We start from the raw sequence: 55,942 nt of genomic DNA, 5'->3' as shown, positions 1-55,942 counted from the left end.
AGCGAGCACACCAGCGGCGTCAGGGCGTCGATCTCGGCGAACGGCAGACGTTGCGCCCACGCCACCAGGGCATCGGCCGACGGGGCGCCGACCTGGCCGGCTATCGCGGCGGCGAAAGGCGTGGACCACTGGCTGACAGCGGATCGCAGTGCCGCCAAGCCGATCCACCGGCCGGAGCCGCAGTCGCCGAGCAGCCAGCCGTTGCCGTCCACCGTGCGCACGACCGATTCCCCGGACACCTGGGCCGCGATGGCGCCGGTGCCGGCGATCAGGACGGCCCCCGACGGCGAGGAGCTGCCGGCGGCGAAGGCGGTCACCACGTCACCGACGACCACCATCGGGCACCTCAGGCCTAGAACGTTCCAGATCTTCGTGTACGCCGGCCCGTCATAGGCGGTCAGGCAGCTCGTCCCGGCGATGCCCAGCACGCCGCGCGCGACCCGGGCCGGTGGCAGCGACCCGAGCGCATCGCGCAGCGCGCTGCCCATCGCGTCGGCGGCGGCCTCGAAGCCGACCGTCAACGGGTTGCCCGGGCCGGCCGAGCCGCGGCCCAGCGGGCGGCCGTCGAGCGTGGTCACGACGGCCCGGGTCGACGTGCCCCCGGCGTCCACACCCACCACCAGATCCATGGAAGGGATCGAAACATAGGAAACAGTTATTGACTAGAGGCGTCGACGGTCGTAATTTTCATCGGCAACAGCAATCGATGAAAAGGATGTCCGACGTGACCGGTGAGAGTGGAGGCCTGCTCGGCCGTCTGCGCATCGAGGGGCCTCAGATGCCCGAGGCCCTGGCGCGCATCGCCGAGACGATCCTGGCCGACCCGGAGACCGCGGCCCACGCCAGCATCGTCGACCTGGCCGAGCGGTCGGGCACCTCGACGGCGACCGTGACCCGGTTCAGCCGCACGCTGGGATTCAAGGGCTACGCCAACCTGCGCGTCGCCATCGCCACCGAGACCGGCCGGGCCGAGCAGGCCCGGTGGGACACCGACATCAGCGGCGACATCGCGCCCGGTGACCCGCTGACCGACGTGCTCGGCGTGGTCACCGCGGCCGACACCCGGGCCATCCAGGACACGGCGGCCGGCCTCGACGTGGCCGCCGTCGAGCAGGTGGCCGTGGCCATCGCCGGGGCCAAGCGGGTGGAGATCTTCGGGCTGGGCTCGAGTGGCACGGCCGCCCGCGAGATGGCGTTCCGGCTCGAGCGCATCCGGGTGCCCGTCTGGCACCGCACCGACTCGCACACCGCGCTGACCAACGCCGCGCTGCTGCTGCCGGGGGACGTGGCCATCGGCCTGAGCCACTCCGGCCGTACGCGGGAAGTCATCGAGACCCTGGCTGAGGCGGCCGATCACGGTGCGCTGACCGTCGCCGTCACCAGTTACGGGCGGTCACCGCTGGCCGAGGTGGCCGACGTCGTCTTCACCACCGCGGTGCAGGAGACGACGTTCCGGCTGGCCGCGCTCTCCGCGCTGCACTCGCAGCTGCTGGTCCTCGACCTGATCTACGTCGCGGTCGCGCAGCGCACCTACGAGCGGACGGCCGAGGCGCTGGAACTGACCGTGCGCGCGGTCGACGCCCACCGACTGCCCGAGAAGATCCCGTCCCGCAAACGCGGGCGCCCGAAAGGACAGCCGTGAGCGTTACCAGCAACGACTACCTGGACGTCGTGAAGAAAGCCGTCGACCGTGTCGGCGGCGGTCAGCACGAGCAGAAACAGCAGGCCGCCGACCTGCTCGCCGAGGCCCTGCGCAACGGGGGAGTGATCCAGGCCTTCGGCTGCGGGCACTCCGAGGCCCTGGCCATGGAGATCGCCGGGCGCGCCGGAGGGCTGGTGCCCACCAACCGGATCGCCCTGCGCGACATCGTCCTCTACGGCGGCGAGCCGCTCGAGGCGCTGGTCGACCCCACCGTCGAACGTCAACCCGCGATCGCCCACCGGCTCTACGAACTGGCGCCGATCAAGCCCGACGACGTCTTCGTGATCGCCTCCAACTCCGGCATCAACGGCGCCGTCGTCGAGATGGCGCTGCTGGTCAAGGAGCGCGGCCACAAACTCGTCGCGATCACCTCGGCCGAGCACTCGGCCGGCGTGACGTCGCGGCACCCCAGCGGGCGCAAGCTCGGCGACATCGCCGACGTGGTGCTGGACAACGGCGCCCCGTACGGCGACGCCTCGATCCCGCTGCCCGGCGGGGGAGCAGTCGGTGCCGTCTCGTCGATCACCGCGGCGCTGCTGGCCCAGCAGATCGTCACCGAGGTCGTCGCCCGCCTGCTCGCGGCGGGGGTCACCCCGCCCGTCTACCTGTCGGACAACGTGCCCGGCGGCAAGGAACACAACGCAGAGATCGAGGCGCGGTACGCCGGGCGCATCCGGCGCACCGCATAGGAAGAGAGCCCGTGATGAACCCTGAATCCCAGGTCAGACCGTACCCCACCCGGAGAGCACTGCTGAAGACGGCCGCGACCGCGGCGATCGCCGTGCCCGCCCTGGCCGGTTGCGTCACGGCCGGCAAGGACGACGACGCACCGGCGGCCGCCGGCGCCGACAAAACCGCCGAGAACCCGCTGGGCGTCAAGGCCGACGCCCCGCTCGAGGTGGTCGTGTTCAAGGGCGGGTACGGCGATGACTACGCCGTGGCGGCCGAGACCAAATATCAGCAGAAGTATCCGCAGACCAAGATCGACCACAAGGGCCTGCAGAAGGTCGGCGAGGCGATGCAACCCCGCTTCGTCGCCGGAGACCCGCCCGACGTCGTCGACAACACCGGCGCCGGCCGGCTCGACATCGCCACCCTCGTCGGCGCCTCGCAGGTGTCCGACCTGGCCGGCCTGCTGGACGCGCCCAGCCTCGACCAGCCCGGCAAGAAGGTGCGCGACACGCTGCTGCCGGGCGTGGTCGAGGACGGCACGTTCGCCGGCAAGACCGTCGCGCTCAATTTCACGTACACGGTCTGGGGACTCTGGTATTCGAAGTCGCTGTTCACCGAGCGCGGCTGGGCCTACCCGAAGACCTGGGACGAGATGATCACGCTGTGCGGCGAGATCAAGAAGACCGGCGTCGCCCCCTGGACCTATCAGGGCAAATATCCGGAGTACATCAACGACCCGCTGCTCTCGATGGCGGCCAAGGCGGGCGGGCCCGACCTCGTCAAGGCGGTCGACAACCTGCAGCCGGGGGCCTGGAAGCAGGACGGGCTGGTGCAGGCGGCGACGGCGTTCGCCGAGCTGGCCGGGCGGGGTTTCCTGATGAGCGGCTCGGAGGCGCTGTCGCACACCGAGGCCCAGGCCGCGTGGTGCCAGAAGAAGGCGGCGTTCATCCCGTGCGGCTCGTGGCTCGAAAGCGAGCAGAAGGGGGTGGCGCCGGCCGGCTTCGACATGGTCATGGGCACTGTCCCGGCCCGCGGCGGCTCGGACAAACTGCCGGTGACCGCGGTGCAGGCCGCCAGCAGCGAGTCGTTCCTGGTGCCGGCCAAGGCCAAGAACCCGGCGGGCGGCCAGGAGTACCTGCGGATCCTGTTCTCGAAGGAGTCGGCCACGGCCTTCGCCAAGGCCAACAGCACGCTGCCGTCGGTGACCGGGGCCACCGACGGGCTCACCCTGACGTCGGGGCTGGGCTCGGTGCGCGACGCGGTCACGGCGGCCGGCCGCGACACGTTCACCTATCGATTCCGTACGTGGTACGCGCCCCTCGCCAAGGCCGTCGACGACGCGACCGGTGAGCTGGTGAACAAGCGGCTCAGCCCGGCCGACTGGGCGAACCGCATCCAGAAGGCAGCCGACCAGGTGGCCCAGGACTCCACCGTCACGAAGTTCACCCGCTGATGAAACACGGCCGCTGGCGGTTCCTGCTCGGCGCGCTGGTGCCGGCCCTGGTGCTGCACGTCGTCTTCGTGCTGTCGCCGTACGCGCAAGCGTTCTGGCTGTCGCTGACCGACTGGACCGGGGTGGCCGGCGAGGCGCAGTTCGTCGGGGCGGACAACTACGTCCGTCTCGGCGGCGACTCGCTCTTTCTCGACGCCGTCCGCAACAACGCCCTGCTGCTTCTTGTGGTGCCATTGGTGACGATCGCCCTCGGGCTGTTCCTGGCTTCGATGCTGCGCACCTCGTCGTCGCGGCTCGGCCAGGGCTACCGGATCGTCTATTTCTTCCCGCAGTTGTTGTCGCTGGTGGTCATCGCGGTGTTGTGGAGCTTCGTCTACAACCCCAACACGGGTCTGCTGAATTCGGGACTGCGCGCGGTCGGGCTCGGCGCAATGGCGCAATCATGGCTGGCCGAGCCGGCTTTCGCACTGGTCGCGGTGATGGTGGTGCTGATCTGGTCGTCGGTCGGTTTCTATGTGGTGCTGTTCAGCGCGGCCATCGAAGGGATTCCGCGGGAACTCTTCGAGGCGGCGCTGCTCGACGGGGCCGGGAAATGGGCCACCTTCTCCCGGGTCACATTGCCGCTGGTGCGCGAATCGGTGCAGGTGGCCTTCGTCTATCTGGGCATCGCGGCGCTTGACGCCTTCGCCGTGGTGCAGGTCATGACGGTGGGACCGGGCGGGCCCGACGGGGCCACCGAAGTGATCGGGCTGTCGCTTTATCGGACTGCTTTCTCGTACGGGAAATTCGGTTACGCCTCGGCCATGGGGGTGGCGCTCTTCTTCGCCACGTTGACGCTGGCGGTGCTGGCGCTGCGTTCGGGCCGCAAGGAAAGGCTGGAGCTCGCATGACGCTCCTCCAAGCTCGGCCGACCTCTCCGGTGGCGGCTCCGGCCGCCCCGAAACGGCCGAATCCGCTGCCGGGGCTGGCGATGTTCTGCTGGGCCGTGGTGACCGCGTTGCCGCTGCTGTGGGCGGTGGTCAGCTCGTTCAAGACCGACGACGAGATCCTGAACTCGCCGTGGTCGTTGCCGGCCTCACCCCAGTTCGACAACTGGGCCCGGGCGTGGACGGCGGCCAGCATCGGGCGCTACTTCTTCAACAGCCTGATCGTGGTCGGCGGGGCCCTGCTCCTGACCATGCTGCTGGGCTCGCTCGTGGCGTACGCCTTGGCTCGCTATGAATTCCGCGGGAACCGGCTGATCTATTACACCTTCGTCGCGGCGATGTTCTTCCCGGTGTTTCTCGCGCTGGTGCCGCTGTTCTTCGTCGTGCAGCAACTGGGACTGCTCGGCACCTATCCCGGACTGATCCTCGTCTACGCCGCGTACGCCGTGCCGTTCACCGTCTTCTTCCTGCATTCGTTCTTCCGGACATTGCCCAGCGAGATCGCCGAGGCGGCCGTCCTGGACGGTTGCTCGCACGGCGCGGTGTTCTTCCGCGTGATGCTGCCACTGGCCCGCCCGGGCCTGGTGGCGGTCGGCATCTTCAATTTCCTCGGGCTCTGGAACCAGTATCTGCTGCCGCTGGTTCTCAATCCCGACCCGGACCGGTACGTCCTGGCGCAGGGTCTGGCCGCCCTGTCGGTCAGTCAGGGGTATCGCAGCGACTGGAGCGGCCTGTTCGCCGGCTTGACCATTGCCATGCTGCCGGTGCTCATCGCCTATGTCGCGTTCCAACGGCACATCCGCGCCGGAATGACCGCCGGCGCGGTCAAGTAGTTCCCCATCCCCGTTCCTCTTGTAGTGGAGGAGTCTGCCCATGAAAATCGACAAACGTCGATTCTCCTTACTCGCGGTGCCGATTCTGGTCGCCGCCGGTGTGGTCGCTGTTTCCTCGGCACCCGCCTCGGCCGCCGACTGCGGCTACCTGTTCGACGACTTCAGCTACGCCTCGTCGTCCGACCCCGCCCTGACCGCCAACGGCTGGACACCCCGCAGCTATCAAGGCGGCCCGGGCGTGCCCGGTGCCAACTGGTCGCCGTCGAGCATCAGCTTCCCCACCAGCGGTGGCCAGAAGGTCATGCAGCTGACCGCTTCGACCGACGGCACGGCCGCCGGGACCAAGCACGCCGAGCTCTACTCGACCCAGAAGCGCTACCTCGAAGGCACCTACGCCAGCCGGGTCCGCTTCTCCGACACGCCGGTCAGCGGCAACGACGGCGACCACATCAACCAGACGTTCTTCACGATCAGCCCGCTCAACGGCGACCTCGACCCCACCTACAGCGAGCTCGACATCTCCGAATACCTGCCCAACGGCGGGTGGGGCGAGCAGGGGCCGATCAACTACCAGACAAGCTGGTACACCTACCGCAACGAGCCCTGGTACGCCGACAACCAGCACTCCGAGCAGCGCAGCTCGCTGGACGGGTGGCACGACCTGGTGGCCCAGGTGGCCAACGGGCACGTCGTCTACTACATCGACGGCGTGCAGGTCGGTGACCACGGTGGCAAGTTCTTCCCGCGCCAGACGATGACGATCAACTGGAACCTGTGGTTCATCGACACCGCCACCCACACGGGCGGGCTCTCGACCTACAACCAGCAGGTCGACTGGGTGATGTTCGCCAAGAACCAGGTGCTGTCGCCGGCCCAGGTGACGTCGCGGACCGGCGGCTACCGCACGGCGGGAAGCACGTTCGTCGACACGGTGGCCTCGACCGGTGGGTGCACGAACAACCCGCCCACCACTCCGCCTCCCACCACTCCGCCTCCCACCACTCCGCCGACGACGCCTCCGGCCACCCCGCCGCCGGGCACCGGGTGCAGTGACGCGCCGACGTGGGCGTTCTCGTCGGTCTACACCGGCGGCAACCTGGTCAAGCACGAGAAGAGCAAGTTCGGCGACCCGAGCGGGCCCAGGTCCGGCGACGGCGTGCACCTGTGGCGCGCCCGCTACTGGACCCAGGGCTCGGAGCCGGGCTGGACCGAGCAGTGGCAGGACCTGGGCCGCTGCTGACGCGTTAACCTGGTGGAAGCGGGGTCTTCGGGCCCCGCTTCCTCACAAGATCTTGACCCGTTCACCCGGGCGTCGTTACGTTGCGTACACAACTGCACAGCCACTTGACCGCCGCGGGAGAGCTCCCGTCCCGGCGGGGCGCCGAAGGAGCAACTTCTCCCTCAGAATCTCTCAGGCACCCGTACCGCGATGGTCAGGCAACTCTGGAAAGACGGGCCTCCCGCGGGCCCGCGCCCAAGGTGCAAGCTGCCCGACCGGCGGTGAAGCTCTCAGGCCCCATGACAGAGCGGGGGAGCGACCTTACTAAGGAGCTTCCGCATGGCTGTGTCCGTTTTCGACCTGTTCTCGGTGGGCATCGGCCCGTCCAGCTCGCACACGGTCGGCCCGATGCGTGCCGCCCGCATGTTCGCCCGCCAGCTCGACGACCGCGCGGTCTCGGTGCGGGCCGAGTTGTTCGGCTCGCTCGGCGCTACCGGGCACGGACACGGGACGCCCAAGGCGGTGCTGCTCGGGCTCGAAGGCTCGGACCCCGAGACCGTCGACGTCGCGGGAGCCGACGCCCGGGCCGCCCACATCCACAGCCGTGGCCGGCTGACGCTGCCGTGCGGGGCGGAGGTCGAGGTCGACGTCGTGCTCCACCGCCGCCGGACGCTGCCCGGGCACCCCAACGGCATGACCTTCACCGCCTTGTCGGCGACCGGCGACGAGCTCCTGCGGAAGACTTACTTCTCGGTCGGTGGCGGATTCGTCATCTCGGAGGGTGGGGTCCCGCGCCCGGCCGGCGTCGAGCTGACCCACCCGTTCGCCAGTGGCGGTGAGCTGCTGGCGCTCACCTCGTCGACCGGGTTGTCGATCTCGCGCCTGATGCTGGAGAACGAGACCGCCTGGCGTTCCCCCGATTCCGTACGGTCGGGTCTGCTCCAGATCTGGCGGGTCATGCGGGAGTGCGTGGCGGCGGGGCTCGACGCCGAAGGGGTGCTGCCCGGCGGTCTCAAGGTGCGGCGGCGGGCGGCGGCCACGGCCCGGCAGCTGCGGGCGGCCGGGAAACCGCTGGAGCACTCGATGGAGTGGCTCACCGCCTACGCGATGGCCGTCAACGAGGAGAACGCGGCCGGGGGCCGGGTCGTCACCGCACCCACGAACGGCGCGGCCGGGATCATCCCGGCGGTGCTGCACTATTACACGGAGTTCGTGCCCGGCGCGGACGACGAAGGTGTGGTCCGCTTCCTGCTGGCGGCCGGCGCGATCGGACTGCTGTTCAAGGAGAACGCCTCGATCTCGGGCGCCGAGGTGGGCTGCCAGGGCGAGGTCGGCTCGGCCTGCGCCATGGCGGCGGCCGGCCTGGCCGAGGTGATGGGCGGGACACCCGAGCAGGTCGAGAACGCAGCCGAGATCGGCATGGAGCACAACCTGGGGCTGACTTGCGACCCGGTGGGCGGGCTGGTGCAGATCCCGTGCATCGAGCGCAACGGCATGGCCGCGGTCAAGGCGGTCACCGCGGCCCGGATGGCCCTGCGCGGCGACGGCCGCCACCACGTCTCCCTCGACAAGGTCATCAAGACCATGAAGGAGACCGGCGCCGACATGAAGGTCAAGTACAAGGAGACCGCGCGCGGCGGCCTGGCCGTCAACGTCATCGAATGCTGACCGGTTGTTCGTGACGTGAACATCACAGTGTGTGGCTCCGGGTTGATTCCGTTTGCCAGGATCACCGCGTGCCCCGTATCTCGTCCGACCTGCGGCCCACCGAGCAGCAGCCCAGGGGCCTGACCGCTGGGCGGTCGGGCTGGTGGGCGCGGTTGCGGCTGCCGATCGTGCTGGTGGCGGCGGTGGGGCTGGCGGTGTTCGGGCTGCACGGCCGCTTCCCCGATCCGCGCGAGTTCCTGCGGGCGCTGGCCGGGGCCGGCTTCTGGTGGCTCGCGCTCGCGGTGACGTTGCAGGTGGTCTCGCTGGCCGCGTTCGCCTGGCAGCAGCGGCAGATCCTCCGGGCGTTCGGCGTCCGGCTCGGCCTGCGCTTCACCATGGCGGTGACCCTGTCCCGCACCGCGATCTCCATCTCCATGCCGGTCGGCTCCGCGGTCTCGGCCGGCTACGCGGGCAAGCAGTACCTGCGCGCCGGTGCCTCCAAGGAGATCGCCGCCGCCTCGATGATCGTCTCCGGCCTGGCCTCGATCGGCGGCCTCGCCCTGCTCTACGTGGCCGGCGGCGCGGTCGTGCTGACCCGCGACCCGCACCTGCTGGCCGGCCCGGAGCCGCTGGCCGTGATCGCCGGTCTGGCCGCCCTGACGACCGCCGCCGTGCTGGCCGGCCGCCGGCTGATGCGCCGCCCCACCGCCGATCCCGGCCCGGCCCGGTCCGAACCCGACAACCGGGTGGTCGCCTTCCTGCGCCGCACGCTCGCATCGGCCCGCGAGGCCTGGCACGCCGGCGCCTCGCTGCGCGCCCGGGAATGGGTCGTCGGCGTCCTCTACTACGCCGTCAACTGGCTCACCGACCTCCTCTGCCTGGTCGCGACCTGCCGGGCCCTGGGTCTGCCGGTCGGCATCACCACCCTGGCCGGCATCTATCTGGGCGTGCAGATCGTCCGCCAGGTCCCGCTGACCCCGGGCGGCGTCGGCGTCATCGACACCGCCCTGGTGGCCGGCCTGACCGCCGCCGGCGCTACCACCGCGACCGCCGCCGCCGCGGTAGTCGTCTATCGCCTCATCTCCTGCTGGCTCCTCCTCCCGGCCGGCGGCGCCGCCGCCCTCTGGCTGCGCCGCGAAATCACCCCCGAGCCGCTCCGTCCGGTCCCGCCGGGCTGATCTGCCTGCTCAGCTCACGTTGCCGGGGTCAGCTCGGGTTGGCGGGTCGCTCGGGTTGCCGGGTGGGCTCGGGTTGGCGGCTGGCTCGGGTTGCCGGTCGCTCGTGTCGCTGCCTCAGCTCGTGTCGCTGCCTCAGCTCGTGTCGCTGCCTCAGCTCGCGTTGACCCCCGGCTTGCTTGCGCTCGGCATTTGCGCCGACCGCCCGTGCCGCCTGGTTTGGTAGCCGCTCGGCGGTGGCCCGGATGCGGTGTTTCACGACTGTTTTCGGCGGCGGTGGGCGGCCTTGGCGCGGGCGCCGTCGGGGCGGGGCATGCCGCCCATGCGGAGCAGCACACCGCGGCGGGTCTCGGCGGCGAGCCGGGTTTGCGGATGTCCGCTGCCCAGACCGGCGACCAGTCGGTCGACCGTGTCGTCGAGCAGCTTGCGGGCGGGCATCAGGGCGCCGGCGGCGACCAGGGACCGGGCCAGCTCGTGGGCGCAGCGCAGCGTGTCCGGGTGGTCGGGGCCGAGCACCTCGCGCCAGCCCCGGTGCAGCTCGGTGGCGATCGTGCGGGCCGGGCGGGCCTTGCCCCGGTGCAACAGGCTCACCACCAGTTGGCAGGCCGCCGCCCGGAGCGCGGCGTCGTGACTGCGGGCCGCGCCCGACGCGATCAGGTGCGGCGCGAGTGCGGCCCAGCGTGGCCACACCGACGGCTCGGACACGTCCTCGGGAACGGCCGCGGCGACCAGAGCACCCGCGTACGCCCGGCAGACCGCTCCCGCCGCCTCGCCCAGATCGTCACGGACCGCCTCGCGCACCGGGTCGGGCACCCGCAACCCACCGGCGTTGCGCTGCGCCAGCCCGCGCTCGACCAGAGCCGCGACCAGCCCGTTGAACTGGATCCGGGCCACCCCGCCGAGCGGCCGGGGCAACCGGTCGAGCGACCGCGTGAAAACGTCGACCGGCACCGGGGCGCGGTGCAGCACCGAACAGAGGCACAGCAGCTGCGCGGCCGCTGGATTCCGGTCACCGAGCGCCTCCAGGGCAGCGCCAAGGTCGTCGGGCGGCGCGGCCTGCTCCCGCTGTCTCGGCACGCCGGTCGTCGGCTCCCCAGCCGGCGCCCCGCCTTGAGAGCTGCGCAACCGAGCCCCGAGCGACGCGACGCCGCCGGTCGAGACGACGCCGCCGGGCGATGCGATGCCGCCGGACAACGCAATGTCGCCGGTCGAGACGATCCCGCTGGGCGACGCGGGGTTGCCGGGTGATGCGATGCCGTCGGCCGGGGTGATGCTGTCGGCTGGCAGGCGACCGGAGGCAGTAACGGCGGCGCCAGTGGTCCGGTCCGGAGGTCCGGCCGGCTCGGCGGCGTCCTGCGGCGGATCGTCCCCGGCGCGCGGCGAAGGCAGGGTCGGCGGTGGACGGACGGCGGGTGGCTCGGTGGCCGGGACGGACTCGGGCGCCCCCATGACGGCAACCTCCTCGGGCGGGGCGGGATGCGCGTACGTCATGGGTCTACAGCGGCCGGGACGGGGCCCACCGCCCGCCCGGTCGGCCGCGGATCGCCGCGTGGGGGAGTGGCTCGAGCAAGCTTTCGCAGGTCCGCGAGCCATCGAGGATGATCGTCGCCGGCGTGATGCAGGCCGCATCCGCACGACGGCCGGCCGGCCGGCTCACCGCTGTCCATCGATCGGGTGACGGATATTCCCTGTTCGTGGGGTCGGGATGCATGGCCGCGACGTTAGCGATTTCCGCCCTCGGGCGATCGAAGTTATCCACAGTCCAACCGGGCCGATGGCGTCTGTCCACAGGGCCTTCCCGTCGGCCGCCGTTGATGGTTCCGTGTCCCCATGAGACGGAATGGCACCTTCATCGCCCTGATGGCCACGGCGCATACGGATGAGCCCGACCATCGGTGCTGTCGGGTGATGGCCACACGCAGACGCCCGGGCTGGGTATCGTCGAGGTATGTCGATGGCTTCGGCGAAGCGGTTCGTGGTCGCTCTCGAAGCGTTGCTGACCGCGCTCGTGCTGGTCGCGGCGGTCGCTGTCCACTTCGCCGGGAACTCGTGGGGTCCTTACTACACGACGATGGCCGGCGCCGAGGCCGTGCCGTCGGCGGCCGCGCCGGTCGCGGGGGCGTCCACCGGGTCGTACGCCTGGAACTGCGGCCGCAACGAGCGGGGCCACCGCAACACTGCCAACATCGTGGTCACCCCGGGCAAGCCGGGGCCGCCGCACCACCTGCACGACTACGTCGGCAACCTCGGGGTGCGGGACCTCTCGACCGTGGCCGACCTGGCCGGTCAGCCGACCACCTGCTCCAACGGCGACGCCTCGACCTATTTCTGGGCCGTGCTGCGCCTTGCGGAGCCGGGGCACAATGAACACGGTGGCTCGCCCCAGGTGCCCGCCTCGGTGACCATGAAGTACTACGGCAATCCGCGTGGTCCGGTGCTTCCGATGCCGCGACTGCTGCGGGTGACCGTCGGTGACGCCTACGCTCACACCAACGGCGGCGCTCAGGCCCGCGCCCGCTGGACCTGCTCCAACACGCTCGAGAGGCAGACCATGAAGTACCCGATCTGCGACGACGGTGCCGCCGTCGTGCGGATCTTCGACTTCCCGAGCTGCTGGGACGGCCGCCAGCTGGACAGCGCGAAGCACCGGGAGCACGTCGTCTTCCCGATCACCGGGGGCGGCTGCCCGGTCGGCACCTTCGCGATCCCGCGCCTGCAGATCACGATGACCTACGCCGTCCCGCACGGCACCCGCTACCTGATCGACGCCTTCGACGACCAGGATCACGACCCCGCCACCGACCACGGGTTCCTGGTCAACCTGATGCCCGAGGCGCGGATGGTCCGCGTCGTGAACTGCCTCAACCAGGGGCAGGCGTGCGACGACACCGCGACGGGACGGACCGCCCCATGACCACGCCCGAGCACGCCGACATCGCCGGCTACCTCCTCGACACGCTGACTCCCGAGCAGCGCCAGGCGGTCGACGATCACCTTTCCGGCTGCGCCGACTGCCGTACGGAGGTCGACTCCCTGCGCGAGTGGAGCGACGCCCTGGTCGCCATCCCCGAGCCGATGCTGCTCGAGGGCCCGCCCGACGGCGGTGACCTGTTGCTGCAGCGCACTCTGCGCCAGGTCCGCACCGAGTCGGGCTCGCACCGTCGCCGCCGTACGGGATTGGTCTCGGCCGCCGCGGCGGTGCTGGTCGCCGCGGCCATCGGCGGCGGCATCCTGGCCGGGCGCAGCACCGCCCCGGACAACCAGCTCGCTCAGCCCACCGTGACCGCGTCCACCGAGCCCACGACCGTCCCCGGCACGCGCACGGCCACCACCGTCGATGCCGGCACCGGCGCCCGGATGACCGTCGCGGTGGCTCCCGCGGCCGGCTGGGTGCGGGTCAACGCCGCGGTCTCCGGCATCCCGGCCGGGGAACGCTGCGTCCTCGAGGTGGTCGCCCGGGACGGTTACGTGGCGCAGGCCGGCAGCTGGCTGGTCTCCCCGGCGGGCGAGGTCGGCGGCACCACGCTGAACGGCAGCGCGCTGATCGCCCCCGATGACGTCCGCTCGGTCCGGGTGGTCAACACCTCGGGCAAGCAGTTCGCCAGCGTCGACATCTGATCAGATCGCGGCCTGTGACGGCAGGGCGTCCAGGAAGCCCCGGACCTCGTCGGCCTCGGGAACACCGAGGTCGGTGTAGAGGACCAGCGCCTGCTCGTAGTGCTCGCGAGCCGCGGCCGGCTCGCCCGCGTCGTGGTGCGCGTGTCCCAGCCCGGTGTGCGCCCGCGCCTGCTGACGGCGGTTGCCGACGGCTTCGGCGATGGCCAGGGCGGCCGCGTGGTGGGTCCGGTCCGGGCGGGCGGCCTCGCCCAGGCTGTTGAGCAGCCAGGCCTCGTTGTCCTGGTTGCCGATCTCGCGGAAGATGGCCAGCGACTCCTGGTAGTGGCCGACGGCCCGGTCGACCTCGCCGAGCCGGACGTGCAGCACGCCGAGGCTTTCCAGCGCACCCGCCTCGGCGCTGCGGTTTCCCTCCTGCCGGTACAGCGACAACGCCTGCTCCAGGTGGCCGGCCGCTTCGTGGTATCGGCCCGCGTGCACGTCGATCTCACCCAGCCCGTTCAGCGCGTAGCCCTCGCTGCGCCGGTCACCGGCCGCCCGCGACACGACCAGCGCCTCCTGGTAGGCCTCGGCGGCGTCGGTGATCCGCCCCGCCAGTTCCAGCAGCGAGGCCAGCCCGACCAGGTCGATGGCCTCACCGACCCGGTTGCCGGCCGCCCGGTCGAGCGCCAGGGCCTGCTGCTTGTAGTCGATCGCCGCCGGGTAGCGGCCCGACCGTTCCTCGAGCAGACCGAGGTTGAACAGCACGCGGGACTGCCCGGCCGGGTCACCGACCTGGCGGAACAGGGCCAGGGCCTGCCGGAAGTAGCCGGCCGCGTCGTCGGCCCGGGCCTGGCGCAGGTGCGCGACGCCGATGCCGCTCAGGGCGTGCGCCTGGCCCGCGATGTCCTCGCTGCGACGGGTGGCCCGGTAGGCGTGGGTGTTCACGATCAGGGCGTCGTTGTGGTGGCCGCCTCCGAGGTAGCGGGCCAGGGTGCGGGCGAGCAACGAGGTGTGCTCCGGCCAGCCGTGGGTGGCGGTGTGGGCGGCCACGGCGACCAGGGTCGGTCGTTCGGTGTCGAGCCAGGTGAGCGCGGCCGCCGGATCGGTGAGGTCGGGGGTGGGCGTGGCGGGCGCCGGGATGCGGGCGCGCAGCTCGGTGTCCTCGACCGGGTGCAGGGCGTCCATGGCGGCCGCGGCCGTGGCCACACAGTGGTCGAACAGGCGGGTCAGCGCCGCGCGCCGCTCGGTGGGCCGGTCCTGATCCTCCGCCCGGCCCGCCGCGTAGTCCCGGACCAGGTCGTGCAGCGTGTGCCGGCCGGGCGCGGAGTCCTGGAGCAGGTGGTTGGTGCGCAGGTCGTCCAGCCAGGCCCGGGCTGTGGTCAGGTCGGCGTCGGTCAGCGCGGCCACGGCGTACGGGTCGAAGTCCTGCCCGGGGTGGAGCGCGGCCAGACGGAGAGCACGTTGCGGCCCCGGGCGCAGATGCCGGTAGGACAGGTCGAGGGCGACCTCCACGCCGGAGTCGAGCCGCCGATCGCGGTGGCGCTCGTCGAGCCGGTCGGCGTGGTCGGTCAGCGTCCAGCCCGGGGTGTGGGCGATGTGCCCGGCGATCAGGCTCAGGGCCAGGGGCAGCCGGCCGCAGCGCTCGGCGATCACCGCCGCCGCCCGGGGGTCGGAGCCGAGCGGCACCCCGGGGGACGGCCGCGGCCAGGAAGCTCACCGCCTCCTCGGCGGTGAACACGTCGACCGGCAGGTGGGTCACCGCGGGCAGACCCGTCAGGCGCCGACGGCTGGTGACCAGGGCCAGGCTGCCGGGCGAGCTCGGCAGCAGCGGCCGGACCTGCTCGGCGGTGGCGGCGTTGTCGAGCACGACCAGGACCCGCCGGTCGGCCAGCTGATGGTGGTAGGCGGCGGTCAGCGCGTCGAGCCCGTGCGGGATGCGGTTGCCGGGCACGTCGAGCAGGCGCAGGAACCCGTCGAGGACGGCCGTGGGGTCGGCCGGTGGCTGGGCGTCGTCGGGGTGGAACCCGCGCAGGTTGACGAACAACACCCGGTCGAACGGATCGAGCTCGTGCAGCCGGTGCGCGGCGTGCACGGCGAGCTGGGTCTTGCCGACACCGGCCATCCCCTCGATCGCCGAGATCACCACGTGGGCCCCGGCGCGGGCGGCGAGCAGCAGCCGGTCCAGCTCACCGACGCGCCCGGTGAACCCGGCCACGTCGGGCGGCAGGCTCCCGTGGACCCGCACCTGCGACACGGCCTCGATCTCGCCGGCGACGACCCGCAGGGCCTGGCGCCACTGGTCCACATACCCCTCGTCGGGGTGCAGCGCCCGCACCACGGCCAGGACCAGGTCGGTGTTCATCCGCCGCCGCCCGGGCTGGAAGGCGTTGGCGATGGTCGAGCGCCGCGCGTGCTCACTCGCCGGCCGGCTCTCGTCGACCCGGTGCTTGATGATCTCGTACGACGGATCGCCGCCCCAGATCTTGAGCAGGCGCAGCCGCTCGACCAGCTCGTCGAGGGAGCCGGCGCCGGCCGGGTCGGGCAGGTGGGGGGACATTCGCCCCACGCTAGGGCGTCGGTGATCAGCCGTCCAAGCCGGTGGTGGCAGCGCGCCGGAAACAGAGCCGACATCCGCCCTCGCCGGTGAGCTCTTTCTAACGGCGGATTGTTCCGGGGGAAACTGCGGCGAAACCCGCGGTTCCTTGACTGAGAGCCATCACCAGCCGCTCTACCTGGGCGGACGGGCCGGTGGAGGGGTTCGCGATGCCGGAACGGTATGTGTTGGTGCGCTGGCCGGACGGCGGAGCGCAACGGATCTACTCACCCTCGACCGTGGTCGAGGACTTCTTCTCGGCGGGGCAGCGGATGGCGGTCGGCGACTTCGTCGCGACCAGCCGGACCGCGCTGACCGAGGCGAGCGAGCGGGTGCGCCGGGCGTACGGGTTCCCGTGCGGCAACGCGGCTCGGAGCCTCGCCTCGGTGGAGGCCCGAGCGGCCACCCAGCCGGCCGGTGACGTCCTGGTCGAAGGGATCGAGCCGTGAGCAAGCAGCACGTCGGTGTCGCGGTCATCGGCGGTGGGCAGGCCGGGCTGAGCATGAGCTGGCACCTGCGGCAGAGTGGTACCGACCACGTGGTCTTCGAGCGGGACCGGGTCGGGCACGAGTGGCGCGACCGGCGGTGGGACTCGTTCTGCCTGGTCACGCCGAACTGGCAGTGCCGGCTCCCGGGCTACGCCTACAGCGGCGACGACCCGGACGGCTTCATGGCCGGCGCCGAGGTGGTGACGTTCCTGGAGAAGTACGCGGCCGGGTTCGACCCGCCGCTGCGCGAGGGAGTGGAGGTGAGCCGGCTCCGCCGTACCGGGAACGCTTTCGATCTGCTCACCAGCGATGGCCCGGTGACCGCCGACCAGGTGGTGATCGCGACCGGCGGCTATCACCGGCCGGCGATGCCGCGGCTGGCCGAGAAGTTCCCGCAGCACGTCGTGCAGGTGCACTCGTCGCAGTATCGCCACGCCGGGCAGCTGCCGGACGGTGACGTGCTGGTCGTCGGGACCGGGCAGTCGGGCTGCCAGATCGCCGAGGACCTGCACCTGGCCGGGCGGCGGGTGCATCTCGCGGTCGGCAGTGCGCCGCGGGCCGCCCGGCGCTATCGCGGACGGGACACGCTGGCCTGGCTCGAGGAGATGGGTCACTACGACAAGAGCGTGCACGAGTTCGGGGACGCGGACGAGGTGCGGCTGCGGGCCAACCACTACATGACCGGGCGCGGCGGCGGGCGGGACATCGACCTGCGGCTGTTCGCGACGCAGGGTATGCAGTTGTACGGCCGGTTGCGCACCGTCGATGGGGCGACCGCGACGTTCGGTGACGACCTGGCGAAGAACCTGGACAACGCGGATGCTGTCGCCGAGGGCATCAAGGACGCCATCGACGCGTACCTCGAGCGCAGGGGCCTCGAGGCGCCGGCGGAGAAGCGGTACGAGCCGGTGTGGACGCCCGGCGTGCCGCGTGATCTTCCGCTGCGGGACGTGGCGGCCGTCGTCTGGGCGACCGGGTTCCACCGCGATCACCGGTGGATCGAGGTGCCGGTCTTCGACGGCCGGGGCTATCCGACGCACGACCGCGGGGTCACCAGCTGTCCCGGGCTCTACTTCCTCGGCCTGCCGTGGCAGCACACCTGGGGTTCGGGCCGCTTCGCCGGCGTGGCCCGCGACGCCGAGCACCTGGCCGGGCAGCTCAGCCGGGCCCGCCGCCGCCAGGTGACCGAGGGCGTGAGCTGGCTCGCCGGCACCCCCACGGAGACCTACCCCGACCTTGAGTGGGCCGCATGACCAGGACCAGGACCAGGACCAGTGATGCTCATCGGCATCTGGGGGTTCTGCCGGCCTTTCCGTTCTATGGCGGGCCGCCGGTCAGCCCGGACGTGACCGCGCGGGCCACGATCGACGACCTGATCAAGGACCTCGACCGGGAAGGCACCGAACGCGCCCTCATCCTGCCCAACTACGGCGTCCCCGATCCCGACGTGGCCTTCGGCTTCAACGACCTCGTTCTCGAAGCGGCCCAGCGCGACGACCGCATCCGCTGCGGCCTGTGGGTCTCCGCGCGCGAATCCGACCGGGAGAGAACGGCGGCCGCCTTGAAGAACGTGGCCGAGCCCGGCGTACGGGCCCTCAAGATCAGTTTCCTGCTGGGCGGCAGCATCGATGACCCCGGCCTCGACCCGATCTTCGCCGCCGCCCGCGAGCACGACCTCGTGGTCCACGTGCACACCTCACCCGGCGCCGCCTCCGACATCGACCAGGTCGGCCGGCTGGTCGACCGGCACGGCGACGACGTGAAGATCCACCTGGTGCACTTCGGCGGCGGGATGAGCGGCCACATCAAGCTGATCGGCGGCCGCTTCTTCGACTGGATCGCCGCCGGCAAGCAGGTCTACACCGACCTGTCGTGGGCGATCGGCTTCGCCCCGCGCTGGCTGGCCCAGGAGATCGACCATCGGGGCCTCGGCGCCGACCGTGTCCTGTTCGCCAGCGACGAGCCGTGGGGCGACCACGCCGGCGAACTGGCCCGCCTCCAAGCCGCGGCCGCCGGGCGCGAGCTCGGCGAAGCCGTCTTCACGACCAATTTCGACCGCCTGTACGGCTGAAGTTGCCCCCTGCTCACCGATTCCCCCTTCTCAAGGAGCCACGATGACCGACCTGACCGACCTCGAGCAGAAGAGCCTCAACGAGATCCCGCACCCCGCCCTGTCCGAGGGTTCCAGCATCTACGGCGGCACCAAGGTCTTCCCCGACTACAAGGCCGAGGAGGGGCAGAGCTACTTCACGCTCGTGCACGGCATCGCCCACGAGTCGTCGGTCAGCTTCGTCGCCGTCCTGCAGGCCACCCGGGCTCTGCGCAAGGGATTCGAGGCGGCCATCTACTTCTACGGGCCGGGCTCGCTCAACTGCCTGGCCACCCGGGGCTTCCCGACCACCGGCACCAGCGCGTTCCCCGGCGAGCACAACATCAACAACTCGCTGAAGACGTTCATGGCCGAGGGCGGCAAGGTGTACTGCTGCCGCTTCGGGCTCTCGCTGCACGGCGCCCGCGAGGAGGACCTGATCGAGGGGGTCATCCCGACCCACCCGCTCGACGTGCAGGACGCGCTGATCCACTACGCCCGCAAGGGCGCGATCATCAACTCCACCTACCAGCTCTGACATGAGTATCGACGTCCGATCGGATCTCGCCGTGCGCGGCGTGCGGGTGCCCACTCCCGTGCGCCGCCCGGCGGGGGCCGGTCCCAGCGACGACGGCCACCTGGTGATCGACGGTGGCAACGCCGCTCTGCCGATCAACCCGCAGAGTCCCTATGAGGTCCGGGACAACAAGCTGTGGCTGGGCGAGTCGGACACCGGGCTGTCGTTGTCGGTCGTGCACCGGCCGAAGTTCTACGACTTGTCCACAGCCGACGGCGTTCCGTACGAGCAGATCGCGCGTCTGCACGGCCAGGACGTGCTGGCGACCACGGTCGTGCAGACGTGCATCCGGTACGCCGAAGAGGAGCGCTGCCGCTTCTGCACGATCGAGGAGTCGCTTCGCGCCGGGGCGACGGTGGCCGCCAAGACGCCGGCGCAACTGGCCGAGGTGGCCGAGGCGGCCGTACGACTCGACGGGGTGCGCCAGATGGTCATGACGACCGGGACGACGGCCGGCCCGGATCGGGGCGCGCGAAATCTGGTGCGCTCGGTGCGCGCGGTGCTGCGGCGGACGCCCGGTCTGCCGATCCAGGTGCAGATCGAGCCGCCCGGCGACCTCACCGTCATCCAGGAACTGCGCGACGCCGGCGCGGTGTCGATCGGCATCCACGCGGAGGCGCTCGACGACGAGATCCGCCGGACGTGGATGCCCGGCAAGGGATCGGTCCCGATGGCCGAGTACGAGGCGGCGTGGGACCGCGCGGTCGAGGTGTTCGGCCGCAACCAGGTCTCGACCTACCTGCTGATCGGGCTCGGCGAGGACCCGGACGAGCTGGTCGAGGGGTGCCGCCGGTTGATCGCCCGCGGGGTCTACCCGTTCGTCGTGCCGTTCCGGCCGATGGCGGGCACGCTCGCCCGCCGCGACGGCGTCGCCGGTCCGGCCCCGTCGCTGGTGCGGGACGTGTCGGCCCGGGTCGCCGCGTTGCTGCGCGAGGCCGGAATGCTCGGCGGCGACCAGAAGGCCGGCTGCGCCGCCTGCGGAGCGTGCGGCGTACTCCAGGCGGCCGGCGGATGAGCGAACGCGCGCATGGCCGGCTGACAGGGGTGGGGCATGACTGATCTCGTTCCGGCATTGCTCGGGTCGCCACGATTCTTGATCGAGCCCGCGCGTTCGCACCGTGAATACCGTCGACTGCGCCAGCAAGTGTTCGTCCGCGAGCAGGAACTGTTCGCGGTGAGCGATGTGGATGACCGGGACCACGACCCGCGCACGATGGTGCTCGAAGCGCGCGACCCGAGCGGCGCCTTGCTCGGCGGCGTGCGGTTGGGGCCGGCCGTGGACGGTCCCGACATCGGGTGGTGGCAGGGCGGCCGACTCGTGGTCGACCCGGCTGTGCGCGGTGCGCAACGGATCGGGCCCGCGCTCGTGCGGGCCGCGTGCGCCGCGGCCGAACAAGCGGGCGCGCTGCGCTTCGACGCGACCGTGCAGACGCGGTTCCGGCGCATGTTCGAGCGGCTGGGCTGGCAGCCGGTGCGTCCGGTGACCGTGGCCGGGCGGCCGCACCACCTGATGCGGTGGCCGATCGGGCGGATCGCCGCCCTGGCCGCGGCGACCAAGAACCCGCTGGGCGCGTTGCTCGACGGGCTCGACCCGGGTGGCGCCGGCTTCGTCGGGGACGACGGCGCCCCCGTACCCGGGTCGGATCTCATCGCGGCCTGTGACGCGATCCTGCCGTCGATGGTCGAGCGTGATCCGGACTGGGCCGGTTGGTGCGCGGTCCTGGTCAATGTGAACGATCTGGCGGCGATGGGCGCCACCCCGGTCGGGCTACTCAACGCGATCGGGGCCCGCGACGCCGGCTTCGCGGCGCGGGTGCTGGCCGGTCTGCGGCGGGCCGCCGAGGCGTACGGGATCCCGGTCCTGGGCGGTCACACCCAGCTCGGGGTGCCGGCCGCACTGTCGGCCACGGCGCTCGGCCGGACGTCGGACCCGGTGCCCGGCGGGGGTGGGCGGCCTGGTCATCGCGTACGGCTCACGGCCGACCTCGGCGGTGGCTGGCGACCCGGCTATCACGGGCGGCAGTGGGACTCGACCAGCCGGCGGACCGCCGCCGAGCTGCGGCTGATGCAGGGTTACGTGGCGGCGGCGCGGCCGGCGGCGGCCAAGGACGTGTCGATGGCCGGGATCGCCGGGACGCTCGGCATGCTGGCCGAGGCCGGTGGCTGCGGAGCCGTGCTGGACGTGGCTTCAGTGCCCCGTCCGTCCGCCGCGACGATGGGCGACTGGCTGACCTGCTTCCCCGGCTTCGCGATGCTCACGACCGGCCCGCAGGCGCCGGCGCCGGCCGGCCCGGCGGTGACCGCGGAGTGCGGCGAACTGGTGGCCGGCCAGGGCGTGAGCCTGCGGTGGCCGGACGGCGAGCTGACCCCGGCGCTGGCCGGCGCGGTCACCGGGATGGGAGCGGCAACATGAGCGACGGCAACGGAGGCACATCATGATCAGGGTGGCGGCGGTCGCGGAGGCTTTCGACCGTGATCTCGAGGACGACTTCGCGCGCGTCGAGAAGCTGGTGGCGGCGGCCCGCGCCGACGGCGTACGTCTGCTGGCCCTGCCCGAGGCGTGCCTGGGCGGCTATCTGGCCGACCTGAACGGGCAGGCCGAGCTGCCGCCGGCGCTGCGTCTCGACGGGCCCGAGATCGCCCGCCTCATCGGCCTCGCCGGCGACATGGTGGTGTGCGCGGGCTATTGCGAGGACGCCGGGGACGGCACCCGCTACAACAGCGTCGTCTGCGTCGGTGAGGGCCGGGTGCTCGGCAACCACCGCAAGGTGCACCAGCCGCTGCGCGAGGATGCGAGCTACTCGTCCGGCGACTCGTTCACCGCGTTCGACACGCCCGTGGGCCGGCTCGGGCTGATGATCTGCTACGACAAGGCGTTCCCGGAGTCGGCGCGGTCACTGGCGCTCGACGGGGCCGAGATCATCGTGTGCGTCTCGGCCTGGCCCGGCAGCCGGACCGACGCGCCCGACGACCTGGCCGACGACCGGTGGACGCGGCGCTTCGACCTGTTCGACCGGGCCCGGGCGCTGGAGAACCAGGTCGTGTGGATCTCGGCCAACCAGGCCGGGCACTTCGGCTCGTTGCGCTTCGTGTGCAGCGCCAAGATCGTCGATCCCGGCGGTGACGTCCTGGCCACGACGGGCTGTGCTCCCGGCATGGCCGTCGCCACCGTCGACGTGGCCGGCTCGCTGACCGCGGCCCGCCGCTACATGGGACATCTCCGAGACCGCCGACCGGCCGCCTACGCCGGATGACTGTCACCCGGATCGCCGCCGCCGCGGCCCATTTCGGCCGGAACCTCGAGCACGACCTGGGCCGGATCGGCAAGCTGATCGACGACGCCCGCGTGGCCGGGGCCGCCCTGCTCGTGCTGCCCGACGCCGCGCTCGGCGGTTACCTGGCCGACCTGCGCCACCCCGACCCGTCCGCCTTCCCGCCCGCGCTCGAGCCGGACGATCTGCTCTTCCGGCGGATCGCCGCGGCCGCCGGCGACATCGTCGTCTGCGTCGGCTATTGCGAGGCGGACGGCCCCGACCGCTACAACGCCGCGGTCTGCCTGACCGGCGACGGCGTGCTCGGCCGCCACCGCAAGGTGCACCTGCCGGCGGCCGAGAGCATCGCCTACTGCGCCGGGGAGTCGTTCGCCGCGTTCGACACCCCGGTGGGACGGATCGGCATGCTCATCGACTACGACAAGACGTTCCCCGAGTCGGCGCGCACGCTGGCCGTCGACGGCGCCGAGATCGTCGCCTGCCTGTCCGCGTGGCCGGCCAGCATCACCAACGCCGCCCCCAAGATGTCGCAGGACCGGCAGTCGCGCCTGTTCGACCTGTACGACTGCGCCCGCGCGGCCGAGAACCAGATCGTCGTGGTGTCGTCGAACCAGACCGGCGCGGCGGGTGGCCTGCGGTTCCTGGGCCAGGCCAAGGTGGTCGGCCCGGCCGGCAACGTCCTCGCCCGTACGTGGGCCAAGGCGGGCCTGGCGGTGGCCGAGCTCGACGTCGCGCTGGAGATCGCCGGCGCCCGCCGGGTGCTCAACCACCTCGCCGAGTTGCGCCCGGGAGCCTACCGGTGAGGATCGCCCTGCTGACCTACTCGACCCGGCCGCGCGGTGGCGTCGTGCACACGCTCGGCCTGGCCGAGGCCCTGGCCGCCCTCGGGCACGACGTGACAGTGTGGACACTCGGCCGGGGCGGCGGCTTCTTCCGGCCGGTCGACCCGCGCGTGCACCTGGCCGTCGTCCCCTTCCCCGAGGCCCCCGGCGAGGGCGTGGGCGAGCGGATCCAGCGCTCCATCGCCTTGCTGCGACAGGCTTTCACCCCTTCCGCGTACGACGTGGTGCACGCCCAGGACTGCATCAGCGCCAACGCGGTGGATCGTTGTGTGCGCACCGTCCACCATCTCGACCAGTTCACGACCCCCGAGCTGGTCGCCTGTCACGAACGGGCGATCGTCCGCCCGTACGCCCATGTCTGTGTCTCCTCGGCCGTCGCCGCCGAGCTCCACGCCGGGTGGGGCCTGACCGCGACGGTCATCCCCAACGGCGTCGACCACGAGCGCTTCGCCTCGGCTGTCCCGCACGTGGCCGACCACCCCTATCTGCTGTCGGTCGGCGGCATCGAGCCCCGCAAGGGTTCGCTCGACCTGCTCGCCGCCTACGCCCGGATGCGCCGTTCCCTGCCCGGCCTGCGCCTGGTGATAGCCGGCGGCGAGACGCTCTTCGACTACCGCGACTACCGCGCCCAATGGGATGCTCAGGCGGCCTCGCTCGACGTCGCTCCGACGGTCCTCGGCCCGGTCGACCACGCGTTCCTGCCGTCGCTGATGGCGGGCGCCTCGGCCTTCGCCTTCCCGTCCACCAAGGAGGGTTTCGGGCTGGCCGCCATGGAGGCGCTGGCCGCCGGCGTCCCGGTCGTCGTGCGCGACCTGCCCGTCCTGCGGGAGGTCTTCGGCTCCGCGGTCACCTACGGCAGCGACGCGGCCTCGCTGGCCGCGGCCCTGACCCGCGCGGTCAAGGAACCCGACCCGGACCGCCGCGCCGCGGGCCGTGCGCTGGCCGCCGCCCACACCTGGGCTGCCGCCGCCCGCCGGCACGTCGGGCTCTACACCTCGCTGCGCGGCGCCACCAGCCCGGATTCGTAGGCCCGGATCACCAGCTGCGCCCGGTCCCGGGCGTGCAGCTTGGTCATCGCCCGGTTGAGATGGGTCTTGGCGGTCACCGGGCTGATCACCATGCGCGCGGCGATCTCGTCGTTGGACAGGCCACGGGCGGCCAGGATCACGGCCTCGCGTTCCCGGTTGGTGAGCTCGCCGAGCGCCACCCCGCTGGGGCGCGGCGGCTCGGCCACGTAACGGTCGATGAGCTTGCGGGTGATCGACGGCGCGAGCAGGGCGTCACCGCGCGCGGCCACCCGGAGCGCGTGCAGGAAGTCCTCGGGCTCGACGTCCTTGACCAGGAAGCCGGCGGCACCGGCCCGCAGGGCGTGGAAGACGTACTCGTCGAGCCCGTAGTTGGTCAGGACGACGACGTGCACCCCGGCCAGCTCCGGGTCGGCCGCGATGCGCCGGGTCGCCTCGATCCCGTCGACGTGCGGCATCCGGATGTCCATGAGCGCCACGTCCGGCCGATGGGCCCGGGCCAGCGCCACGCCCTCGTCACCGTCGCCCGCCTCGGCCACCACCTCGATGTCCCGCTCGGCGTCGAGCATCGCGCGGAACCCGCTGCGGATCAGCGGCTGGTCGTCGACCAGCAGGACGCGGATCATCCCGTACGGTCCACCGGCAGCTCGGCCCGCACGGTGAACCCACCCCCGGCGCGACCACCGGCCCGCAGCCGGCCGCCGAGCGCGCCCACCCGCTCGCGCATGCCCAGCAATCCCGCACCGGGCACCGGGGCGGCGTCGGCCGCCGCCGTGCCGTCGTCGTCGACCTGGATGGACACCTCGCCCGGCCGGTAGCCGATCCGGACCGACGCGGTCGCGGCCGCGGCGTGCCGGGTCACGTTGGTCAGCGACTCCTGCACGATCCGGTAGGCGGTCCGGTCGACCGCGGTCGGCAGCTCGGGACGGCGGCCCTCGACCGTGAGCGTCGCCGCCAGCCCGGTCGTGCAGACCTGCCGGACGAGATCGGGGACGTGGTCGAGCCCGCGCGGCGGGGCACTGTCGTCGTCCCGCAACGCCTCCAGGGTGGCCCGGAGCTCCCGCGACGCCTCCCGCCCGGCCTCCCGGATGGCCAGCAACGCCTCCGGGACCGGCTCACCGCGGCGCTGGGCGACATGCACGGCGGCCTCGGCGTGCACCTTGATGACCGAGATCTGATGGGTGAGCGAGTCGTGCAGCTCCCGCGCGAGGTGCAGGCGTTCCTCCCCGGCCCGGCGCAGCGCGATCTCCTCCCGCGTCCGCTCCGCCTCGTCCGCCCTCCGCTCGGCCTGCCGCAACGCCTCCCCGGCGGCCGCGGCCGCGATCAACCAGGCCAGTTCGAGCACACCGCGGACCTGGTCGATGGTCCCGCCCGGGCTCGCGACCCCGGAGAACGCCGCCGCGCCGGGCAGCGTGACCAGGACGGCCACGCTGGTGACCAGGACCGCGACCCGGCGACCGGCCCGGACGGCCGAATACACGGCCACCAGATAGGCCACCGCGAACACCTCGAAGCCGGCCGCCCGATAACCCACCGCGCACAGCCCGGTGAAGACCAGGACGGCAACGGGCCGATCGCGGCGCCCGGCCAGCGCCAGACCACTCGCCACCAGCAGCACCGAGCCGATCGCGGCGGTGCCGGTCCGCGGCCCGGAGAGCCCGTCGAACAGCAGCACCACCGCCACCCCGGCCGCGAGGGCGGCGTCGCGGAGGTGGACGCTCATCCGGCCCATGCGGGCACCATAACTCGCCCGGCCCGGTGGGCGAGTCCTGCGAGCGGAGCAACCTCGGCTACCACGGACGCAGTAGCCCGACTGTCCACAGCCGCACGATGTGGACCGGCCCCTCCGGCAGTCAGGATCGACACACGTTGCCCGGGAAGGGGTTTCACCATGTTGCTCGCCGCGTCCTACGCCCTCACCGGTGGCCGCCTCCTGGCCACCACCGCCGCACTGCTGGCCGTCGCCGGCGTTGCCCTCGGAGCGTCCGCACTGGCCCGGCCCGGCGGCCGGCGCCGGGCCGCGGCCGCCCTGACCGCGGGAACCATCGGCGCCCTGGCCGGCGCTGTCGTGATCGCCGTGGCCGACGGTGGACCGGGCAGCGGCAGCGGGGTGGTGGGCGGCTGGGCGGCCCTGGCCTTCGGCCTGATCGCGGCGGGCCTCGGCGGGCTGGCTCTGGCCCGCTTGCGCCGGAGCCGCGACGAGGCACTGCGGTAGTGATGCGTCCACGGCGGGTCCGGCGGGGTCGGCCTGATGGCGCCGCACCGCGCAGCGCCGCAGTCGACCTCGCCGGCACCGACGAGGCGCTGGACGTCTCGCTCGCGCTGGTGGCTCGAGCGCGCCGGGCCGGGCACGCCCCCGCAAGCTCGTGCTGATTCCCTGACCGGTGGGTGCCGGGGCGCTCAGGACCGCCGTCCGAGGAGCAGCAGCACGAGCGCGGCGACCGAGGGCACCAGCGGCAGGGCGGCGCCCAGCACCGGATCGGCGGCGGTGGCCAGCGCACCGCCGAGGGCTCCGGCGACCAGGGCGAGGATCGACAGGGCCCGTACGGTCAGGAAGTCGCGCCGGCCGTCGGCCAGGGTCTGCATGAGGCTGGTCAGGGTGCCGGTCACGAAGGTGGTCGTCACGCCGGATTTCGCCTCGATGGTGCGGCCGATGACGGTCTGGCCGGCCATCGCCACGGCCGACAGGGCGATGAACCCGCACAGCAGGAGCCGCCCGGGCGGCCGGGCCGCGGCAGCGTATCCGCCCAGCACCGCGAGCTGGGCGACCGTCGCCGCGACGAGCAGGACGAAGGCACCCCGTTCCGGGCCCCGCCGCGACAGCGTGATCCGGAATCCGGCGCAGACCACCCCGGCGAAGACCAGGACGGCGACGGTCGCGCCGATCAGCGTGGTCAGGTAACCGGGTCGCTGGAACAGGCCGACGAGGATCAGGTTGCCGGTCATGTTGGCGGTGAAGATGCCGCCCAGTTGGAGGAAGGCGAAGGCGTCGGTGGCGCCGGCCGCGAACGACAGCACCACCGCCACCGCGGGCGAGGTGCGGGACACGGCCGGCGCCACTGAGCCTATGGTCACGACGCCGATCCTGCCGTCGGCGGCCCGGGCCGGCCAAGGGGCGCCGTCACACCGCCGACCGGCGGCAGTAGTGACGGTCACCCCTTGCGGCGACTAGGGAAGCTGCGGCCGGTATCGCGGAGGCGCCAGCGTGGTCGGTGCGGGCGCCGTCGGGACGACCGGTGCGGTCGCGCCGGCCGGAGGCAGCTGGCCGACCAGCGGAAGCGTGAGCGAGCTGCCGCGCAGGTCCATCCGGATCGTCGCGCCGGTCGACTGCGGGGACGAGTATTCCTCGTCGCTCGCCTGCAGGATCAGGCCGAGCACGTGCCCGGCGGCGATCCGCTGATCGGTCGCCTGCATCGGCACCGTCACCGAATACCACCGGCCGGGCCGCAGCGGCGTGACGAACCGCAGCGACACGTGGTGGGCGGCGTCCTGCCAGCCGCGGGTCAGGATCGCGTGGTCGCTGGTCACCACGTCCTCGGCCGTGTCCAGGTAACAGGCGTCGTCGGCCGCGGTCGAGGCGCCCCAGCAGGATTCGGTGGTCAGCGTCCGGATGCCCTCACCGGGGCCCAGGTAGTTCACCCGGGCCGCGGTGCCGTAGTCGACCAGCCGGGCGGTGAGCTCGGTGGTCGGCCGGTCGACCTGCACCCGCAGCGTCACCGAGGGGGTGCCCGAGACCCGTACGCCCCGGGTCAGCGGGGCCGACAGGAAGGCCACCCGCCCGGGCACGGCGGTGTTGGGACCGGCCACGGCGGCGGCCTCGCTGAGGGCGGGCGCGTCGGTCCACGTACGGGAACCGGACCCGGACGGGCCACCCAGCGTGCCCGTCGTCCCATCGCCGTTACCCAGGGTGACCTTCGCCGACCGCGCAGCGGAGGCGGGCCAGGTGCGCTCGCTCACCCATGTGCCCGGCGCTGTCTCGATGGTCACCGGCGGCTCGCGGTCGATGCCGTTGCGCAGGCCCTGCAACCAGCGGTCGAACCACTTGTGCAGCAGGCCGACCCACTCGGCGCGGCGGATGTCGAACGGGTCGACGTGCCCCTGCTGGGACAGCCACATCTTCTTGGGCCCGTTGAGCCGGCTCCACCACCGGGCGAACTGCGTGGTCGTCACGTTCGTGTCGTTGAGGCCGTGCGCGATGAGCACGCTCGCCTTGACCTGGCGGGCATCCGGCCGGAAGTCCCGCTCGGCCCAGTACGCGTTGTAGTCGCCGGTGGCGTCGTCGCTGCCCTCGTCGAGTTCCTTCAGCGTGGCGTCACACGCTCCGTCAGGCCGCCCGCTGACCGCCTGGTGCAGGAACTCGGGGTAGTCCTCGGCGCGCAGCACACCGTTGTAGCGCTGGTAGTCGTACCAGCTGGAGATGGCCGAGATCGGCACGATCGTCTCGAGCCCCTCGACGCCGGTCGCGGCGACCCCGTTGGCCACCGAGCCGTCCCACGACTTGCCGATCATCCCGGTCTTCCCGGTGGTCCAGCGGGTGGCGACCGCGGGCGTCCCGTCGGCGTAGGTGGCCCGGGCGCGCCCGTTCAGCCAGTCGACGACGGCCTTGGCGCTGAGCACCTCCTCGCGTCCGCCGACGTCCATGCACCCGGTCGACCGGCCGGTGCCGGCCAGGTCGGCCGCGACGAACGCGTACCCCCGGGGCACGAAGTAGTTGTCGTAGAACAGCGGCTGCTTGGTGATCGTGCCGTCGGCGTCGTACTCCTTGAGCTCGCTCTCGTTGCCGCGCCCGCAGCACGAGTAATACGGCGAGGCCTCCAGGATGACCGGGATCTTGAGGTGCCGGTCGGCCGCCTCGCGGGGCCGCACGATGTCGACGGCCACCTTGTCCGGCACCCCGTCGAGGTCGTTGTCCAGCGTGGTCTGCACCCAGACGCTTTCGCGTACGGCGTTCTCGTAGGAGTAGACCGGCACAGTCTCGCCGGCCCGGATGTGTGGTGGTGTCCCGGCGGCTCCGGCCGGCGCCGCGGCGACGGTCAGTGTGGTGGCGACCCCCGCGACGACGGCTGTGGCAAGCCGCATTCGTAGCCCTGACATCGACGCATCGTATTACGTCGATGTGTTTGGCGTAACGGGCCGGCCGAAGACCGTCACGCCGGCGATGCCGTCGACCCGGCAGTCGAGGACGGCTGTGCCCATGGGCTCGCCGCGGTAGTGGACCAGTGCCGCCGGCTGGCCGTTCATGACCGTCGGCTCCATCTGCCAGTCGCCGGGCTCGCCCACCGCGTCGGCGAAGACCGGCAGGCAGTTCTCGATGCCGTCGAACCAGCGCCGGCCCGGGATCAGCTCCAGCTTGGCGTCCTGGCGCAGCAGGGCGGTGAGGCCGGTGATGTCGGCTGTGCGGAAGGCCGTCAGGTAGGCGTCGAGCTGGCGGCGGGCGGCCGGGCTGGTCGGCTCGGCCACGTCGTCGGGGCGGTGGGCGGCCTCGCCCAGCCGGGCGCGGGCCCGTTGCAGGGCGCTCTTCACCGCGGCCGGGGTGAGGCCGAGCATCTCACCGACCTCGGCCGCCGGGAACGCCAGCACATCGCGCAGGAGCAGGACGGCCCGCTGGCCCGGGGTCAGCGTCTGCAAGCCGGCGATGAGCGCCAGCCGCAGGTCGTCGCGATCGTCGGCGTACGGCTGGATCCAGACCTCGGCGGGCCGGGTGCCCTCGCCGTCCGGTCCACCGAGGCCCGACGGCAGCGCCCGGCGGCCACGCCCCTGCAGCGCCGACAGCGTCACGTTGGTGGCGATCCGGTACAGCCACGTGCGTACCGAGGCCCGGTGGTGAAATTGCTCCCAGCCGCGCCAGGCGCGCAGATACGTCTCCTGGACGACGTCCTCCGCCTCGTCCCACGAGCCCAGCATCCGGTAGCAGTGCGCGGTCAGCTCGCGACGCCACTGCCCGGTCTGCGCCTCGAAGTCGGTCACGAGCCCATTGTGCGGCGCAGCCACGAACCCGCCTTCGCGATGGCGTCGCCGGCCACCGGTGAGTGCCCGGCCGCCATCTGGAACGTGTGCAGCTGCCCCGGGAACACTTCCAGCTCGACGGCGGGGGAGCGCGCCGCCAGCAGCCGCGCGTCGTCGAGCAACGCCTCGTCCCCACCGGCCTGCACACAGGTCGGCGGCAGCCCGCCGAAGTCCAGCGCCGCCGGCGACGCCCCGGCGAGGTAGGCCTTGGCCAGCCCCTCGACCAGCTCGCGGGTGAAGAACGGGTCGGTCCCGGCGTCGTAACTCGCCCCGGACACCGCCAGATCGGCCCACGGCGAGAAAAGCACCAGACCTTCCGGTACGGGCCCGCGCAGCGCCAGCTCCAGGGCGAGCGTCGCACCGCACGAGTCCCCGGCCAGCGCCACCCGCCGCCCGGCCAGCCCGCGATAGACCTGGCCGACCTGCTCGATCTGGGCCGGGTAGACGTGCTCGGGCACCAGCCCGTATTCGACCACCAGCGTGGTCAGCCCGGACGCCAGCGCCAGATGCCCGAACATCCGGCGGTGGGTGGCGATCGACCCGCTGACGAACCCACCCCCGTGAATGGCCAGCACCACGCGGGCGTCGTCGGCCCCCGGCGGCCGCAACCACAACCCCGCCTCGCCGGCCTCCTCGGTCAGCCCCACCGGCTCGGTCGTCAGCGATTCCCAGGCCCGGCTCGCGTCCCCGGCGGCCCGCTCGGTCCAGAGCAGCCGGTTGATGTCTGTCGTCGTCATGCAGGGATAGACCGGCGACGACCCGGAAAGGAATCGAGGGCTACGGCCGGGTGGCCACACGCAGCCCGCCGGGAGACCTGAGTCGGCCGATGTCGACCGGGGTCGTCAACACCGGGTGGATGCGGTGGCGCGCCGTGATTCCTAGCGTCGGAGCCATGAATCTGCGACTCGCCGTGGTGCTGGGCCTGGCCGGTCTGGTGCGGCCGGTGCTGAGCGTCGCGGGCGCGTACGACAGTGGTCCGCTGGCCAAGCCGGTCGGCCCGCTCGTCCTGACGGCGCTCGTCTCGCTCGCCTGGATCGTGGCGGTGGTGCTGGCCAAGCCGGCCCGGCCCGTGCTGACGACCACGGTCGCCGGGATCAGCTACGGGGTCGCCGCGATCCTGCTCAACTGGTCGCTGCAGCCGTTCCTCGACTCGGCCGAGACGATCCCGCTGCCCGGCTACTTCGGCATCCTGGTCTTCAACGCCCTCCAAGGTGCCTTTCTCGGGGTGATCGCCTGGCTGGTGCTGCGCCTGACCAAGCGGCAGGTCGCCCCGCTGCGGTGAGAGGCTGAACCCATGGGCCGACGGACCGATCTGCTGCTCGGCATCGCCACCGCCGCCGTGGTCGGCGTCGCCGTCGCGGTCAACGTGCGTGGTGGCGGCGCTCCACCGATCGCCTACCTGTTCGCGCTGGGTTTCGGCGCGCTGATGCTGGGGCGCCGCCGGTGGCCGGTGGCCGTGCTGCTGGCCTCGGGAGCCGGGCTGCTCGGCTACTACGCGCTCGGGTTGCCGCCGATCGGGCTCGCCCTGCCGGTCGGGGCGGCGCTCTATTCGGCCACCGAGGCGGGCCGGCTGTGGTGGGCCGTGGGTTCCGGCGCCGCCCTGGTGACGGTCTCGTCCCTGGCGCGGTCGCTCGGCGGGGAGGACCCCGGCTATCTGTACGGCTACGAGTTGCCGACCACGGTGGCCGTGATGGCCGCCGCGATCCTGCTCGGTGAGGTGGTGCGCTCGCGGCGGCTGTGGCGGGCCGAGGTCGCCGGGCGGGCCGCGCGCGAGGCCGAGCGTCAGGTGCAGCACGAGCGGCTGGCCCTGGCCCGCGACCTGCACGACGTGCTGGCCCACACCATGTCGGTGGTGACCCTGCACGCCGACGTGGCCGCCGAGGCCATCGAGGACGGCGACACCCAAGCCGCGCGGACGGCGGTGAAGCGCGTCCGGGAGGCCAGCGGCGGGGCGGCGCGGGAGCTGCGCGGAACCGTGGGAGCGTTGCGGGCCGGGCCGGTCGGCAGCCTGACCCGGCTGGACGACCTGATCGACGGCCAGCCGGTCGAGGTGGCGGTCGAGGGTCGCGAGCGTCCGCTGCCGCAGGTGGTGGACGCCACGGCGTACCGGATCGTGCAGGAGGCGCTGACCAACGCCCGGCGGCACGCGCCCGGCCGCCCGGTGCGGCTGACGCTCGGCTACCGGCCGGCCGAGCTGGCGATCCGGGTCGCGAACGACGGCCCGGCCGCCGGTCGGGGTGACGGCGGGGGAGGGCACGGGCTGAACGGCATGCGCGAGCGGGCGGTCCTGCTCGGTGGCGAGCTGAGCGCGGGTCCGGCCGCCGACGGCACCTTCGTGGTGGCGGCGACGCTGCCGGCCGAGGGGGCGCGGTGACGGTCCGGATCGTGCTCGCGGACGACCAGGAGCTCGTGCGGGCCGGCCTGCGCGCCCTGCTCGAACGCGATCCCGGCCTGGTCGTGATCGGCGAGGCGGCGGACGGCGACGAGGCGTACGCGCTGGTCGCCGCCGAGCGGCCGGACGTCGTGCTGATGGACCTGCGCATGCCGGTCCGCGACGGCATCGAGGCCACCCGCCGCATCGTGGCCGATCCCGCCCTGGCCGCGGCGCGCGTGGTCGCGCTGACGACATACGGCACCGACGAGCACGTCTTCGCGGCCATCCGCGCCGGTGCGGCCGGCTTCCTGCTCAAGGACTGCGGCCCCGACGAGCTGCGCCGCGCCGTCCGGCTCGTGGCCGACGGCGAGGCTCTGCTCTCGCCGGCGGTCACCCGCCGGGTCATGGACGCCGCCGTCGGAGCCGGCCCGAGCGCGGTCGACGGCGCCGCGCTGGCCGCCCTGACCGGCCGCGAGCGCGACGTGCTGACCGAGGTGGCCCGCGGGCTGGCCAACGACGACATCGCGGCCACCCTGCACCTGAGCCCGGCGACCGTCCGCACGTACGTCAGCCGCCTGCTGAGCAAGCTGGGCGCGCGCGACCGCGCCCAGCTCGTCGTCGTCGCCTACCGCACGGGACTGGTCAGGCCGTAGGACAGCTCGTGCCGGGCGGCGGCACCACCAGGTCGATCAGGTAGCGGTCGACCACCGCCGTCGTGCACGGCGTGTTCCCGTACGCCCCGTGGCCCGACCCCTCGTAGGTCACCAGCCGCCCGTGCCGGCCCAGCTGGGCCGCGACGTGGGTGGCCCAGACATACCCGGTCCGCACGTCGTGCCGCGCGTTGAGCAGCAGCAACGGCCGCCGGGTGTCCACCCGCAGCGGGGCCGGTGGGTTGGCCACCGGCGACGGCCAGCCCAGGCAGGCGTGGATGGCGAGCAGCCCACCGCCGTAGCGGACGTCCGGAGCCACCGCCCGGGCCTCGCGCACGAGCTCGGCGTAGGCCGGGAAGTCGGCCACGTCGGCCGGCCAGTCGGCACAGAAGACGGACGAGACCAGCGGCGGCAGCTTGATCGGCGGTGCCTGACCGTCGCGCAGGCCGGCGATGGCCTGCGCCAGCTTCACCCGGTCGGGGGAGGCCAGCGCGGCGATCGGCAGCAGCGTGATGTCGAACGCGGTGACCGGCGCGTACTCGCCGCGATCGGCCCGCTCCAGCACGTCTCGCCACACCGCCCGCACGTCGGAACCGCGCAGGGCGCAATCCTCCCGTGCCGGCGAGCACCAGGCGACGAACTCGTCGAACGCGTCCTGCTCGGCGAGGGCCTGGGTACGCACGAAGTCGCGGACGCCGAGGCTGTGGTCGAAGACGCTCTCCAGCACGAGCGCCCGCACCCGGTGCGGGTAGCGCGCCGCGTACTGCTGCCCGAGCAGTGTGCCGTAGGAGCTGCCGTGGAAGGTGAGCTGCCGTTCGCCCAGCGCGGCCCGCAGCGCGTCGAGGTCGCGGACGGCACTGGCCGTGTCGGCGTGCTGCCAGACCGCGCTGGTCGGCCGGCAGGCATCCCAGGCGGCCCGGTTGGCCGCGATCGTGGCGTCGAAGGAGGCCTGGCTGGTCAGCAGCCCGGGCGACGGCAGGTCGAGGGAACAGGCGGGCCCGGCGCTGCGGGCGACCCCGCGGGGGTCGAAGCTGACGGTGTCGAACCGGTCGAGGATCTCGGCGCTGAACCGGTTGCCGCGCCGGATGCGCTCGACCCCGGAGTCGCCCGGGCCGCCCGGCCCGAACACGAGCGTCCCCACCCGCTGCTCCTGCTTGCGGGCGGGCCGCAAGGCCATCGACAGATCGAAGGTCGCCCCCCGCGGCCGGGCCCAGTCGACCGGTAATCGCAGCGTGCCGCACTTGACGATGTCATCGACGGGCACTTTTTCCACGTCGTCGGCGCACTTCGTCCAGACGATGCGGGGCCGATGCTGGTCGGACGCGGAGACCGGTGGGGTGGCCGCGAGCGCGAGCCCGGTCAGCAGGGCGGTCACGGACGCGACGATGCTACGGCGGCGGATCATGCCGTCCATCCTCGACAGTGGGCGCACCCAGAGGGCATCGGGTGAATCCCTGAGCCGACCCTGGGATCGCCCGGTTGCGGGTACGTGCCATTGTCGGCTGATGCGTCGACGGGGGACGTTCCTGACACTGCTGCTCGCGGCGACGGCGGCGACGGCCGGCTGCTTTCCGGTGCAGCCCGATCCGCCGACGCTGGCCGACCCGCTCGTCGAGGTGTACCGGATCCCCTCACCGGTCCCCGCGCCCGTCGCCGGCCGCCGCGAGTGGGCCTACGTCGACAGCGAGAACGGCATCATCGCCGAGGGCCGCACGCTCGCGTCGGTCGACCTCGAGACCGGCTCCGTGCGTTTCGCGGAGACCCTTCCCGAGCCGTACGCGGCGACGGAGTCGAACCGGCCGATGGCGTCGGAGGACCACATCGTCCTGCCCGGTCACGGCTCGTCCGTGCTGGTGATCTCCAAGTGGCTGGGCGCCAAGCGCTGGGAACGCGAGCTGCCGGGCCGGGGCCAGTTGATCGTCGTCGGCAGCGGCACCGAGCAGGCCCTCGTCCACTCGCGGTGCGACGCCCGGGGCTGTGACCTGACGGCCCTGCTGCTCGAGTCGGGGAAGCAGCTGTGGAAGGTCCGCACCCCGGAGCCGGTGACATTGACCAACGCCGGCTCGGTCTGCCCGTGCCTGTTCACCCAGGGGCGGCGGACGATCACCCAGCTCTCGACAGCGGACGGCCATCGCCTCTGGTCCAGCCCGACGCCACCCGGCCCCACCCCCGTCCTGAAGCACAGCACCTACCGCCTCACGGTGATCACGCCGCCCGCCGCGCCGGCCTGCCGCGCCACCCTGCGCGGTCTCGAGGTGGGCCGGGAGGCGTGGAAGCGCGACGTCGTCTGGCAGGATCCGGCCGGGACGGGCCCGTGCGGCTTCGACCCGGGCCGGATCACCGAGGCCGACCGGCTCTTCGCGCCCGCGCCGGGCCAGGTGACCGTGATCGACGAGTACGAGGGCACCGCCCGCCTCGTGACCATGCGCCCCGGCGAACAACTGGTCCCGGGCGGTCTGGCCTGGTCGCCGACGGCCGGTTACCGCCGCTGGCGGGAGACACCGCTGGACATCACCGTGCCCGCTCCCGCCGACGGCCGGCCCTGGGCCCAGCCGGCCGGCCGCGGGTGGCTGCTCGCCTCCGGCACCGGCGCGGTCTACTACGACCCCGACCGTGGCCCCCGCCGCCAGATCGGCGGCGCCACCACGTTCGTCGTCCACCGCGACAACCGCCTGATCTACCAGATCGGCGGCCAGCTGGTCGGTCTCGGCCCCGCGCAGACGTCCTAGCGGCGGTGGACCACGGCCAGGCCGCCCTTCGCGGGGGCCACGGCGATGCCCCGGCTGTGGGAGCGTTCGGATGGATCGGTGGCCGGCTCGATCGTGAAGTCGCGCAGGACGGTGCGCAGGACGACGTTCATCTCGAGGGTGGCGAAGGACGCTCCGATGCAGCGGCGGATGCCGCCACCGAACGGGATCCAGGCCGAGGTGTCGGCCCGCGCGCCGACGAAACGGGCGGGGTCGAAGGCGTACGGGTCGGCGAAGAGAGCCGGATCGTCGTGCAGCAGGGCGATGCAGGCGGTGACGACCGTACGCCGCGGCAGCGTCCAGCGGCCGATCGTCAGCTCGTCGCAGCGCACCTGACGGGAGGTCATCTCGACGACCGGGCGCACCCGCTGCACCTCGATCAGGGTGGCCTCGCGCCACGCGTCGTCGTCGCCGGTGCCCAGCCGCGACAGCACGTCCGGGTGCCGGCGCAGCCGCTCGACCGCCCAGGCCAGCGTCGTCGCCGTGGTCTCGTGGCCGGCCGCCAGCAGGGTCAGCAGCTGGTCGGCGATCTCGCCGCGGCTCATCGGCGAGCCGTCGTCGTAGCGGGACTGCACCAGCATGGCCAGCACGTCGTCGCGATCGCCGAGCGCCGGGTCGGCCCGGGCGCGGTCGATCAGCCGGTCGATGATCGCGTCGTACTGCTCCCGGTACCGCCGGAAGCGAGCACCCGGGCCATATCCGCGCAGGTCACGCCGTACGGCGGGAAGGACCGCGAGAATCGAGCCGAGCTTCACCATCGAGGGCAGCAGGGCGCGCAGCTCGTCGAGCTCGGCCCCCTCGGCCCCGAAGACCGCGCCGAGGATCACGTTGAGCGTGATGCGCATGGTCGACGGCATCACCGGGAACGGCGTCCCCTGCGGCCACGATGCCGTCTCCGCGCTGCGTCTCCTTTTCGATCAAAGTCTCGTACGCCCGCAGGCGCCGCCCGTGGAAGGGCGGGGTCAGCAGCTTGCGCTGGCGGCGGTGCTTGTCCCCGGTGATCGCGAAGAACGACCCCGGCCCCAGCACCGAGCCGAGGTTGGCGTCCGGGGTGTCGGCCTCCTCGGGGCTCGCCTGGAACATCTCGCGGACCTCGCCCGGGTCGGCCAGCATCACCATCCGGCCCAGGTTGAGCGACTGGACGGTGAACGCGTCGCCGTAGCGGGCCCGGAGCCGCTCCATCGTGCGCCGACGCCGGACCGCGAAGCCGATCGACTGGACGAGCCGCGGACTCGATGGACCGTCGGGCAGAAGAACCGTCATAACGACCTCCCGGGCGCGGTACGCTGACGTACCAGCCCGACGGTACGCTCGCGTACCGGGCCCGGGCAAGGGGTACCGTGTGCCAGGTGACGACCGTCGAAGCGCCCGCCGAGGCCGGCCCCGGGCATCGCCGCCGCCTGCTCGACGGTCTGGCGACGTGCATCCGCGAGCGCGGCTACCCCGACACGACGGTCGCCGACATCGTCCGGGCCGCGCGGACCTCCCGGCGCACGTTCTACGCGCACTTCACCGACCGCCAGGAGTGCCTGGTCGCCCTGATGCACGAGACCAACCAGCGCACGATCGCCCGCATCTCGGCCGCGGTCGACCCCGGCGCACCCTGGGACACCCAGGTCGGCCAGGCCATCGAGGGCTGGATAGCCGCCGTCCAGGCCGACCCGCCGATCACCCTGAGCTGGATCCGGGACGTCCCGGCGCTGGGCCAGGGCCGGGCCCGCCTCTTCCAGCGCGAGACCATGAGCAATTTCGTGGCGCTCATCCGCCGCCTGACCGACACCCCGCAGCTGCGTGCGGCCGGCCTGCTCCCGGCCTCCGACCAGACCGCGACCATCCTGCTCGGCGGCCTGCGCGAGCTGATCGCCGTGACCGTCGAGGACGGCCACGACGTCGCCACCATCACCGCCGCCGCGACCGAGGCCACGGCCCGGCTGCTGGGCCCTACCGGCTGACCCACACAGCGGTGTCCGCCGCCAGTGTGAGCCGTCCGTCCACCGGCCCGGGCACCCCCGGCGACGAGGCCAGCAGCAGGGTGCGGGCGGCCACGGTGACCGGGGCCGAGCCCATGTTGACCCAGCACGTCACCGGGCCGGGCTCGCCGTCGCGGGCGACCAGGTCGACCCGGACCACGTCGCCGTGACGGGTCACCGACGCGCGGCCCGAGCCGAGCGCGGGGTGCAGCCGGCGCGCCATCAGCGCCTGCTGATAGAGGGTGAAGGTCGAGTCCGGGTCGGACTCCTGCCGGTCGACGGCGTGACCGGGCCAGCCGGCGGGCTGGGGCAGCCACGGGGTCGCGGCCGAGAAGCCCGCGTTCGGGCGGGACGCCTCCCACGGCATGGGGATGCGGCAGCCGTCGCGACCGGCCCGCTTGCCACCCGAGCGGAAGAAGATCGGGTCGCGGCGGGACGCGACCGGGACGTCCGCCTCGGGCAGGCCCAGCTCCTCACCGGCGTACAGGTAGGCCGAACCGGGCAGGGCCAGCATGAGCAGCGCCGCGGCCCGGGCCCGGCGCACACTGCCGTAACGGGTGACCTGACGAGCCTTGTCATGGTTGCCGAGCACCCACGGCGCGGGCGCGCCGACGGCGTCGAACGCGGTCAGCGCCTCGGCGATCGTGTCGGCGAACGACGCGGCGTCCCAGTCGCTCTTGAGCAGCCGGAACTGGAACGCGTGATGCAGCTCGTCGGGGCGGGCGTACCGGCCGACCTCGCTCAGATCAGCCAGGGACACCTCACCCACCAGCATCCTCGGTTCCGCGTACGAGTCACAGAGCGCCCGCCACCGGCGCCAGATGTCGTGGACCTCCGGCTGGTTGGTGGTCATCGCCTGCTCGGGCCCGTGGCCGAACAGCGTGGGAGAGTAGATGCCCGGGTTGTCGCGGTACGCCGGGTCCTTGAACAAGCCGTACGCGACGTCGACCCGGAAGCCGTCGACACCCAGATCGAACCAGAACCGCAGCGTACGGTCGAAGTCCGCGACGACCTCGGGGTTTCTCCAGTCGAGGTCGGGCTGCTGCGGGGTGAACAGGTGCAGATACCAGCGACCGTCCGGCGTCCGCGACCAGGCCGGCCCGCCGAACATGCTCTGCCAGTTGTTGGGCGGCTCGTCACCGCCGTCCTCGTTCGCCGGCCGGAAGTGGTATCGGGCCGCCTCCGGGCTGTCCGGGTCGGCCAGGGCCCGCTGGAACCACGGGTGCTGGTCGCTGGTGTGGTTGGGGACGATGTCCAGCAGCACCCGCAGACCGAGCGCGTGAGCGTCCTCGACCAGGCCCCGCACGTCCTCGACAGTGCCGTAGTCGGGGTCGACCGCGGTGAAGTCCACGACGTCGTAGCCGCCGTCGGCGCCACCCGACACGTAGTGCGGGGTCACCCAGACGGCGTCCACGCCCAGCTCGGCCAGGTAGGGCAGCCGCGCCCGCAGACCGGGGAAGTCGCCGATGCCGTCGCCGTTCCCGTCCGCGAACGAGCGCAGATAGACCTGGTAGACCACGGCGTCGCGCCACCACGGGTCGCGGGTGACGTGCTCGAACGGGCGCGTGTCCTGCATCGGCTCTGCTGACATGCACCACCGATCGGCCACCCGGCCGGGTGGCCGCAGGCTTGCACCGAAGCGCAACCCGGGTGCGCCCGTGTCACTCTGGTAGGAGTCCACCGCTGGGAGGCAGACATGACCGACGCCGGTTTCGCACGGCCGAAGGGCGAGACCTTCGAGTACGCGGGGGCGACCGTCGAGCTCCTCGACGCGGCCACCGTGCTGGCCGCGGCCCGGGTCAACCCGGTCGAGCTGCTGCGCCGCGCGACCTGGCCCGAGCCGGTGCAGCGGGTCGACCTGACGGTGTCGAGCGCCGACCGCCCGGGCGGTCCTGTGCACACCTTCGCCGCCTCGATCAGCACGGCCGAGGAGCCGCTGTCCAAGGAGCGCATCCGCAAACTGGTGCTGGGCAACGACCCGGTGGGGCTGCTGCTGGCCAAGCGCATCGAGGCCGGTGACCCGATCGCCACCCGGATCGTCGACAACATCGGGGCGGCGGCCGCGGCGGCGTACAAGAAACTGGGTCTCGACCGTCCGGCCCAGCCGATGACCAGCCGCGAGCCGGGCACGCTGGCCGACGCGGTGGTGGGGCTGCAGGCCGAGCTGACGTACGACGAGACGGGCACAGTGGTGCGGCTGCACGCCGAGGTGCCGCGCGACGACGTGACCCCGGCCCACCTGCAGGCCTTCGTGGGGCTGACCCTGCAAGCGGTGATCGAGCTGGCCGGGCCCGAGTCGCTGACCGGCCGGCGGTATGTGGTGAGCCGGGAGAACGTGTCGAAGGTGCCGGCGACGACGCAGACGGTGACGCTGGACATGGTGGGCGGGCTGGCCGACGTGGTGGCCGAGCTGCGCCAGATCGCGGTGTCGTTCCGCCATCCGGAGGCGATGGCCCGGTGGGGCGCGCGCCGTCCGCAGGGCCTGCTGATGTACGGGCCGCCCGGCACCGGCAAGACGATGCTGTCGCGGGCGCTGGCCAACGAGATCGGGGCCGACTTCCGCGAGATCCGCACGCCCGAGATCCTCGACAAATGGCTGGGTGGGTCGGAGCGCAACATCAAGCAGATCTTCCGCGACGCCCGCCGCTACCGGGTGCCGACGCTCATGCTGTTCGACGAGTTCGACTCGATCATCAGCTACGCGGGGTCGGGCGGGGATGCGGCCAGCCAGGCGATCAACGCGGTCGCGGGCATCTTCAAGCAGGAGATGAACGACCTGATCGAGGCCAACCCCAACGTGATCGTGGTGGCCACGACGAACTTCCCGCACCGGGTCGACGACTCGCTGATCCGCTCGGGGCGCTTCGACGTCAAAATCAGTGTGCCCAAGCCGGACGACGCTTCGCGGGCCGAGATCTTCCGCAAGATGATCCAGGGGTTGATCGCGGCGCACGAGGCGCCGGGGTTCCAGATGTTCGCCGATGATCTCGACGTGGGGGCGCTCGCCACCGCCAGCCATGGGATGACGGGGGCCGACATCAAGGAGATCCTGCGGCGGGTGCAGCTCAAGAAGGCCATGCAGGATGCTCGTACGGGGGGTCGGGTCGATCCGATCACCACTGATGAGCTGTTGGGCAGCGTTCGGGAGTTGCTGGGGCCGCGTTAGGGGTTCGGGTTTGTGGGTTGGGCTTGCCTCCGCCCTTGCGGGCGAGCTTGCCGCCAGCTTTTGATTCTGGTCGCGGGCTGCTGTGCGGCCGGACGGCGGCGCCGGGGAATGCGAGCCGTGCGGTTGCTCGCTTGCGTGTGCCAGGATCGGCCGGTGGAGAACATTGAGTGGCTTCGTCCGGCTCGTGGTGTCACCTATGACGTGCTCGTCGGTGGGCCGGACGACGGGGTGCCGGTTCTGCTGGTGCACGGCAACTGCTCGTCCGCGGAGTTCTGGCTGCCGCTGATCCGGCGGCTTCCGGACGGCATCCGGGTTGTCGCTCCGCATCTGCGGGGGTACGGGCGTAGCGAGGCGGCGCCGGTGGACGCCACCCGGGGGCTGCGGGACTTCGCCGACGACGTGGCCGCACTGCTCGACGACCGGGTGCTCTTCCCCGGGGGCGGGCCGGTGGTGGCGGCTGGGCACTCGATGGGTTGCGGCGTGGTCATGCAGCTGCTGGTCGACCATCCGGGCCGGTTCGCGTCGGTGCTGCTGGAGGCGCCGCTGAGCCCGTACGGTTTCGGTGGCACCCGCGACGTTGACGGCACGCCGACAACCGCGGACTTCGCCGGCACCGGGGGCGGTGGCGTCAACCCGGACTTCGTGGCGCGCCTCGAGGCGGGTGACCGCAGCGCCGAGGCGGCGACCAGCCCGCTGTCGGTGCTGCGCTCCATGTATGTGGCTGACCCGGCATCGCTCGGCGCCGACGAGGAGCTTCTGCTCAAGACGGTGCTCAGTACCGCGGTCGGTGAGGACAACTACCCGGGCGACAGCAAGCCGGCTGACAGCTGGCCATACTTCGGCCCGGGTGACCGTGGCGTCCTCAACGCCATGGCGCCCAACCACTTCAACGTCGCCGACGCCTTGGTCGGCGCCGCACAGAAGCCGCCGATCGTCTGGATCCGCGGCGACCGCGACCCGATCGTGTCGGACACCTCGCTCTTCGACCGGGCATACCTGGGCATGATCGGCGCAGTGCCGGACTGGCCCGGCGCCGACGCCTGCCCGCCGCAGCCCATGGTCGGCCAAACCCGCGCGGTCCTGGATCGATACGCGAGCAGCGGCGGCAGCTACCGCGAGATCGTCTACGACAATTGCGGCCACTCACCACACATCGAACGCCCAGCCGAGTTCACGGCCGAACTCCTGGAACTCGTCAACAACCCGACCAGCTGATCGCGCGAAGTGTGACGGCTCGTCGTGGGGAGGCGCCTGGGCCTGCCGTTCGAGTAGGCGGGTTCCGGCACAATGCGATCATGCGACCGTCTACGCCTTGGTGGGCGTTGCTGTCCTCCGCGGCAGCCCCTGTTGTGCTGATCGGCGGGTGGACCCTCGCTGCGCAGCGGCAGCCAGAAGGCTATGACGGTACGGTGGCCACGATCAGTTCCCTGGCGGCGCAGGATGCCGACGATCGTTGGCTGATGACCGTAGCGCTGGTCGGCGTCGGGGTCTGCCATGCCATGACCGCGCTGGGCCTGCAACGGGCAGCTCCGGCCGGTCGGGCCGCGCTCGGTCTCGGTGGCGTGGCGACGATCCTGGTGGCGGTGTTCCCCCTTCCGGCAGCGGGAGCCGCCCCGGAACATGCGATGGCCGCCGGGGTGGCGTTCGTGGCTCTCGCGGTGTGGCCGGCGCTTGCCTGGCGCCGGGCCGGCTGCGGCCCAGCGGCACTGCGACCCGTTGTGTCCGTCGCCGCGGCGGTGGCCCTGCTTGGCTTGGTCGCCTGGTTCGGTGCAACTCTGAGCACCGGTGGTCGAGTGGGACTGGCGGAACGCTTGGCCGCTGGCGCGCAGGCGTGCTGGCCATTGGTCGCGGTGCTGTCCAGCCGGTTGCAGCCCAGCCGCGGGGCTACCACCTTTGACCCGAAGGACGGGCACCGCTGAGTTTCGGGAGGATGCCACCTCCCTACATGACAATGGTGCCAGCCGGTCCGTGAAAGACGCGTCCGCTGCCGCACCGAGCGGTGTGGGTGACGGTCATCCTGGGAGGGTCCAGCGGTCGTACGGATGGCGGCCCGGCCGGAATCCCTGTGCTTCGACCATGTCGACGGCCGCGGAGAGGCCGGTGCCGACGGCGTCCGGGACGTGGGCGTCGCTGCCGAAGGTGACCACCTTGCCGCCCTCGTCGCGCCACCAGCGGACGATTTCCGAGGCCATCGGGATGCGGGTGTTGACCTCCAGCGTCCGGTCCGTGGCGGCGAGGGTGCGCAGCGCGTGCCGGAACTCGTCCTCGAAGGCGTGCAGGTCGAACGGCCCGGCCTCGGCGGGCCAGCCGCGGAGCGCGTAGTCCAGGTGGGCGAGGACCGCGAAAGCATCCGTACGGGCGATCAGCTCGGCGATCTCGGTCAGGTAGAGCCGGAGCACCTCTGCGGCGGGGCGCTGCCGGTAGAGCGCGTTCGCCTCGACGAGGTTGCCGTCGACGGGCAGGGCGTGCAGCGAGCCGAGTACCCGTTCGTAGTGGCCGGTGCCGAGCAGTTTCGCGACCGGCACGGCGTTCCAGTGAGGTTCGCCCAGCTCGACGCCGCTGATGACGCGCAGCGACGGGAAGATCTCGCGGCACCGCTGGATCGAGGCGAGATAGCGCTCCTGGTCCAGCTCGGGCGGGACCAGCACGCCGTCGGGGCCGGTCAGTTCGCGCCGCAGCGGTGACCGCTGCAGGACCACCTCGTCGACCGTCCACCGGGAGTAGTCGACGTGCTCGGTGAACGCGACGGCCGGAAGGCCGAGCTGCACCGCGCGGGCGCAGGTTCGTTCCATGGAGCCCTCAGGGGCGTCCCAGGAGAATTCGGTGTGTACGTGACCGTCCGCGGGCTGAATCACCTGACCCACGGTAGCGATCATGGTTCAGGCGCCGCGGGGTGGGTGGGCCTGCAGCGCTGACACCCGGCCCGGCGAACGTCGGACCTCAGGTCCTTGGACGGCGAAGGCGATATCTCGGTGGCCGGCGCGCACGCTCAGCGGCAGATGAGTGCACTCGATCGCGTTGGGCCTACGGTGGCAAGCCGATGCCGTGGAGCCGATCAACAGTTCCGTTCGGCCCGCCGTGAACAATGGTGACGTGACAGGTCCTGACCCGTACCTCGTGGTGACAGAACCGACGTTTGTGGCACGGTTCCTCCTCGCCCCCGAGGCAGACGCCCCGGAAACGGTGGCGAACGTCGACGTCTTCGTCGACTTGGCCGACGGTTCTACCTGGTCGCTGACGATCTTCACTGTTGGCGAGGTTGGTCGGCTTCTATCGGTCTGGCGCGAGACTGGCGAGGCCGCGCACGGCAGCTACTTCTGGGCGTCCGATCAACTGATCGTGCCGGAGCCGGGTGTCAAGGCGATGACGACTGCCATCCGCGAGCTCGTTCGCAACGGCAAGATTGCCGTGGTCGGCATCCTGTCCGAGGTATGACGATCGTTCGCGTCCGCCCCACCGCGCACGCTCAGCGGCTGAAGAGTGCGTGCGAGCCGTGAACGTTCAAGGCGTGGCGTCTGCTGGATCCGGATCGTCAGCAGTTCTGTCGTCATTGACACAACCCCGGGCAAACCCTGTGTGAGCCCGCCCGGTGCGAACGGATTGTCGTTGCGAAGTGCCGGTGCCCGAGGTGACGATAGGTGGACGTGCCGGGTGGTGATCCCGGCGAAGTGTTGGAGGCGCTGCTAGTGAACACCGCATCGCGGTGCGCCTCGCTATGCGCGCCAGACGCTGACCACTTCGCTTCGCCCACCGGCTGACCTGCTTCGTTCGCGGTGGGCGTTTCCTCGCACGGGAGACCACCGTAGTGCCCGAAGACTTCTTGACGGGTGATCGCCGTCCGCTGATGACGGTCCTTGCCGCCAACCTCGTTTCGATCGCCGGGAGTTGCCTCACGTACATGGGCGTGCCGTGGTTCGTGCTGCAGAGCACGGGCAGTGCCGCCAAGGCCGGGATCGTAGCGTTCTGCACACTGCTGCCCGCAGTGCTCGCCGCGCTCGTCACCGGTCCGGTCATCGACCGGATGGGACGACGGCGGGTGAGTGTCGCCTCAGATCTCGCCTGCGGAGTCGCGGTAGCGGCGATTCCGCTGTTGCAGTTCGCCAGCATCCTGCAGTTCTGGGTGCTGTGCGCGCTGATGGCGCTCACCGGGCTGTTCCGTGCGCCTGGTGAAACAGCCCGCGGCGTGCTGTTGCCCGCCCTCGCCGAACGCGCCGGAATGACGCTGACCAGGGCAGCCGGGCTGTACGACGGTGCGGCACGCTGCGCGGCCCTGACAGCATCCGCTCTCGCAGGTGTGCTGATCGCCGTACTCGGAGCCGACACCGTCCTGTTGATCGATGCCGCGACCTTCGCCGTGGCCGCGCCGCTGTTCGCGTTCGGCGTGCGCGACCTGCCCGAAGCACAACCCATGCCACAGGTCGAGCCGCCGTCGTTACCGGCCTACCAGCGTGAACTCGCGGAAGGGTATCGCTTCGTGGCGGCCACACCGCTGCTGCTGGGCCTGTGCCTGATGACGCTGGTCACCAGAGGCCTCGACCAAGGATGGAGCGCCGCGCTTCTGCCCGTGCACGCCCGTACGGAGCTTGATGGTGCCATCGATCTCGGTCTGCTGAACGCGGCCTTCGGCACCTGCGCGCTCACGGGGGCGCTGATCTACGGGGCTGTAGGCAGCCGCTTCCGCCGGTGGCCTGTATTCACGATCGCTTTTCTCATCGGGGGCCTGCCACGCTTCGTGGTGGCCGCCTTCACCGACACCTTCACCCCACTGGCCGTGATCATGGCGGTCGAGGGCCTGGCCTTCGGCGTACTCAACCCCATCATGGCCACCGTGACGTACGAGACGGTGCCCGAGGAACTACGCACCCGCGTGCTGAGCGCGACGACAGCCGCGGTCCAACTGGTCACACCGCTGGGCGCACTCACCGCGGGCCTGTTCGTGGATACGGCCGGCCTGCACGGTGCACTGCTCACGGCGGGAGGCGTGTATCTGCTCGCCACGCTCTGCCCGGTCATCTTCCCGGCCTGGAGACAGATGGACCGCAGCAGGCGCCCGTACGACAGGACAAAGGGCTCACTGCCGCGAAGGTCGAAGGCAAAACAGATATAGGGACGCGGGCCACTTGCTCCTAGCCACCCGTCAGACGCCTACCGTGGCAGGGTGCCGGGCTGCGGCACAACTTCGTGAGGGTCTCCCCGAGCGACGCCAGATGCCCGGCACCTCGTACGGCATTCAACACCCTTCATCAGCGGCAAATCAGTGCGTCGAGCTTTCAATGATCGATGCCCGTGTAACAGTCCCGACCATGGAGTCATCCATGATCGTCGGCGTGCATGCGCTGACCCGCTCGCGGGTACAGGGCCGGCATGAGTTCACCGATCGACGAAGACGCGCCCGCATTGGCAACCGTGGCGGCTGAGGCGGTCGGACTGCTCAGCGACGCGACCGGGCCGGAGGTCGGGTACCCGGGTCTGACCGGCACCGACGATGTAGAGGACGTGCTCGCTTCGCTGAACCGGATTGCTGGAGAACTACAGCAGACCGCAGCCCAGCTCTCACGTTATGTCGGCGACGAACTCGACGCCGGACACCTCACCCCGGGACCCGGTTCGCCGGGCCAGGACCACCAGAACATTGCGGCCGCTCGGCAGGCTCTGACCGACGTCCAGGGAAGTGCCCAGACATTGGCTCAACTTCTGACCACAGCCAAGACCGCGATCCTTGCTCTGCAACCCGTCAGCTGACCAAGAGAGCCGAGTCACCGCGGCACAACTGTCCACGGCGGCGAACATGGTCAGCGTGAGAACCGCCTGGAATGCCGACCCGGTTGCTGCGCCGCATGCTCGTTGATTCCGTCGTCAACGTCCCGTTCTGCTCCGAATCTGCGCACTCCCGAGCCGGCGCATCAGAATCTTGTCAGCTACCCGGTTGACGGATTGCGGCGCCTGGATCGGTGCTCTGCTCGAGGGCCGTCCACCACTCCTCCAGCTCGTCGACCCGGCTCTGGAGTGCGGCGTTCGCCGCCCGGGCGGTCGCCAGTTCCTCGGTCAGCGCACCGATCGGCCCGGAGTCGGTCAGGGCGTCGAGCCACCCCATGACCAGCCGATCCTCGGCGGCGACCCGGCGGAGAGCGGAGGCGACCACCTCCGGTGACAACTCAGCCACGAACTCTCTCGGGAGCGTGAGCAGGCGCGCGACTTCGCTGAGGCTCCGCGCGGCGGTCATCTGGCGCCGGAGGCGCTCAGCGGACGGCACCGCCGGTTCGGCCGGTGCCGCGGCCGCCGCGACCGGCTTGGCGGACCCAGGAGCGCGCTTCGACGCAGGCACGGGGGTAGGCCGCTCCGGTTCCGGCTCGGACTCGGCGTCCGATGGAAGATCGGGAAGGTCGTCGCCCACCCAGGCGTAGGCCAGGGTGTCGCCCTTCTGCCGTCGGACGACATTTGGCCACTTGGGTAGAACCGCCAGCGCGCGGGGCCAGTGCCGGGCCCACGTCTCGTTCCGGAGCCCGAGCTCGAACAGATGCTCCCGGATCTCTCCAACCTTCAGCGGGACCGGCGAGTCGGCCAGCAGGTGAAGAACCACCGCGAGGGGCTCTTGGGCGAAGACGGCATGGAACAGCCGAGTGTCGGACAGGGCCAGGAAACGCAGCGAACCCCTCGTCGCGACGTGAACGTCGGCGGCTCGTCGGACGCGCTCTTCCTCACCGGTGTCATCCCACTTGACGTGATAGATCGTCCCGTCATCGGCGAGGATCGATCCGGTTCGGGCGCGGCGTACGCCGAACGCATCGGACACCCTGACAAGACCCTGGTCTGCGCTCACGAATGCGACTGTAATGGTTGTCGTCGCGGCCGCGGCGCCGGCCGAAGTCATCCGTCCGGGCCGTCCGTGCGCCCGGCGCCGACCGCTTTCGATACCGAGCGTGGCAGGCATCAGCGGCACGCCTCGCACCAACGGCGGCAAATCCGGATGTCACGCGGCCGGGACGACTCACGCCATCCTGGCCAAGAGTGCAGAGTTCGTTCTGTTCCGCCCGTGGCAAGGGTAGGTAGGGCTGACCCCCCATCCGAGAGGGTTGCCAGCAGGATCGAACGCGGCAGAGAAACTGCGAAAAATGATCTCCATGACTGTACAGAACGATTCCGGCACCACTCGGAGATTGTCTCGGTTCCGCTGGGCCGCCTTCGCCCTTGTCCTGCCCGTCGCCGTAGTCGGCGCGGTCTCCGGGTGCGGCGATTCGGCGGCGCCGAAACCCGCGCACACGACCGGCCCAGCAGCTCCGGCTCCCGCTGCCTCGGCCAGCGCGGCCGAGCCGGCAAACTCGGCCCCTGCGGCAGGCCAGCACATGATCACCAACAACGGGCATCGCCTCGCGTTCTACGTCATCCCCGGGCACTCACCGGCCATCGTGTTGGACTCCGGTGGCGGCGAGGATCACACACAGTGGAACGGCATCGTCCCGCAGCTGTCGAAGGCGACCGGGTCACAGATCATCACCTACGACCGGGCGGGGCTAGGCAACAGTGACGAGGTGAAGGGCCCCTGGGACGGCCGGGCCGCCGCCTCTGACCTGCAGGCCGGTCTGCGCGAGCTCGGCGCCACCCGCAATGTAGTCCTCGTGTCCCACTCGCAGGCGGGGGAGGTTGCCACCTACTTCGCCCGCGCCAACCCGGGCGTGCTGTCCGGGGAGGTACTCGTCGACGCCAACGTGCCCCCATTCTTCACCGACAAGGAAATCCAGCGCCTCGTCGCGCTCACCACGCCGCAAATTGCAGCGCTCAAGAAGCAGCCGTCGACGAAGGCGAACCGGCAGCTCATCGCGACGTCCGAGAACTTCGGTCCCACTCATCAGGCGTACCACAAGGTCTCCTGGCCGGACAGCGTCCCGGTCACCTACATCGGGTCGGAGAAGACACCGTTCGACGGCTCCCCGCAGGACGCCCAGCGCTGGCGCGACGCTGCCGCCGCGTTCGTCGCGGCGGGGCCCGGACGCACACTGATCACCGCCAAGGGAAGCTCACACGAAATCCCGCAGGACAAGCCCCAGATCGTCGTCGACGAGATCGAAAAGATGGTCGCCGCTCGCCGCTGAACCGCCCCAACTCCGATACCACTTCTGATCGGGCCGCCTCGTCGTGGTCGAGCATCATCAACTCGGCCGGGTCGTACCGCTGGATCTGGCGGCACAACTCGGAGCCGATCTCGCCGCCGGTGCAGGTCACGAGCACCCGCCGCCCGGTCAGGAGCCCGCCGATGGCCGCGTGGTCGACGACGACGCGGTGCCGGCCGAGCAGGTCGGTCACCTGCATGTCGCGGATGTTGCGGGCGCGCGGTCTGCCAGTATCTTTCCCGGTATTCACATACTTGGAGGTATCGATGGGACGTGCCAAGTCCGCTGTCCACGCCGCCGCAGTGTCAGCGGCAGTCGCGGCAACCGCCGTCTTCGGCGGTTCCGCCCCGGCGCAGGCCGCTTATCCTACGGATTCGGTCCTGGTTTCCTACGGTTCGAGCAACTTCACCGGGACGGCGACCTTCTACGACCGGAGTGTCGGTGTGAGCGGCACCCTGAAGGTGGCCGCTGGAGCGTGCATGCGCGTCAAGGCGTACGCCCGAATTGCCGGAGCCGAAGAGGATTTCCCTGAGGCCTCCACGAGCTTGAAATGTGGCGGCTCGACCACCTACAAGAATTACCCGGTCAGCCTGACCGCGACGGCGCCGGTGCGGGGCGGCGCCGATCTGGCCTATGTCTCGCTCTATGACCAGGACGAGTACTTTCTCGCTCTCGATGCCGCGTGGAGGTCGTGATCACGGACTGACGCAGTGACAACGATGCCGCCCTCGACCCATGGTCGAGGGCGGCATCGTCGCGAATGACGGACCGGAACAGAACCCGATCGGGACGCGTGGCGTTCAGGCCGCCGTGGAGACGGTCGGGCGGTGAATCGCCTCGGGCTGCACCGGCGTATGGCCCGGTTGCCGCGGGCCGCTCACCGAGGTCGAAGATGCTGAGCGGCTGGCCGTGGAGCACGTGGCTGTTGCCGGGCTGTCCGCGCGGACCACGACGCGGGCTTACGCCCAGCGCTCCTGCAACTCGGGCAATGGTGTCTGTACGACCGACGTGACAGTGATGGCCGAGCAGTGGCGCCGCGAGGTTCGCCAGGGCTGAGCGGACCCGCGGCGGCTGGATCACACGTGGGCGGGGTGGTTGCGGACCTTGTAGGTCACGGCGCCGGTGCCGGTGGCGGCGACTATGAACGCCAGGGCCGCCGTCACCCACTGGCCGTCGGTGATGGTGTCGAAGCCGGTGTTCTGGCCCTGCAGTGCGGTGAGCAGGGCGGACAGAAAGGCGATCAGGCCGCTGGTCAGGGCGGAGAAGACGGCTTTCAGGATGGTGTTCATCTTTCACCTCCGGTAGGGATTTCGTCAGGAGGAGGCGGAGCGCGCCACCTCGGATACCTGGTCGAGGTGACGGGAACTGCGCCATGGGAGCAGGGCCGAGCTGGCCAGGACGCCCAGGCCGCAGATCAGCATGGCGGCTCGAACGCTCGTGAGGGCAGCCAAGAGGCCGCCCAGGGCGATGAAGACCGGCTGGACCGTGCGAGACGTGATGGACCAGCAGGCGATCACCCGGGAGAGGTAACCGTCCTCGGTCTCGGTCATGCGGTAGGTGGCGAACGCGGGGTTGAAGACGCCGGAGCCGTAGAGGGCCAGGAACTCCACCACGACGACCAGGACAAAACCGGCGGGACCGGCGGGAATCAGGGCCAGCACCCACAGCCAGAGGGCTCGGCCCACGCCGGACATCAGCAGCACGCGGCGGCGGCCGAAGCGGGTGTTCAGGCGGCTGACGCTCAGGGCGCCGGCCACGCCGCCGAGGCAGGCGAGTCCCCAGGCCAGGCCGTACTGCCAGGCGGGGAAGCCCAGCTCGCGCAGCATCAGGACGGTCAGCAGCGGGGAGGCGGCCATCATGGCACCGGCGAACAGTTGCTGGTTGACGAACAGGGAGCGCAGACCCTGGTGGCTCGCGATGTAGCGCCAGCCCGCGGTGATCTCGGCCAACTTCGAGACCGAGGGCCCGCGTACGGGTGGGGCCGGCTCCGGCGTCCGCAAGGAGCGCACGCCGACCGCGGAGAGCAGGAAGCTCACGGCGTCGGCGGTGATCGTCCAGGCGACGCCGAGCAGCGACGTCAGCGCGCCGCCGAGGGCCGGGCCCGCGCTGTAGGCGGTCCAGAACGTGGCCTCGAAGCGGCCGTTCGCGGCGTCCCGGTCGTCCACGCCGACCAAGGCCTTGAGGTGGGCGCCGCTGGCCGCGGCGAACAGGATCGTGCCGACCGACTGCACCACCGCGACCACGCAGAGCTGGGCGTAGGTCAGCGCGCCGGCCAGCATGGCCACGGGCAGGCTGACGACGGCCAGGAAGCGGGCCAGGTCGGCGGCGATCATCACCGGGCGCTTGTGGCGGAACTCGATCCACGGGCCGGCCGGCAGGGCCAGCGCCGCCGCAGCCAGGCCACCGAGTGCGGCCAGCAGCGACACCTGGAATTCGGGTACGTCGAGCACAAGCACCGCGACCAGCGGCAGCGCGCCGAAGCCGACCCCGGTGCCGAGCTCACTGATCGCGTAGGCCGACCAGAGCCGGCGGAAGTCGGAGCCGAGCGCCACCCGGGCACCCTACCGGGCGGCGACCTCGACGGCGTCGAAGGCGGGCTGCGACACGGGCCGTCCGAAGTGGTAGCCCTGGGCGAGCCGGTAGCCCAGCTCGTACAGGGAGGCGGCCTGCTCGGCGGTCTCCACGCCCTCGGCCACGGCGGTCAGGCCGAGACCGTCGCTGACCTGGATCAGCGCGGTGGCGATGACCGCGTGCCGGCCGGCCAGGGCGAGGTTGTCGACGAACGACTTGTCGACCTTGAGGATGTCGACCGGGACGGTCTGCAGCAGGCCGAGCGACGAGTGACCGGTGCCGAAGTCGTCCAGGGCGATCCGGACGCCGAGCCGGTGCAGCTCCTCGACCGCCCGCACGGCCGCGCCGCCGCCGAACACCGCGGTCTCGGTCACCTCGACGATCAGGCGGCCGGGGGGCATCGCGGCGGCCGCCAGCACCTCGGCCACCAGGTCGGCGAAGCCGGGCTCGGCGAGCTGCCGGGCCGAGACGTTGACGCTGATCCGCTCGGGCGCCGTCGTGCCCGAGGCGGCCTGCCAGGCGACGAACTGGGCGCACGCGGAGCGCAGGATCCACTCGCCGAGTTCGACGATCAGGCCGTTGCGCTCGGCCACCGGGATGAAATCGGCGGGGCTGCGCGTGCCCCAGCGGATGAGCGACTCGACGGACCGGATCTCGCCGCCCGGCAGCGCGACGATCGGCTGGTAGACGAGGTGGAACTGGCCGGCGTCGAGCGCGGCGCGCATCTCGGCGCCCAGGCGGGCTTCTTCGTCGGCGCGGTCGTCGAGGTCGACCGCGTACCGCCGGAAGGGGACCTGGGACACCTTGGCCGCGTACATGGCCACGTCGGCCCGGCGCAGCACCTCGACCGGGTCGGCACCGTCGGCGATGCCGATCGCCGCGCCGACCAGCAACTCGTGCCCGTCGACCTCGAACGGCCGGCGCAGCGCGGACCAGAGGCGGTCGACGACGGCTTCGCCCTGGGCCGCGGTCGCCTCGGTCAGCAACAGGGCGAACTCGTCGCCACCCATGCGGGCCAGCAGGCCTTCGCCGTGCAGCTCGGTGCTCAGCCGGGCGGAGACGGCGATCAGCAGGTGGTCGCCGACCGCGTGGCCGTGCCGGTCGTTGATCTGCTTGAAGCCGTTCAGGTCGAGCAGGCACACCTGTGGCACACCGGCTCCGGCGGCGGCCCGCAGCCGCAGCTCGAAGAGGCGGCGGTTGGCCAGGCCGGTGAGGTCGTCGCGCATGGCGAGGTCCTCGAGTTCGGCCGCCTGCCGCTGAGTCTGCCCGACGAAGCCACCGAGCCGGATGAGCACGAGCACGAAGAGCACAACCGCGCCGATCCCGATCGCCGGCCAGTTGACCGCCTCGCCGCGCGCCCCCTGCAGGAAGAGCACGGCGGGCACGGTCATGGTGATGCCGCCCAGCAGCAGGAGCCGGCCACGCCCGAAGCGGGGGCGGGTGCCGGACCGCCGGCCGATGCCGGCCATCGACGGGTGCAAACCCGCACCAGCCCACATCAGGTACGCGAGAAGGAAGCTCGCATCGACCAGGCCACCGGCCGAGGCATCCGTGTCGATCAGGCTCCACGCCACGTCACCGACGAAGTTGAGGGCGCTGCCGACCGTGAGCAGCCACAGACTCGTCACCCGGGCGCCCGGCCGGCTGATCAGCCGGGTCACCACCGCGCACATGAACACGTCGACGGTCGGGTAACCGACGGTTACCAGGCGTTCGATCAGAGGCGTGCTCAGATCGAACAGCGTCGGCTGGATCACGAAGACCCAGTAGACGAGCCCCACACCGGCGGCGATGATGGCGGCGTCGATGAGGCCGGAGCGGTCGCGTTGGTCGCCGCCCCGGGAAATCATGATCAGGCCGGCGAAGACCAACGGGTACGCCACGAAATACATCAGGTCGTCCCAGTACGGGTACGGGTGCTCCCCCAGGACCATCCCGCTGACCTGGTACACGAGGTCCGCGGCGACGTAGGTGATCAGACCGGTCGCGAAGATCCACCAGCCGCGGGCGGCGGGCGGGCGCCGGCCTGAACTGTTGGACGGTTGCTACGCGGGTGCGGCGCGCTCCACGATCGCGGCGGTGTCGACGTTCGCCGACAGGGTGCCGAATGTGTGCCCCCACTCGCCGCCGAGCCGGCTGGCGCAGAAGGCGTCGGCGGTGGCCGGCGGGGCGTACCGGACCATCAGCGACGCCTGGAGCACGAGAGCCATCCGCTCGGCTGTGCGCCGGGCCTCGTCCTGTTTCGGCGTGGTCAGGGCGGCGACCGCGGCGGCCAGCCGCCGATCCTCCTGAGCCGCCGGGGTGACCTCGGCCAGGAAGGCGTCCAGGCTGTCGGGTTCCCGGTCGAGCGTACGGAGGATGTCGAGCGCCTGGACGTTGCCGGAGCCCTCCCAGATCGAGTTGAGCGGGGCGTCCCGATAGAGCCGGGGCATCCCCGAGTCCTCGACGTAACCGTTGCCACCGAGGCATTCGAGCGCCTCACCGACCACCGCCGGCTGCCGCTTGCACACCCAGAACTTGCCGACCGCGATCGCCAGCCGCTGGAAGGCCTGCTCCCCCCGGTCGACCGCACCGGCCAGCCGCATCGCCAGCAGTGTCGCCGCCTCGCTCTCGAGCGCCAGATCGGCCAGCACGTTACGCATGACCGGCTTGTCGGCCAGCGGCCCGCCGAACGCACTGCGGTGCCGGGTGTGGTGGACGGCCTGGCTGAGCGCGGCCCGCATGCCCGACGCCGAGCCGGTCACGCAGTCGAGCCGGGTCATGGCGACCATCTCGATGATCGTCCGGATGCCCTGACCCTGCTCACCGACCAGCCAGGCGACGGTGTCGTCGAACTCGGGCTCGCTGCTGGCGTTGCTGCGGTTGCCCAGCTTGTCCTTGAGGCGCTGGATGCGGAAGGTGTTGCGGGTGCCGTCCGGGAGCACGCGCGGCACGAGGAAACACGAGAGTCCTTGCGGCGCCTGGGCCAGCACGAGGAAGAGGTCGCACATCGGCGCGCTGGTGAACCACTTGTGGCCGCGCAGCCGCCAGGTGCCGTCCGCGCCCGGCGTCGCCCGGGTGGTGTTGGCCCGGACGTCGGAGCCGCCCTGCTTCTCGGTCATCCCCATGCCGGCCAGCAGCCCGGCCTTGGTGCCCGGGGCGCGCAGCCCGAAGTCGTACGTCCGGGAAGTGAGCAGTGGTCCGTAGGCCGCCGCCAGCTCCGGTGCGTGTCGCAGGGCGGGCACCACGGCATACGTCATGGAGATGGGACAGGAGTGCCCGGCCTCGACCTGGGACCAGACGTAGAGCCCCGCCGCCCGGGCCACGTGCGCGCCGCCGCGCTCGTCGGCCCAGGGTGCGCCGGCCAGCCCCTCGCCGACGGCCACCTCCATGAGCCGGTGCCACGACGGGTGGAAGTCGACCTCGTCGACGCGATGGCCGTACCGGTCATGGGTCAGCAGCCGTGGCTCGTACCGGTTGGCCTCGTCCGCCCACCGCTGCGGCTCCGCCGTCCCGGCCAGCTTGCCCAGCCGGTGCAGGTCACCGACGGCCCACCCGGCGCCCTCCCGCTCGACGGCCGCCAGCAGCCCCGCATCAGCCGCGACGTCATAGTCCACCAGCGGCGGCGCCTGGTTGAAGACCTCATGCGTCATCCCGTAACCCTACCGCCGGGTAACTTCGCGGCACCAGGCGTGGAAGCGGTCTGCCACACTGCATGCCTCGCACGACCCAGGCGAAAGGACCGGGTTGCCTCTATTCGGAGCAGGGCGCGCACTACACCGCAGTGCAGTCGATCGACGCCGGCTCGGTGCGCCTGGCCACCGAGGAGGGCCCGGTCACCCTGACCTTCGACCCCCGCCACCATGAAAGTCACGAGCGTCCTACCCGCCGAACTGTGCCAGGGCTTCGACTGATTCATCCTTCGGCCGCCCGGCTCATCGGCCCACACTTTCGGCCAGGGGTCCATGAAACGGAGACACGAGGCGGCCGTGTGTCGCGCTGCTGATGACTCAGACGGGAAGCCGGTAGCTACTCGACATCGGGAAGAGAACCATCAGTGCGGAGCGGCCCCGGAGACTACGGGGAACGAAATGACCAGAGCCGCGGCCGTCGTGAGCGGCGTCGCCCGTGACCGGGTCTGTCAAGAAAACGGTGTAACTCGATGTTGTGGTGATCAGTTGCGGCCTGCGGTGAGGCGGCCGTCGAAGGCCAGGTCGAAGGCGTTGAGAGCGGGTTTCCAGCGGGTGATCCAACGGCGTCG

Annotated in this window: 54 protein-coding genes and 2 riboswitches (1 of these 56 cut by a window edge); of the genes, 34 read left to right on the top strand and 20 right to left on the bottom strand. The window is 71.6% G+C overall.

The annotated features are described in order from the left end of the window. Positions 1 to 629, bottom strand: the 5' portion of a protein-coding gene (locus NAG42_RS09040; RefSeq protein WP_250029399.1) for an N-acetylglucosamine kinase. It extends 241 nt beyond the left edge of the window; 629 of the gene's 870 nt are visible here — the first part of the coding sequence; it begins with the start codon at positions 627 to 629; the stop codon falls past the left edge of the window. An 86-nt stretch (positions 630 to 715) separates the two neighbouring features. Here NAG42_RS09040 and NAG42_RS09035 point away from each other — a divergent pair, with 86 nt between their 5' ends. From NAG42_RS09035 to NAG42_RS09000, 8 genes are all read left to right on the top strand, one after another. Beyond that, the gene (locus NAG42_RS09035; RefSeq protein ID WP_438872383.1) at positions 716 to 1,642 is read left to right on the top strand and encodes a MurR/RpiR family transcriptional regulator; all 927 of its coding nucleotides are present in this window, start codon (positions 716 to 718) and stop codon (positions 1,640 to 1,642) included. Then, positions 1,639 to 2,391, top strand: coding sequence for a sugar isomerase domain-containing protein (locus NAG42_RS09030; protein ID WP_250029398.1), 753 nt, complete (start codon positions 1,639 to 1,641; stop codon positions 2,389 to 2,391). The genes NAG42_RS09035 and NAG42_RS09030 overlap by 4 nt, the downstream gene beginning before the upstream one ends. Positions 2,392 to 2,405: 14 nt before the next feature. Continuing rightward, the gene (ngcE, locus tag NAG42_RS09025) at positions 2,406 to 3,827 is read left to right on the top strand and encodes an N-acetylglucosamine/diacetylchitobiose ABC transporter substrate-binding protein (protein ID WP_250029397.1); all 1,422 of its coding nucleotides are present in this window, start codon (positions 2,406 to 2,408) and stop codon (positions 3,825 to 3,827) included. Continuing rightward, a complete protein-coding gene (locus tag NAG42_RS09020) occupies positions 3,827 to 4,717 on the top strand; it encodes a carbohydrate ABC transporter permease (RefSeq protein ID WP_250029396.1) in 891 nt (296 codons plus the stop codon). Before ngcE ends, NAG42_RS09020 begins: the two co-directional genes overlap by 1 nt. Then, on the top strand, positions 4,714 to 5,586 hold the full coding sequence (locus NAG42_RS09015) for a carbohydrate ABC transporter permease (protein ID WP_250029395.1): 873 nt from the start codon (positions 4,714 to 4,716) through the stop codon (positions 5,584 to 5,586). Before NAG42_RS09020 ends, NAG42_RS09015 begins: the two co-directional genes overlap by 4 nt. Before the next feature lie 40 nt (positions 5,587 to 5,626). After that, positions 5,627 to 6,826: a glycosyl hydrolase gene (locus NAG42_RS09010; protein ID WP_250029394.1), complete on the top strand. Its 1,200-nt coding sequence runs from the start codon at positions 5,627 to 5,629 to the stop codon at positions 6,824 to 6,826. A gap of 104 nt (positions 6,827 to 6,930) precedes the next feature. Continuing rightward, positions 6,931 to 7,023, top strand: a riboswitch (glycine riboswitch). Next, a riboswitch (glycine riboswitch) is annotated at positions 7,024 to 7,121 on the top strand. 23 nt (positions 7,122 to 7,144) lie between these two features. Continuing rightward, a complete protein-coding gene (locus NAG42_RS09005) occupies positions 7,145 to 8,473 on the top strand; it encodes an L-serine ammonia-lyase (RefSeq protein ID WP_250029393.1) in 1,329 nt (442 codons plus the stop codon). A 68-nt stretch (positions 8,474 to 8,541) separates the two neighbouring features. Then, a complete protein-coding gene (locus NAG42_RS09000) occupies positions 8,542 to 9,630 on the top strand; it encodes a lysylphosphatidylglycerol synthase transmembrane domain-containing protein (RefSeq protein WP_250029392.1) in 1,089 nt (362 codons plus the stop codon). A gap of 252 nt (positions 9,631 to 9,882) precedes the next feature. Here NAG42_RS09000 and NAG42_RS08995 read toward each other — a convergent pair whose 3' ends face one another. Then, positions 9,883 to 11,118, bottom strand: a complete 1,236-nt coding sequence (locus NAG42_RS08995) for a tetratricopeptide repeat protein (protein WP_250029391.1) — start codon at positions 11,116 to 11,118, stop codon at positions 9,883 to 9,885. 457 nt (positions 11,119 to 11,575) lie between these two features. On the opposite strand from NAG42_RS08995, the gene NAG42_RS08990 reads away from it, so the two are divergent. After that, the gene (locus NAG42_RS08990; RefSeq protein ID WP_250029390.1) at positions 11,576 to 12,541 is read left to right on the top strand and encodes a DUF1996 domain-containing protein; all 966 of its coding nucleotides are present in this window, start codon (positions 11,576 to 11,578) and stop codon (positions 12,539 to 12,541) included. Continuing rightward, positions 12,538 to 13,245 carry an anti-sigma factor family protein gene (locus tag NAG42_RS08985; protein WP_250029389.1) on the top strand — a complete coding sequence of 236 codons (708 nt, stop codon included), beginning with the start codon at positions 12,538 to 12,540 and terminating at the stop codon, positions 13,243 to 13,245. The genes NAG42_RS08990 and NAG42_RS08985 overlap by 4 nt, the downstream gene beginning before the upstream one ends. Here the strand turns inward: NAG42_RS08985 and NAG42_RS08980 are convergent, their stop codons facing one another. Further along, positions 13,246 to 14,910 (bottom strand): tetratricopeptide repeat protein, encoded by a 1,665-nt coding sequence (locus tag NAG42_RS08980; protein ID WP_250029388.1) that lies wholly within the window; start codon positions 14,908 to 14,910, stop codon positions 13,246 to 13,248. It lies immediately after the preceding gene. A gap of 64 nt (positions 14,911 to 14,974) precedes the next feature. Between NAG42_RS08980 and NAG42_RS08975 the strand changes: the two genes are divergently transcribed. From NAG42_RS08975 to NAG42_RS08930, 10 genes are all read left to right on the top strand, one after another. After that, entirely contained in the window at positions 14,975 to 15,871 is an 897-nt protein-coding gene (locus NAG42_RS08975) for a hypothetical protein (RefSeq protein WP_250029387.1), read from the top strand. A gap of 116 nt (positions 15,872 to 15,987) precedes the next feature. After that, a complete protein-coding gene (locus NAG42_RS08970; protein ID WP_250029386.1) occupies positions 15,988 to 16,266 on the top strand; it encodes an MSMEG_0570 family nitrogen starvation response protein in 279 nt (92 codons plus the stop codon). Beyond that, a complete protein-coding gene (locus tag NAG42_RS08965; protein WP_250029385.1) occupies positions 16,263 to 17,558 on the top strand; it encodes an MSMEG_0569 family flavin-dependent oxidoreductase in 1,296 nt (431 codons plus the stop codon). The genes NAG42_RS08970 and NAG42_RS08965 overlap by 4 nt, the downstream gene beginning before the upstream one ends. After that, positions 17,555 to 18,376 (top strand): amidohydrolase family protein, encoded by an 822-nt coding sequence (locus NAG42_RS08960; RefSeq protein ID WP_250029384.1) that lies wholly within the window; start codon positions 17,555 to 17,557, stop codon positions 18,374 to 18,376. The genes NAG42_RS08965 and NAG42_RS08960 overlap by 4 nt, the downstream gene beginning before the upstream one ends. A 43-nt stretch (positions 18,377 to 18,419) precedes the next feature. Next, on the top strand, positions 18,420 to 18,932 hold the full coding sequence (locus NAG42_RS08955; RefSeq protein WP_250029383.1) for an MSMEG_0572/Sll0783 family nitrogen starvation response protein: 513 nt from the start codon (positions 18,420 to 18,422) through the stop codon (positions 18,930 to 18,932). Between the two features lies 1 nt (position 18,933). Beyond that, complete coding sequence (locus NAG42_RS08950) at positions 18,934 to 19,986, top strand: MSMEG_0568 family radical SAM protein (protein WP_250029382.1); 1,053 nt, start codon at positions 18,934 to 18,936, stop codon at positions 19,984 to 19,986. A 36-nt stretch (positions 19,987 to 20,022) separates the two neighbouring features. Further along, positions 20,023 to 21,384: an MSMEG_0567/sll0787 family protein gene (locus NAG42_RS08945; protein WP_250029381.1), complete on the top strand. Its 1,362-nt coding sequence runs from the start codon at positions 20,023 to 20,025 to the stop codon at positions 21,382 to 21,384. Positions 21,385 to 21,406: 22 nt separating this feature from the next. Continuing rightward, positions 21,407 to 22,225, top strand: coding sequence for a carbon-nitrogen hydrolase family protein (locus tag NAG42_RS08940; protein ID WP_250029380.1), 819 nt, complete (start codon positions 21,407 to 21,409; stop codon positions 22,223 to 22,225). After that, the gene (locus NAG42_RS08935; protein WP_250029379.1) at positions 22,222 to 23,046 is read left to right on the top strand and encodes a carbon-nitrogen hydrolase family protein; all 825 of its coding nucleotides are present in this window, start codon (positions 22,222 to 22,224) and stop codon (positions 23,044 to 23,046) included. Before NAG42_RS08940 ends, NAG42_RS08935 begins: the two co-directional genes overlap by 4 nt. Continuing rightward, the gene (locus NAG42_RS08930; RefSeq protein WP_250029378.1) at positions 23,043 to 24,113 is read left to right on the top strand and encodes an MSMEG_0565 family glycosyltransferase; all 1,071 of its coding nucleotides are present in this window, start codon (positions 23,043 to 23,045) and stop codon (positions 24,111 to 24,113) included. Before NAG42_RS08935 ends, NAG42_RS08930 begins: the two co-directional genes overlap by 4 nt. Here the strand turns inward: NAG42_RS08930 and NAG42_RS08925 are convergent. Next, complete coding sequence (locus NAG42_RS08925; RefSeq protein WP_250029377.1) at positions 24,074 to 24,736, bottom strand: response regulator; 663 nt, start codon at positions 24,734 to 24,736, stop codon at positions 24,074 to 24,076. The genes NAG42_RS08930 and NAG42_RS08925 overlap by 40 nt on opposite strands. Further along, the gene (locus NAG42_RS08920) at positions 24,733 to 25,842 is read right to left on the bottom strand and encodes a sensor histidine kinase (protein ID WP_250029376.1); all 1,110 of its coding nucleotides are present in this window, start codon (positions 25,840 to 25,842) and stop codon (positions 24,733 to 24,735) included. Before NAG42_RS08920 ends, NAG42_RS08925 begins: the two co-directional genes overlap by 4 nt. A 159-nt stretch (positions 25,843 to 26,001) precedes the next feature. Here NAG42_RS08920 and NAG42_RS08915 point away from each other — a divergent pair, with 159 nt between their 5' ends. Further along, positions 26,002 to 26,325, top strand: coding sequence for a DUF6223 family protein (locus NAG42_RS08915; protein ID WP_250029375.1), 324 nt, complete (start codon positions 26,002 to 26,004; stop codon positions 26,323 to 26,325). A 185-nt stretch (positions 26,326 to 26,510) separates the two neighbouring features. Here NAG42_RS08915 and NAG42_RS08910 read toward each other — a convergent pair whose 3' ends face one another. From NAG42_RS08910 to NAG42_RS08895, 4 genes are all read right to left on the bottom strand, one after another. Next, positions 26,511 to 27,185, bottom strand: coding sequence for a YoaK family protein (locus NAG42_RS08910; protein ID WP_250029374.1), 675 nt, complete (start codon positions 27,183 to 27,185; stop codon positions 26,511 to 26,513). Between the two features lie 93 nt (positions 27,186 to 27,278). Further along, entirely contained in the window at positions 27,279 to 29,204 is a 1,926-nt protein-coding gene (locus tag NAG42_RS08905) for a Xaa-Pro dipeptidyl-peptidase (RefSeq protein ID WP_250029373.1), read from the bottom strand. Between the two features lie 12 nt (positions 29,205 to 29,216). Beyond that, on the bottom strand, positions 29,217 to 30,077 hold the full coding sequence (locus NAG42_RS08900; protein WP_250029372.1) for an RNA polymerase subunit sigma-70: 861 nt from the start codon (positions 30,075 to 30,077) through the stop codon (positions 29,217 to 29,219). Next, positions 30,074 to 30,853, bottom strand: coding sequence for an alpha/beta hydrolase (locus tag NAG42_RS08895; protein ID WP_250029371.1), 780 nt, complete (start codon positions 30,851 to 30,853; stop codon positions 30,074 to 30,076). Before NAG42_RS08895 ends, NAG42_RS08900 begins: the two co-directional genes overlap by 4 nt. A gap of 155 nt (positions 30,854 to 31,008) precedes the next feature. On the opposite strand from NAG42_RS08895, the gene NAG42_RS08890 reads away from it, so the two are divergent. From NAG42_RS08890 to NAG42_RS08880, 3 genes are read left to right on the top strand one after another with little or no spacing between them, the layout of a single operon-like run. Next, on the top strand, positions 31,009 to 31,398 hold the full coding sequence (locus NAG42_RS08890) for a hypothetical protein (RefSeq protein ID WP_250029370.1): 390 nt from the start codon (positions 31,009 to 31,011) through the stop codon (positions 31,396 to 31,398). 12 nt (positions 31,399 to 31,410) lie between these two features. After that, positions 31,411 to 32,490: a sensor histidine kinase gene (locus NAG42_RS08885; protein ID WP_250029369.1), complete on the top strand. Its 1,080-nt coding sequence runs from the start codon at positions 31,411 to 31,413 to the stop codon at positions 32,488 to 32,490. Then, the gene (locus NAG42_RS08880; RefSeq protein ID WP_250029368.1) at positions 32,487 to 33,143 is read left to right on the top strand and encodes a response regulator; all 657 of its coding nucleotides are present in this window, start codon (positions 32,487 to 32,489) and stop codon (positions 33,141 to 33,143) included. Before NAG42_RS08885 ends, NAG42_RS08880 begins: the two co-directional genes overlap by 4 nt. Here the strand turns inward: NAG42_RS08880 and NAG42_RS08875 are convergent. Then, a complete protein-coding gene (locus tag NAG42_RS08875; RefSeq protein WP_250029367.1) occupies positions 33,133 to 34,545 on the bottom strand; it encodes an alpha/beta fold hydrolase in 1,413 nt (470 codons plus the stop codon). The two genes, NAG42_RS08880 and NAG42_RS08875, sit on opposite strands and share 11 nt — an antisense overlap. 100 nt (positions 34,546 to 34,645) lie before the next feature. Here NAG42_RS08875 and NAG42_RS08870 point away from each other — a divergent pair, with 100 nt between their 5' ends. Beyond that, positions 34,646 to 35,869, top strand: coding sequence for an outer membrane protein assembly factor BamB family protein (locus NAG42_RS08870; RefSeq protein WP_250029366.1), 1,224 nt, complete (start codon positions 34,646 to 34,648; stop codon positions 35,867 to 35,869). Here NAG42_RS08870 and NAG42_RS08865 read toward each other — a convergent pair. Beyond that, positions 35,866 to 36,714 (bottom strand): cytochrome P450, encoded by an 849-nt coding sequence (locus NAG42_RS08865; protein ID WP_308201139.1) that lies wholly within the window; start codon positions 36,712 to 36,714, stop codon positions 35,866 to 35,868. The two genes, NAG42_RS08870 and NAG42_RS08865, sit on opposite strands and share 4 nt — an antisense overlap. Continuing rightward, positions 36,596 to 37,150, bottom strand: coding sequence for a cytochrome P450 (locus NAG42_RS44835; RefSeq protein ID WP_308201131.1), 555 nt, complete (start codon positions 37,148 to 37,150; stop codon positions 36,596 to 36,598). Before NAG42_RS44835 ends, NAG42_RS08865 begins: the two co-directional genes overlap by 119 nt. A gap of 86 nt (positions 37,151 to 37,236) precedes the next feature. On the opposite strand from NAG42_RS44835, the gene NAG42_RS08860 reads away from it, so the two are divergent. Beyond that, positions 37,237 to 37,839 carry a TetR/AcrR family transcriptional regulator gene (locus tag NAG42_RS08860; RefSeq protein WP_250029365.1) on the top strand — a complete coding sequence of 201 codons (603 nt, stop codon included), beginning with the start codon at positions 37,237 to 37,239 and terminating at the stop codon, positions 37,837 to 37,839. On the opposite strand, the gene NAG42_RS08855 is transcribed toward NAG42_RS08860, so the two are convergent. Continuing rightward, entirely contained in the window at positions 37,829 to 39,433 is a 1,605-nt protein-coding gene (locus NAG42_RS08855) for a glycoside hydrolase family 13 protein (RefSeq protein ID WP_250029364.1), read from the bottom strand. The two genes, NAG42_RS08860 and NAG42_RS08855, sit on opposite strands and share 11 nt — an antisense overlap. A gap of 120 nt (positions 39,434 to 39,553) precedes the next feature. Here NAG42_RS08855 and NAG42_RS08850 point away from each other — a divergent pair, with 120 nt between their 5' ends. From NAG42_RS08850 to NAG42_RS08840, 3 genes are all read left to right on the top strand, one after another. Next, positions 39,554 to 41,023, top strand: a complete 1,470-nt coding sequence (locus tag NAG42_RS08850) for an ATP-binding protein (RefSeq protein ID WP_250029363.1) — start codon at positions 39,554 to 39,556, stop codon at positions 41,021 to 41,023. A 153-nt stretch (positions 41,024 to 41,176) separates the two neighbouring features. Further along, positions 41,177 to 42,238 carry an alpha/beta hydrolase gene (locus NAG42_RS08845; RefSeq protein WP_308201130.1) on the top strand — a complete coding sequence of 354 codons (1,062 nt, stop codon included), beginning with the start codon at positions 41,177 to 41,179 and terminating at the stop codon, positions 42,236 to 42,238. 80 nt (positions 42,239 to 42,318) lie between these two features. Next, positions 42,319 to 42,942 (top strand): DUF998 domain-containing protein, encoded by a 624-nt coding sequence (locus tag NAG42_RS08840; protein ID WP_250029362.1) that lies wholly within the window; start codon positions 42,319 to 42,321, stop codon positions 42,940 to 42,942. Positions 42,943 to 43,035: 93 nt separating this feature from the next. On the opposite strand, the gene NAG42_RS08835 is transcribed toward NAG42_RS08840, so the two are convergent. After that, positions 43,036 to 43,878 (bottom strand): PHP domain-containing protein, encoded by an 843-nt coding sequence (locus NAG42_RS08835; RefSeq protein ID WP_250029361.1) that lies wholly within the window; start codon positions 43,876 to 43,878, stop codon positions 43,036 to 43,038. A 190-nt stretch (positions 43,879 to 44,068) separates the two neighbouring features. On the opposite strand from NAG42_RS08835, the gene NAG42_RS08830 reads away from it, so the two are divergent. The 3 genes from NAG42_RS08830 (at position 44,069) to NAG42_RS08820 (ending at position 46,765) form a co-directional block, all read left to right on the top strand. Further along, positions 44,069 to 44,458 (top strand): hypothetical protein, encoded by a 390-nt coding sequence (locus tag NAG42_RS08830; RefSeq protein WP_250029360.1) that lies wholly within the window; start codon positions 44,069 to 44,071, stop codon positions 44,456 to 44,458. A 370-nt stretch (positions 44,459 to 44,828) separates the two neighbouring features. After that, positions 44,829 to 46,130, top strand: coding sequence for an MFS transporter (locus NAG42_RS08825; protein WP_250029359.1), 1,302 nt, complete (start codon positions 44,829 to 44,831; stop codon positions 46,128 to 46,130). A gap of 257 nt (positions 46,131 to 46,387) precedes the next feature. Then, complete coding sequence (locus NAG42_RS08820; protein WP_250029358.1) at positions 46,388 to 46,765, top strand: hypothetical protein; 378 nt, start codon at positions 46,388 to 46,390, stop codon at positions 46,763 to 46,765. Between the two features lie 172 nt (positions 46,766 to 46,937). Here the strand turns inward: NAG42_RS08820 and NAG42_RS08815 are convergent, their stop codons facing one another. Then, a complete protein-coding gene (locus NAG42_RS08815; protein ID WP_250029357.1) occupies positions 46,938 to 47,843 on the bottom strand; it encodes a hypothetical protein in 906 nt (301 codons plus the stop codon). A 253-nt stretch (positions 47,844 to 48,096) separates the two neighbouring features. Here NAG42_RS08815 and NAG42_RS08810 point away from each other — a divergent pair, with 253 nt between their 5' ends. After that, positions 48,097 to 49,113 (top strand): alpha/beta fold hydrolase, encoded by a 1,017-nt coding sequence (locus tag NAG42_RS08810; protein ID WP_250029356.1) that lies wholly within the window; start codon positions 48,097 to 48,099, stop codon positions 49,111 to 49,113. On the opposite strand, the gene NAG42_RS08805 is transcribed toward NAG42_RS08810, so the two are convergent. After that, positions 49,022 to 49,330: a polysaccharide biosynthesis protein gene (locus tag NAG42_RS08805; protein WP_250030316.1), complete on the bottom strand. Its 309-nt coding sequence runs from the start codon at positions 49,328 to 49,330 to the stop codon at positions 49,022 to 49,024. The genes NAG42_RS08810 and NAG42_RS08805 overlap by 92 nt on opposite strands. Positions 49,331 to 49,397: 67 nt before the next feature. Between NAG42_RS08805 and NAG42_RS08800 the strand changes: the two genes are divergently transcribed. Beyond that, positions 49,398 to 49,826 carry a hypothetical protein gene (locus tag NAG42_RS08800; protein ID WP_250029355.1) on the top strand — a complete coding sequence of 143 codons (429 nt, stop codon included), beginning with the start codon at positions 49,398 to 49,400 and terminating at the stop codon, positions 49,824 to 49,826. Between the two features lie 381 nt (positions 49,827 to 50,207). Here the strand turns inward: NAG42_RS08800 and NAG42_RS08795 are convergent, their stop codons facing one another. From NAG42_RS08795 to NAG42_RS08780, 4 genes are all read right to left on the bottom strand, one after another. Next, positions 50,208 to 50,420, bottom strand: coding sequence for a hypothetical protein (locus tag NAG42_RS08795; protein WP_250029354.1), 213 nt, complete (start codon positions 50,418 to 50,420; stop codon positions 50,208 to 50,210). Positions 50,421 to 50,444: 24 nt separating this feature from the next. Next, the gene (locus NAG42_RS08790) at positions 50,445 to 51,683 is read right to left on the bottom strand and encodes an MFS transporter (protein WP_250029353.1); all 1,239 of its coding nucleotides are present in this window, start codon (positions 51,681 to 51,683) and stop codon (positions 50,445 to 50,447) included. A 9-nt stretch (positions 51,684 to 51,692) separates the two neighbouring features. Further along, entirely contained in the window at positions 51,693 to 53,636 is a 1,944-nt protein-coding gene (locus tag NAG42_RS08785) for a putative bifunctional diguanylate cyclase/phosphodiesterase (RefSeq protein WP_250029352.1), read from the bottom strand. A gap of 111 nt (positions 53,637 to 53,747) precedes the next feature. Further along, entirely contained in the window at positions 53,748 to 55,334 is a 1,587-nt protein-coding gene (locus NAG42_RS08780; protein ID WP_250029351.1) for an acyl-CoA dehydrogenase family protein, read from the bottom strand. Positions 55,335 to 55,942: the final 608 nt, after the last annotated feature.

Source organism: Paractinoplanes maris (genome assembly GCF_023544465.1).
In the GTDB taxonomy this organism is placed as follows: domain Bacteria; phylum Actinomycetota; class Actinomycetes; order Mycobacteriales; family Micromonosporaceae; genus Actinoplanes; species Actinoplanes maris.
This window is presented reverse-complemented; position numbering and strand designations above follow the sequence as displayed.

Bases quoted from the DNA above. Each gene is read 5' to 3' on its own strand.
- NAG42_RS09035 (WP_438872383.1), top strand. From the start codon at position 716: ATGTCCGACGTGACCGGTGAGAGTGGAGGCCTGCTCGGCCGTCTGCGC.
- ngcE (WP_250029397.1), top strand. From the start codon at position 2,406: ATGAACCCTGAATCCCAGGTCAGACCGTACCCCACCCGGAGAGCACTG.
- NAG42_RS09020 (WP_250029396.1), top strand. From the start codon at position 3,827: ATGAAACACGGCCGCTGGCGGTTCCTGCTCGGCGCGCTGGTGCCGGCC.
- NAG42_RS09015 (WP_250029395.1), top strand. From the start codon at position 4,714: ATGACGCTCCTCCAAGCTCGGCCGACCTCTCCGGTGGCGGCTCCGGCC.
- NAG42_RS09010 (WP_250029394.1), top strand. From the start codon at position 5,627: ATGAAAATCGACAAACGTCGATTCTCCTTACTCGCGGTGCCGATTCTG.
- NAG42_RS09005 (WP_250029393.1), top strand. From the start codon at position 7,145: ATGGCTGTGTCCGTTTTCGACCTGTTCTCGGTGGGCATCGGCCCGTCC.
- NAG42_RS08995 (WP_250029391.1), bottom strand. From the start codon at position 11,118: ATGACGTACGCGCATCCCGCCCCGCCCGAGGAGGTTGCCGTCATGGGG.
- NAG42_RS08990 (WP_250029390.1), top strand. From the start codon at position 11,576: ATGTCGATGGCTTCGGCGAAGCGGTTCGTGGTCGCTCTCGAAGCGTTG.
- NAG42_RS08985 (WP_250029389.1), top strand. From the start codon at position 12,538: ATGACCACGCCCGAGCACGCCGACATCGCCGGCTACCTCCTCGACACG.
- NAG42_RS08970 (WP_250029386.1), top strand. From the start codon at position 15,988: ATGCCGGAACGGTATGTGTTGGTGCGCTGGCCGGACGGCGGAGCGCAA.
- NAG42_RS08960 (WP_250029384.1), top strand. From the start codon at position 17,555: ATGACCAGGACCAGGACCAGGACCAGTGATGCTCATCGGCATCTGGGG.
- NAG42_RS08955 (WP_250029383.1), top strand. From the start codon at position 18,420: ATGACCGACCTGACCGACCTCGAGCAGAAGAGCCTCAACGAGATCCCG.
- NAG42_RS08950 (WP_250029382.1), top strand. From the start codon at position 18,934: ATGAGTATCGACGTCCGATCGGATCTCGCCGTGCGCGGCGTGCGGGTG.
- NAG42_RS08945 (WP_250029381.1), top strand. From the start codon at position 20,023: ATGACTGATCTCGTTCCGGCATTGCTCGGGTCGCCACGATTCTTGATC.
- NAG42_RS08940 (WP_250029380.1), top strand. From the start codon at position 21,407: ATGATCAGGGTGGCGGCGGTCGCGGAGGCTTTCGACCGTGATCTCGAG.
- NAG42_RS08935 (WP_250029379.1), top strand. From the start codon at position 22,222: ATGACTGTCACCCGGATCGCCGCCGCCGCGGCCCATTTCGGCCGGAAC.
- NAG42_RS08925 (WP_250029377.1), bottom strand. From the start codon at position 24,736: ATGATCCGCGTCCTGCTGGTCGACGACCAGCCGCTGATCCGCAGCGGG.
- NAG42_RS08920 (WP_250029376.1), bottom strand. From the start codon at position 25,842: ATGGGCCGGATGAGCGTCCACCTCCGCGACGCCGCCCTCGCGGCCGGG.
- NAG42_RS08915 (WP_250029375.1), top strand. From the start codon at position 26,002: ATGTTGCTCGCCGCGTCCTACGCCCTCACCGGTGGCCGCCTCCTGGCC.
- NAG42_RS08905 (WP_250029373.1), bottom strand. From the start codon at position 29,204: ATGTCAGGGCTACGAATGCGGCTTGCCACAGCCGTCGTCGCGGGGGTC.
- NAG42_RS08895 (WP_250029371.1), bottom strand. From the start codon at position 30,853: ATGACGACGACAGACATCAACCGGCTGCTCTGGACCGAGCGGGCCGCC.
- NAG42_RS08890 (WP_250029370.1), top strand. From the start codon at position 31,009: ATGAATCTGCGACTCGCCGTGGTGCTGGGCCTGGCCGGTCTGGTGCGG.
- NAG42_RS08885 (WP_250029369.1), top strand. From the start codon at position 31,411: ATGGGCCGACGGACCGATCTGCTGCTCGGCATCGCCACCGCCGCCGTG.
- NAG42_RS08875 (WP_250029367.1), bottom strand. From the start codon at position 34,545: ATGATCCGCCGCCGTAGCATCGTCGCGTCCGTGACCGCCCTGCTGACC.
- NAG42_RS08870 (WP_250029366.1), top strand. From the start codon at position 34,646: ATGCGTCGACGGGGGACGTTCCTGACACTGCTGCTCGCGGCGACGGCG.
- NAG42_RS44835 (WP_308201131.1), bottom strand. From the start codon at position 37,150: ATGACGGTTCTTCTGCCCGACGGTCCATCGAGTCCGCGGCTCGTCCAG.
- NAG42_RS08855 (WP_250029364.1), bottom strand. From the start codon at position 39,433: ATGCAGGACACGCGCCCGTTCGAGCACGTCACCCGCGACCCGTGGTGG.
- NAG42_RS08850 (WP_250029363.1), top strand. From the start codon at position 39,554: ATGACCGACGCCGGTTTCGCACGGCCGAAGGGCGAGACCTTCGAGTAC.
- NAG42_RS08840 (WP_250029362.1), top strand. From the start codon at position 42,319: ATGCGACCGTCTACGCCTTGGTGGGCGTTGCTGTCCTCCGCGGCAGCC.
- NAG42_RS08820 (WP_250029358.1), top strand. From the start codon at position 46,388: ATGAGTTCACCGATCGACGAAGACGCGCCCGCATTGGCAACCGTGGCG.
- NAG42_RS08805 (WP_250030316.1), bottom strand. From the start codon at position 49,330: ATGCAGGTGACCGACCTGCTCGGCCGGCACCGCGTCGTCGTCGACCAC.
- NAG42_RS08800 (WP_250029355.1), top strand. From the start codon at position 49,398: ATGGGACGTGCCAAGTCCGCTGTCCACGCCGCCGCAGTGTCAGCGGCA.
- NAG42_RS08795 (WP_250029354.1), bottom strand. From the start codon at position 50,420: ATGAACACCATCCTGAAAGCCGTCTTCTCCGCCCTGACCAGCGGCCTG.
- NAG42_RS08785 (WP_250029352.1), bottom strand. From the start codon at position 53,636: ATGGTCCTGGGGGAGCACCCGTACCCGTACTGGGACGACCTGATGTAT.
- NAG42_RS08780 (WP_250029351.1), bottom strand. From the start codon at position 55,334: ATGACGCATGAGGTCTTCAACCAGGCGCCGCCGCTGGTGGACTATGAC.